The organism is Psychrobacter sp. AOP22-C1-C5 (genome assembly GCF_052378885.1).
Classification (GTDB): Bacteria; Pseudomonadota; Gammaproteobacteria; order Pseudomonadales; family Moraxellaceae; genus Psychrobacter.
The window spans coordinates 1-43,022 of the sequence record NZ_JBQSYC010000014.1 but is presented as its reverse complement, the minus strand read 5'-3'; the positions used below and the strand labels follow the sequence as shown (position 1 = coordinate 43,022).

Annotated in this window: 32 protein-coding genes, 4 tRNA genes and 1 pseudogene; 19 read left to right on the top strand and 18 right to left on the bottom strand. The window is 43.3% G+C overall.

Features of this window, described 5'->3' with window-relative positions:
* Positions 1–209 precede the first annotated feature (209 nt).
* Positions 210–1,676, bottom strand: a complete 1,467-nt coding sequence (gene hflX / locus ACT3TH_RS13210; protein WP_444756275.1) for a ribosome rescue GTPase HflX — start codon at positions 1,674–1,676, stop codon at positions 210–212.
* A gap of 454 nt (positions 1,677–2,130) precedes the next feature.
* Here hflX and ACT3TH_RS13205 point away from each other — a divergent pair, with 454 nt between their 5' ends.
* The gene (locus ACT3TH_RS13205) at positions 2,131–2,931 is read left to right on the top strand and encodes a lysophospholipid acyltransferase family protein (protein WP_444756274.1); all 801 of its coding nucleotides are present in this window, start codon (positions 2,131–2,133) and stop codon (positions 2,929–2,931) included.
* Between the two features lie 163 nt (positions 2,932–3,094).
* Here the strand turns inward: ACT3TH_RS13205 and ACT3TH_RS13200 are convergent, their stop codons facing one another.
* A complete protein-coding gene (locus tag ACT3TH_RS13200) occupies positions 3,095–4,135 on the bottom strand; it encodes an aldo/keto reductase (protein ID WP_444756273.1) in 1,041 nt (346 codons plus the stop codon).
* Between the two features lie 58 nt (positions 4,136–4,193).
* Positions 4,194–4,691, bottom strand: a complete 498-nt coding sequence (fkpB, locus tag ACT3TH_RS13195) for an FKBP-type peptidyl-prolyl cis-trans isomerase (RefSeq protein ID WP_444756272.1) — start codon at positions 4,689–4,691, stop codon at positions 4,194–4,196.
* A 162-nt stretch (positions 4,692–4,853) separates the two neighbouring features.
* On the opposite strand from fkpB, the gene ACT3TH_RS13190 reads away from it, so the two are divergent.
* Positions 4,854–5,513 (top strand): DUF1294 domain-containing protein, encoded by a 660-nt coding sequence (locus ACT3TH_RS13190; protein WP_444756271.1) that lies wholly within the window; start codon positions 4,854–4,856, stop codon positions 5,511–5,513.
* A 143-nt stretch (positions 5,514–5,656) separates the two neighbouring features.
* On the opposite strand, the gene ACT3TH_RS13185 is transcribed toward ACT3TH_RS13190, so the two are convergent.
* The 5 genes from ACT3TH_RS13185 to ACT3TH_RS13165 form a co-directional block, all read right to left on the bottom strand.
* A complete protein-coding gene (locus tag ACT3TH_RS13185) occupies positions 5,657–6,256 on the bottom strand; it encodes an O-acetyl-ADP-ribose deacetylase (RefSeq protein WP_444756270.1) in 600 nt (199 codons plus the stop codon).
* Positions 6,257–6,537: 281 nt separating this feature from the next.
* Positions 6,538–7,164 (bottom strand): signal peptidase II, encoded by a 627-nt coding sequence (lspA, locus tag ACT3TH_RS13180; protein ID WP_444756269.1) that lies wholly within the window; start codon positions 7,162–7,164, stop codon positions 6,538–6,540.
* On the bottom strand, positions 7,157–10,003 hold the full coding sequence (gene ileS / locus ACT3TH_RS13175; RefSeq protein WP_444756268.1) for an isoleucine--tRNA ligase: 2,847 nt from the start codon (positions 10,001–10,003) through the stop codon (positions 7,157–7,159). The genes lspA and ileS overlap by 8 nt, the downstream gene beginning before the upstream one ends.
* A 504-nt stretch (positions 10,004–10,507) precedes the next feature.
* A complete protein-coding gene (locus ACT3TH_RS13170; protein WP_444756267.1) occupies positions 10,508–11,047 on the bottom strand; it encodes a protein disulfide oxidoreductase in 540 nt (179 codons plus the stop codon).
* 341 nt (positions 11,048–11,388) lie between these two features.
* Positions 11,389–13,026 carry a nitrilase-related carbon-nitrogen hydrolase gene (locus ACT3TH_RS13165; protein WP_444756266.1) on the bottom strand — a complete coding sequence of 546 codons (1,638 nt, stop codon included), beginning with the start codon at positions 13,024–13,026 and terminating at the stop codon, positions 11,389–11,391.
* Between the two features lie 579 nt (positions 13,027–13,605).
* Between ACT3TH_RS13165 and ACT3TH_RS13160 the strand changes: the two genes are divergently transcribed.
* The 4 genes and pseudogenes from ACT3TH_RS13160 to ACT3TH_RS13145 all read left to right on the top strand — a co-directional run bounded on the left by ACT3TH_RS13160 (position 13,606) and on the right by ACT3TH_RS13145 (position 17,115).
* Positions 13,606–14,238 (top strand): BLUF domain-containing protein, encoded by a 633-nt coding sequence (locus ACT3TH_RS13160; protein ID WP_444756265.1) that lies wholly within the window; start codon positions 13,606–13,608, stop codon positions 14,236–14,238.
* 39 nt (positions 14,239–14,277) lie between these two features.
* The gene (locus ACT3TH_RS13155; protein WP_444756277.1) at positions 14,278–14,688 is read left to right on the top strand and encodes an IS5 family transposase; all 411 of its coding nucleotides are present in this window, start codon (positions 14,278–14,280) and stop codon (positions 14,686–14,688) included.
* A 340-nt stretch (positions 14,689–15,028) separates the two neighbouring features.
* Positions 15,029–16,192, top strand: a complete 1,164-nt coding sequence (locus ACT3TH_RS13150) for a zinc-dependent alcohol dehydrogenase (protein ID WP_444756264.1) — start codon at positions 15,029–15,031, stop codon at positions 16,190–16,192.
* Between the two features lie 174 nt (positions 16,193–16,366).
* Positions 16,367–17,115 (top strand): annotated as a pseudogene (locus ACT3TH_RS13145) (IS5 family transposase).
* Between the two features lie 90 nt (positions 17,116–17,205).
* Here ACT3TH_RS13145 and ACT3TH_RS13140 read toward each other — a convergent pair.
* Positions 17,206–18,648: an FAD-binding oxidoreductase gene (locus ACT3TH_RS13140; RefSeq protein WP_444756263.1), complete on the bottom strand. Its 1,443-nt coding sequence runs from the start codon at positions 18,646–18,648 to the stop codon at positions 17,206–17,208.
* A gap of 373 nt (positions 18,649–19,021) precedes the next feature.
* Between ACT3TH_RS13140 and serA the strand changes: the two genes are divergently transcribed.
* Positions 19,022–20,248, top strand: a complete 1,227-nt coding sequence (gene serA / locus ACT3TH_RS13135) for a phosphoglycerate dehydrogenase (protein WP_444756262.1) — start codon at positions 19,022–19,024, stop codon at positions 20,246–20,248.
* A gap of 249 nt (positions 20,249–20,497) precedes the next feature.
* On the opposite strand, the gene trhO is transcribed toward serA, so the two are convergent.
* The 4 genes from trhO to metX form a co-directional block, all read right to left on the bottom strand.
* Entirely contained in the window at positions 20,498–21,562 is a 1,065-nt protein-coding gene (gene trhO / locus ACT3TH_RS13130; RefSeq protein WP_444756261.1) for an oxygen-dependent tRNA uridine(34) hydroxylase TrhO, read from the bottom strand.
* Positions 21,563–21,943: 381 nt separating this feature from the next.
* Positions 21,944–22,525, bottom strand: coding sequence for a tetratricopeptide repeat protein (locus ACT3TH_RS13125; protein ID WP_444756260.1), 582 nt, complete (start codon positions 22,523–22,525; stop codon positions 21,944–21,946).
* 407 nt (positions 22,526–22,932) lie between these two features.
* Complete coding sequence (gene metW / locus ACT3TH_RS13120) at positions 22,933–23,550, bottom strand: methionine biosynthesis protein MetW (RefSeq protein WP_444756259.1); 618 nt, start codon at positions 23,548–23,550, stop codon at positions 22,933–22,935.
* Positions 23,547–24,920, bottom strand: coding sequence for a homoserine O-acetyltransferase MetX (metX, locus tag ACT3TH_RS13115; RefSeq protein ID WP_444756276.1), 1,374 nt, complete (start codon positions 24,918–24,920; stop codon positions 23,547–23,549). Before metX ends, metW begins: the two co-directional genes overlap by 4 nt.
* A 501-nt stretch (positions 24,921–25,421) precedes the next feature.
* Here metX and hemH point away from each other — a divergent pair.
* Both hemH and ACT3TH_RS13105 read left to right on the top strand, forming a co-directional pair.
* Entirely contained in the window at positions 25,422–26,441 is a 1,020-nt protein-coding gene (gene hemH, locus ACT3TH_RS13110) for a ferrochelatase (RefSeq protein ID WP_444756258.1), read from the top strand.
* A 185-nt stretch (positions 26,442–26,626) separates the two neighbouring features.
* Positions 26,627–27,475, top strand: coding sequence for a BPSS1780 family membrane protein (locus tag ACT3TH_RS13105; protein ID WP_444756257.1), 849 nt, complete (start codon positions 26,627–26,629; stop codon positions 27,473–27,475).
* Positions 27,476–27,594: 119 nt separating this feature from the next.
* Here ACT3TH_RS13105 and ACT3TH_RS13100 read toward each other — a convergent pair whose 3' ends face one another.
* On the bottom strand, positions 27,595–27,945 hold the full coding sequence (locus tag ACT3TH_RS13100; protein WP_444756256.1) for a hypothetical protein: 351 nt from the start codon (positions 27,943–27,945) through the stop codon (positions 27,595–27,597).
* Between the two features lie 159 nt (positions 27,946–28,104).
* Here ACT3TH_RS13100 and ACT3TH_RS13095 point away from each other — a divergent pair, with 159 nt between their 5' ends.
* Complete coding sequence (locus ACT3TH_RS13095; RefSeq protein ID WP_444756255.1) at positions 28,105–29,394, top strand: NosD domain-containing protein; 1,290 nt, start codon at positions 28,105–28,107, stop codon at positions 29,392–29,394.
* Positions 29,395–29,456: 62 nt separating this feature from the next.
* Here ACT3TH_RS13095 and ACT3TH_RS13090 read toward each other — a convergent pair whose 3' ends face one another.
* From ACT3TH_RS13090 to ACT3TH_RS13075, 4 genes are all read right to left on the bottom strand, one after another.
* Positions 29,457–30,245 carry an SDR family NAD(P)-dependent oxidoreductase gene (locus tag ACT3TH_RS13090; protein ID WP_444756254.1) on the bottom strand — a complete coding sequence of 263 codons (789 nt, stop codon included), beginning with the start codon at positions 30,243–30,245 and terminating at the stop codon, positions 29,457–29,459.
* 135 nt (positions 30,246–30,380) lie between these two features.
* Complete coding sequence (locus ACT3TH_RS13085; protein ID WP_444756253.1) at positions 30,381–30,899, bottom strand: hypothetical protein; 519 nt, start codon at positions 30,897–30,899, stop codon at positions 30,381–30,383.
* Positions 30,900–31,142: 243 nt separating this feature from the next.
* Positions 31,143–34,097 carry a DNA polymerase I gene (polA, locus tag ACT3TH_RS13080; RefSeq protein ID WP_444756252.1) on the bottom strand — a complete coding sequence of 985 codons (2,955 nt, stop codon included), beginning with the start codon at positions 34,095–34,097 and terminating at the stop codon, positions 31,143–31,145.
* Between the two features lie 185 nt (positions 34,098–34,282).
* Positions 34,283–34,696, bottom strand: coding sequence for an organic hydroperoxide resistance protein (locus tag ACT3TH_RS13075; protein ID WP_444756251.1), 414 nt, complete (start codon positions 34,694–34,696; stop codon positions 34,283–34,285).
* A gap of 285 nt (positions 34,697–34,981) precedes the next feature.
* Between ACT3TH_RS13075 and ACT3TH_RS13070 the strand changes: the two genes are divergently transcribed.
* From ACT3TH_RS13070 to ACT3TH_RS13030, 9 genes are all read left to right on the top strand, one after another.
* Positions 34,982–35,914, top strand: coding sequence for a hypothetical protein (locus ACT3TH_RS13070; RefSeq protein WP_444756250.1), 933 nt, complete (start codon positions 34,982–34,984; stop codon positions 35,912–35,914).
* A gap of 159 nt (positions 35,915–36,073) precedes the next feature.
* Complete coding sequence (locus ACT3TH_RS13065) at positions 36,074–37,669, top strand: peptide chain release factor 3 (protein WP_444756249.1); 1,596 nt, start codon at positions 36,074–36,076, stop codon at positions 37,667–37,669.
* 213 nt (positions 37,670–37,882) lie between these two features.
* Entirely contained in the window at positions 37,883–38,737 is an 855-nt protein-coding gene (locus ACT3TH_RS13060; protein WP_444756248.1) for a DUF3298 domain-containing protein, read from the top strand.
* A gap of 151 nt (positions 38,738–38,888) precedes the next feature.
* Entirely contained in the window at positions 38,889–39,890 is a 1,002-nt protein-coding gene (locus ACT3TH_RS13055; RefSeq protein ID WP_444756247.1) for an FHA domain-containing protein, read from the top strand.
* A 450-nt stretch (positions 39,891–40,340) separates the two neighbouring features.
* Positions 40,341–41,837 (top strand): anthranilate synthase component I family protein, encoded by a 1,497-nt coding sequence (locus ACT3TH_RS13050; protein WP_444756246.1) that lies wholly within the window; start codon positions 40,341–40,343, stop codon positions 41,835–41,837.
* Between the two features lie 182 nt (positions 41,838–42,019).
* A tRNA-Thr gene (locus tag ACT3TH_RS13045) sits at positions 42,020–42,095 on the top strand.
* 67 nt (positions 42,096–42,162) lie between these two features.
* Positions 42,163–42,246: transfer RNA gene (locus ACT3TH_RS13040), tRNA-Tyr, on the top strand.
* Between the two features lie 84 nt (positions 42,247–42,330).
* Positions 42,331–42,404: transfer RNA gene (locus ACT3TH_RS13035), tRNA-Gly, on the top strand.
* 106 nt (positions 42,405–42,510) lie between these two features.
* A tRNA-Thr gene (locus ACT3TH_RS13030) sits at positions 42,511–42,585 on the top strand.
* Positions 42,586–43,022: the final 437 nt, after the last annotated feature.

The window sequence follows — 43,022 nt, the reverse complement described above, 5'->3', positions numbered from 1 at the left end:
ACTTAGTAAATATGCCACAAAGAATTATATAGAGCGCAGACAAACTAATAAAGCCTATAGGAAAACAGCGCGTTTAATTACCTTAAGAAGACTATAGAAAAACAAAGCGATATGCCATACAAAAAAATGAACGGTATCGATTGATACCGTTCATTTATTATTGATAGAAAAGCTATTTTACATAACGAGCCATTCAAACAGCTGACTGTTTAAATCTGCGAATCAGAGGTGCGCGCGTCTTTTTCGACGACTTCTTCTGAATTTGCAGTGACAGAGTTTATCGCATCAAATTCTTCAAACGCTTTTTCTTCTGCTTCAGTCATTGTCAGCTCTTCATCGTCATCAGATTTTTCGAATTCTTCAAGTACTGGCATCAGTAGTGTGGCTTGTGCTAATGGCAAGACATCTACAGGCTTTAAGTCCGCTTGGCCGAGCAGTTGTCTTAATCGGTCACTTGGCAAACGAATGGTTAAGCATTCATGACCATTGTCGTCATAGCTTTCTTCTAAAATGACGCCGAGCTCATACAACGCATTTTTTAGCTGCCCTGCATTATAAGGTAGTGTCAAATCAAAGGTAGTTAGTGTACCGGTCAGTAACTGCTGTACAGCCAATGACAATTCTTCCATACCTAAGTTTTCTCTAGAAGAAACATAGACACGATTGGGTTGACCTTCGCTGGCATAACCGATATGCGCAGGCTCATCGGTCAAATCGATCTTATTATAAACATTAAGCACCGGTACATCATTGTTAATTTCGGCCAGTACGTCTTTGACCGCCTTAATCTGCTCATGCATGTCTTCACTTGATGAGTCGATGACGTGTAGCAGTAAGTCTGCTTCAAGTGTCTCTTCAAGTGTCGCGTGAAAAGATTCAACCAATTCATGTGGAAGATGACGGACGAAACCCACGGTATCGACCAATACTACACGCCCCACACCTTGCCAGTCTAAGCGGCGTAACGTCGGGTCGAGCGTCGCAAATAGTTTGTCGGCCGCATAAATATTTTCATCGACCAAGCGATTAAACAAAGTAGACTTACCAGCATTGGTATAACCAACAAGCGAGATAGTTGGTACATCAGATTTTTGACGGCGCGCTCGACCTTGCGCACGTGTCTGTCTGACTTTTTCAATTCTACTTTTGAGCTGCATGACTCGTACTTGTAGCAAGCGACGATCCGTCTCAAGCTGGGTTTCACCAGGACCACGCAGACCAATACCGCCTTTTTGACGTTCCAAATGCGTCCAACCACGTACCAAACGCGTCGATAGATGATTGAGCTGCGCCAGCTCTACTTGCAGCTTACCTTCATAGGTACGGGCACGCTGCGCAAAAATATCCAAAATCAAGCCAGTGCGGTCAAGCACGCGGCATTTCACTAATGCTTCAATATTACGCTCTTGTGAGGGCGACAAGCTGTGGTTAAACAGGACAATGTCGGCGTCGTGCTCGCGCACCAATTCTGCTATTTCTTCTGCTTTACCGCTACCTACGAAGTATTTGGCATCAGGACGCGCGCGCGAACCTGTGACCAGTGCCAAACGATCGGCACCTGCCGAATCTGCCAACAGCTCAAATTCGCCAAGATCATCAGGATCTTGGATTTGGCGGATGTCTAAATGTACTATAATGGCGCGTTCGCCACCTTCATGTCTTTCAAAATAATCCAAAGAGTATCACCTATTCAATAAAGTAAATAAACCGCTTTGATGCCCGTGCTTAACATAGTACTTAAAAACACAGGACTTAAAAACACAGCGCTTAAGAAAATAACGCTATGAAATAAACGTCTAAACTTATTAAGCTGAGCATCAAAGCAGCGTTCAGATAACCATTTATATGTGGTCTTATCACTTGATATTAAAGGGTATTGGCAGGATTATTGATGATTTTATGTTACAGCGTGAATGGTTGAATGTTCTGTCGGCAAAGAAATGGCAGTCATCTTGAATGTTATTCGATAATAAAAGGTTAAAAAACGAGCAATAAATACTAGACTCAAACATTAATAAAAGCGATTTATAATCCAGTGCACAAATCGTCACTGACTGGACGAATTTTGTTATACTCACAGCGCTTGTTTAAGATATATAATCATAAGTTTTTTAATCACGAGGGACACAGATGAGCCAATCTAAGTCAGGCTTTTCACTCAGACGGCAGTTGGGTCGCGGCAGACAAATTGCTGGCATGACCACGACAATCGCTGGTGGCATGCGCGCTGCCCAAAGAATTGGGGCGTTTAGACAACCGCCGCGCGAAACCTTACCCCGCTATATCCAAACCTTTTGCCGCAAAATGGCAGGCTCTTTTGGCGTCAAGGTCGTTGCTATTGAGCCAGTAGAGCAGCATCATGGTCTATGGGTATCCAATCATGTGTCATGGATGGATATCCCTGTGGTCGGTACGCTCAGTCCCGCTTTTTTCTTATCTAAAGCTGAGATTGGCGAATGGCCTATATTTGGTAAATTGGCTCAGGCCGCGGGCACCGTGTTTATTGAGCGTGGTTCCGGTGATGCAGGTTCGGTCGCAACGCAAATTGCCAGCTTTTTAACCGAAGGGTTTTCGGTGATATTTTTTCCAGAAGCGACCACGACTGATGGCAAAAAGATTAAGCGTATCCATGGTACTTTGCTACAAGCCGCCATCGATGCGGACGTGCCTGTTCGACCTCTCGTCATCGCTTATGTCAATAAAGATGGGACTTTGAGCGAAGCACTACCGTACTACGGTAAGCTTACGATGAAAGAGAGCTTGAAAAAGGTGCTTGATAGTAAAGATGTCACCGCCTATGTATTGCCACTTGAGTCTATAGACCCCAAGGGTTTGAATAAAAGTGAGCTGACCAATTTATTACAAGCACGTATGCAAGAAGGTTTGGCCGAACTGCATTCGCGGGTGTTAACGACCGCTCCTAAAGCCTAAAGCCTAAAGCTTTATGTGAGTTAGAACGTAAGTAGACATAAAAAAGGCGCAAATCGCAGTGATAATTTTAGCGATTTGCGCCTTTTTCTTTATTTTAGTCAGTTTAAAATAAAAAGGCTTTTACTGGTAAATATATTCTGCTGGTACGACTTTTTCTTGCATTCTAAGGTGATGGATTGGGATGCTGCGTGTGCACCGCTTCAATTGCGTCCAGTACATCTTTGGTTAAATCGACATTTATACTATCGATATTAGATTTAAGCTGTTTGGTCGTAGTTGCTCCAATAATATTACTGGTGACAAACGAGCGCGAATTGACAAAAGCCAATGCCATCTGTGCCATGTCTAACCCTGCCTCCGCTGCGATCTTGGCATACTGTTCGGTGGCTGATATGGCTTGCTCATTGGTATAACGGGCAAAGCGATCATACATAGTAAGACGCGCGCCAGCTGGGCGTTTGCCATCGAGATATTTACCAGACAGAACGCCAAAGCCAAGCGGAGAGTAAGCGAGCAGACCAACGCTTTCACGATGTGCCATTTCTGCCATACCGACTTCATATAGGCGGTTAAGTAAACTATAAGGGTTTTGGACAGTGATGGGCGCGATTAAGCCGTTTTTATCCGCCTCCCATAGGTAACGCATTAGACCCCAAGCAGTGTCGTTCGACAAGCCATAAGCGCGAATACGACCTTTTTTAATCTCATCATTTAACGCTTGAATGGTTTCTAAAAAGGGTGTTAAGTCATCCAGTGATTGGGCTGCCATCTCTTCTGTATAGCCGCGCTGACCGAAGAAGTTGGTCTGACGCTCGGGCCAATGTAGCTGATAAATATCGATATAATCGGTCTGCAAACGCTCAAGATTGCCATCAATCGCACCGCTAATGTGTTCAGCCGTATAACGTGTCTGCCCATCACGCAAAAAATCCATTGGTGAGATTTTGCTAGCAAGAATGACTTTGTCACGCTGTTTGGTCTTATTAAACCATGTGCCCATGAATTGTTCGGTAGCGCCTTGCTTGTCTTTATCTGGCGGTGACGGATACATCTCAGCAGTATCCCAAAAGTTCACGCCTTCGCTCAGTGCCATGTCCATTTGCGTGTGTGCGTCAGATTCGGTATTTTGCTGTCCCCACGTCATGGTACCTAGGCAGATTTTAGAAACTTTTTCATTGAGTTGTGGCAATGTTTCATATTGCATACGACTGTCCTTTTTGACTTTGTTTTTATTTAAAATTACTTTTATTATGATTGTGCGTTTACATTAACTGTATACCAGTAACGCCAGGCGGGGTCACTTTAAAAACTTTTACTTTAAATAGTACGGATTGCCCAGCAAGTGGATGGTTAAAATCCACCTCAATTTCGTCATCATCAATAGCGCTAATGGTACCGGGCAAAGTGTTTTTACCTTTGTCTTCAAATTCAACCATCATGCCTATTTCAGGATTGTCAGCAACGAGTGCAAACTGAGGGCGGCTGAAGTGTTGGATATTGTCAGGGTTCCAATCACCAAACGCCTGCTCTGGCTCAAGGTGAGCTGTACGCGTGTCTCCTGCGCGCAGATTCATCAGTACCTGCTCAAAGCCTGGCAATAAACTCTCATCACCAATGGTCAAGCTCACAGGCTTGTCTCGGCTAAAGGTAGAGTCAATGACTGTTCCGTTTTCTAGCGATACTTCAAAATGCAGCTTAACAAGGCTGCCATACGTGATACGTGTGTCTTCGTTTGGATTAATAAACTGCGAATCGGTCATAGTAAAAGCCACCTATTGCTTGGGTAAAAACTGCTGAATGAAAAATTGAAGTTACGAGCGATGTCAGAAATGATAAGCCATCTGAAAAAGGTTGTAAGCGTAAATAGTGTAACGCAAATAGTGTACTATATTTGCCGAGTCTAAGAGAGCGTAGGAGTATCCATGGCAAATAAGCAACAAGGCCACATTAAAAAGTGGCAAGACGACAAAGGTTTTGGTTTTATCGAGACGCAGAATGGCGAGTCCGTCTTCTTTCATATTAATGAGTTTAAAGCGCGCCGTCGGCCTGATGTCGGTGAGCAAGTGGTGTTTACCGTGGGGCAGGACAACCAAGGCCGAAAGCAAGCAAAAGACGTGCAAGAGCTTCACTTCGTACAACAAAAAATGGCGCAAAAGAATCAGCAAATTCGCCAGCGTAATGCCAAACGTAGCGCTCAGGCGGACTTTGAGTCAGGTCAAAAAAAACGCTTGTTCTTAGGCGCTGGGTTCTATGGCGTCTTGCTTTTATTGGCTGCTACCAATAAGCTGAGCTGGCTGGTGGTAGGCTGGTACGCGGCATTGGGGGTCATCACCTATGCGATGTACGCTAAGGACAAAGCGGCTGCCCAAAATGGCGATTGGCGAACGCCTGAATCCACATTGCATGTGCTAAGCGCGCTTGGCGGTTGGGTAGGGGCTATGGTTGCACAGACTTATCTACGTCATAAATCACAAAAGCCTGAGTTTCGCGTGGCCTATTACTTGACTGTCATAATTAATATGGCAGGCTTATTGTTTATATTGTCAGGTGACGGCTTGGCATTTTTGGAAGGGTTGTGGTAGGTATTATTGCTTACAAGCATTGCAACGAGCTACTAAGATGAATTTTCCTTGCTTGCTGTGCCTACGCAAACAGAGGATGCGCAAAATTTATCCCAGTAGCCCTATGTTTATTTTATAGTGGCTCGACTATTCAAACCCATTTATTACTTCTCTTCTAATGCTTGCTTGTAGACAATAGCATCTCTATCTGAATAGCAGCAGAAAATAACCTCACGGATCGAAAAGTTAGCATCTTGCTTGAGACCATTTAATACAAACGCTTGTACCGCTTCTATGGCTACTTCGGTGGCCTTATCTAATGGATAGCCATAGACGCCCGTACTGATAGCGGGAAAGGCGATACTGGCAAGACCTTGCTCAACCGCTAGCGCCAACGACTTTTGATAACAGCTGGTGAGTAGTGCTTCTTCATTACGATTGCCCCCATGCCAAACAGGACCGACAGTATGAATCACATACTGAGAGGGCAAGTCAAATGCTGGACTTATTTTAGCATCGCCTGTTTGACACCCATTCAATGTGCGGCAATAATTAAGCAATGCTGGGCCAGCGGCTCGATGAATCGCACCATCCACACCGCCGCCGCCCAGCAAACTTGAATTGGCCGCATTGACAATCGCATCGACGTTTAGCGTGGTAATGTCTGCTTGTAATACGGTCAAAGTAAAAGCATGCTCATTGTTAGCAGCGTCGGTAATATTCATCTGTTTTTGAAAAATAGGCTCTGCGCGATTAGTTGACATAAAAAGTCCTTTTTAATTTATTCGATAATCATTTATTGATAAAGTCTAAAGGACTTTCTGCGTTTTACTTGTATATGGTGTGAGTAGAATAAGTTGTAATTTATAACATTTAGTGCCTATGATTGGCTGGGTAGGCAGGATTATATAGCAGGTGATAGCTATAGTAGCGTATAACGAAAGCTGCACTAATACTTTCACTTATCATAAATAACTGACAAAAAAGAAGGCGGATTACTTATACGTATTCCGCCTTTTTTTCTTTCTTATAAAATCATCTAACCTTATGATCGTGGCGCTTCACGCTTCTTTTCTAAAAATAGCATATCAATAACAATCAATGCCACACCAATGCTAATGCCCATATCAGCGATATTGAAGATCGGATAATGCCAAACGTCGGCATTATGCACATGGATAAAATCAATGACGTGACCATGGAGCAAACGATCAATTAAGTTGCCAACCGCGCCGCCAAGTACCAAAGCCAGACCGATAGAGAGTAGTGTGGCTTTGCGAGGGGCTTTAATCAGATAGATTATCAAAAAAAGCGACATCACTAGCGCCAACCCTGAAAAAAACCACTTTTGCCAACCGCCAGCATCTGCCAGAAAGCTAAAGGCAGCGCCATAGTTATAAGCAAGCGTCCAGTTAAGAAATGGCTCTATCACAGGTACAGGCTCATGAAAAGTCAGGTTGGTTTCAGCCAACCACTTCGTCCACTGGTCAATGATTATCACGACCAACGACAATAGATACCACATAAACGCGCGACTACCATTGGCTATAATTTTTGGCGTTTTGGTTAAGCGACTTCTTGGTGTTGATGAGTTACCCGTTGTCGCATGAGCAGGCTTCGGTGTACTATCAACATCAACAGGTGGCAGATTATTTTCTGTTGAATTAGGCATAGTGGCGCACCTCGCCATCACCGCTGACATTGGTTACGCAACGAGCACACAATTCAGGGTGTCCACTATCTGTTCCAATATCGTCACGGATGTGCCAACAGCGCACGCATTTGGTACCAGTTGCAGCTTTTACATCTACGACCAAATCTACAGATTCGTCTGTATCGATGTCAGTTTGCCCATCTTGACTACCCAAGTTAGTCGGTACAGCGCTCATCGGCTGCAATGTCGCCTTGCTAGTAATAAGAACAAAACGAAGCTCTTCACCTAATTTCGTTAAGCTATCATGCATCGAGCCATCGGCATATAGGCTGACATCGGCTGATAGATTGGCGTTGATGATTTTTTCGCCGCGTGCCGTTTCGATGTTTTTATTGACCATGTCTTTAGCCAGCATGATACGTTGCCAGTCATCGTTACTGATGGCGCTTAGCTCAAACTCTGGGAAGGTGTACCATTCTTCAGTGAACACATAACTGTCTGTGCCATGCAATACTTCCCACGCTTCTTGCGCCGTGAACGATAAGATAGGTGCGATCCAGCGGATTAGAGCATCAGCAATATGATAAATAGCCGTTTGTGCAGAGCGGCGCGGCTGACCATCGGTTTGTGTGGTGTATTGACGGTCTTTGATGATATCTAAATAGAAGCTACCCAAGTCTTGCGAACAAAACGCTGTCACATGCTGAGTGACTTGGTGAAAGTCCATGGCATCATACGCACTAATAATCTGTGCTTGTACTGCTTGCGCACGTTCAATGATGAACTTATCTAGGCTTACCAATTCATTAACATCAACGCTGTCGGTCTCTGGATTAAAGTCATCAGTATTGGCAAGTAAAAAACGCAGCGTATTTCGGATGCGGCGATACTGATCGGTTGCCCCTTTAAATGAGGCTTTACTCGCGCTCATCTCATAACGATAATCGCTAGATGCAATCCACAAACGTAGCATGTCCGCGCCCGTTTTGTTGATTTCTTCTTGCGGCGTGATGATATTGCCAAGTGACTTACTCATCTTGCGACCGTTTTCATCGACGACAAAACCATGGGTCAATACTTGCTTAAACGGCGGGCGCTCATACATGGCTTCAGAAGTCAGTAAAGATGTCTGGAACCAGCCGCGATGTTGGTCAGAGCCTTCAAGATAGATATCAGCAGGGTTGGTCAGCTCATCACGCTGTTCAAGCACCGCAAAATGGGTTGTACCTGAATCAAACCACACGTCTAAGGTATCAGTTGCTTTGTCATAATCAGCCGCCTCGTCACCCAAGAAGTCTTCACAGCTGGCATCAAACCAAGCTTCTACGCCGCCCTCATTGATTTTTTGGGCAGCCGTTTCCATCAGCTCAAGCGTGTTTGGATGCAGCTCGCCAGTTTCTTTGTGCGTAAAGAAAGTGATGGGTACGCCCCATGTACGCTGGCGTGAGATACACCAATCAGGACGACCATTCATCATGGCTTCAATACGATTCTGCCCCCACGCTGGCGTCCAGTTGACTTTAGGGATATCAGCAAGTGCGCGCTCACGCAAGCCTTTGGCTTCCATACTGATAAACCACTGCGGGGTCGCGCGGAAGATAATCGGCGACTTATGACGCCAGCAATGCGGATAGCTGTGCTCAATCTTGGTATGGTTGATTAGATGACCGTTCTCATACAAAGCGGCGATGATTTTTGGATTGGCTTTATAGATATGCTCACCAGCAAATACCGCTGCGCTCTCTAAATAGACGCCCGTACCGCTTACTGGGTTTTCAACGGGCAAATCATATTTAAGACCAACGATATAATCGTCAAGACCATGACCGGGCGCAGTATGTACCAGACCAGTACCACTGTCGGTCGTCACATGCTCACCTAAGATAAGTGGCACTTGACGCTCTACAATCAATGGATGTTGGGCGCGCAAGCCTTCAAGCTCACGGCCTGATACGGTCGCAAGGACACCTTTATTTTCTAATTTAAGTTCAGTCAGTGCCGTTTCAACCAAATCAGTCGCTAATAGCAAGTTGCCTTTTTCAGTGGCGACTACGCTATAGTCATGCTCAGGATGTACTGAGATGGCTTGGTTTGCAGGCAATGTCCACGGCGTCGTTGTCCAGATAACTGCGGCGACGTTGTCTTTTATTTCAGACAGTGACGCCACCTTATCGGTGTCCAGCACATCAAAGCTGACGTAGATCGCATCAGAGACTTTATCTTGGTACTCGACCTCAGCTTCTGCCAATGCAGAACTACAGTCCAAGCACCAGTTGACAGGTTTCATACCGCGAGTCACATGACCGTTGTCATAAATTTTGGCAAGGGCGCGTACGATGTTGGCTTCTTGATGGAAGTTCATCGTCAAATAAGGATTGTCCCAATCGCCAAACACCCCCAGACGCTTAAAATCTGCCTTTTGTAGGTCAATTTGTGTACTGGCATACTCACGGCAAAGCCCGCGAAACTCAGTCGCAGAGACTTTTTGACCGACTTTGCCGACTTTGGCTTCTACCTTTTGCTCGATAGGCAGACCATGACAGTCCCAACCGGGCACGTAAGGCGCATCAAAACCTGATAGCGTTTTTGACTTTACGATAATGTCTTTTAGTACTTTATTGACCGCGTGACCTAAGTGAATCTGACCGTTGGCGTACGGAGGGCCATCGTGCAAAATATACTTGGGCGCACCCGCACGCGCCGTGCGAATTTTGCCATACACGTCATCCGCTTCCCAAGCAGCAAGCCAATCTGGCTCACGTTTGGCAAGGTTTGCACGCATCGCAAATGGCGTATCGGCAAGGTTTAGGGTGTCTTTATAATCGTGGCTTGGTGTATCGGTACTTTTATCAGTCATAAAGGTGTCTTTTTAAAAGGTAGAAGTGGGTTAAAAAATTGATTCAACATTAGGGACGAAATTTAAAACAGTGCTCAGCTCATGGGTTAGGCATCAAGGGTCGTGCTCTTGTTTATGGTGTTAAATCGCTTTAAAAGCAATACAAGGTCGCTTGGGTAAAAATTTTGTAGCAAATAGAAATAGAACCCTGCTTGCAAACCATTAGTCAGAAAAGTTTATATCAGCTTTTTATAAATACAGGTACATCAATAATAAATGCTAATGCGCCGAATGCAACCTAAAATACAGGTATCAGCCATAAAGGGCAATCATAAAACCAAGTAGAGCTATCTTAAGATAAAGGCAGCTATTATATGCCAAAAAGGAAGGGGTAAAAAGAGCTGACCGGTGTTGCTTCTATTTCGCTCAACATCAACGGTTTATCTTATAAGCACCGCACTGATTAAACTATGTTTTTGACATGCTTAGGTAGTTATTCGCTAGTGCAAACAAAGTGGCGAAATGCTAAAAAATTGAGGACAACCATAGCCGCAATTTTAATGACCAAAGTGGCTGAATACCAGTCAAACCTTGAGTCATCTCACCGTCTTTTAAAACAACATATGATGGCGTGACTTGTCCTTGCCAATCGGCAAAGATACTGCCTTCTTGGTCGTTTATTGTCATAAAATCATAACTGTTTTGATTAAGATAACTCTGTAGCTCTTGGTCAGATCCTGATTTAACAGCAATAGTGACAACGGGGTAATTGCCTGCCGATGCAAGCTTGTCTATCGTTGGAGAGGTGATACTACAAACTGAACACCATGTACCCCAAAAATATACCAGCGTTGGTTGCTCATGGCTCAATGCTGCCAAGTTAATAGTTTGACTTTGATAATCTGTCAATTGCAACTGCGGGTTGGCTGGCATGATAGGTTGGCGCCACCAATTGATCGCTGTATAGATTACGATAAACATCAGAGCATATAGCAATACGGTTTTAAAAACAGACAGCACCTTCTGGGTCGGTGTCTTTTTTAGTGTCTGTGTTGTTTTACGCATATAGTCGATACTCAAAAGAATGGATACACGGCATTAAATGCGTGACTAATAAAAATTTTTCTTGCTTGCTGTGCTTTCGCCGACAGAGGCGGCAAAAAATTTGCCCTAGTCATGCTGACTCTTTTTTATATTGACCTGACTACAGCATTCGTCATAACAGCTGGTTTTGTCCTGAGTATTTTTTAATATACGCAATTCAATCTAAAGAGAGTCTATTTCAGCTCAGCTGTACTTATTTTACAGTGAATAGACTGTAGATAAAAATAAACGGCTGAGTGGTCAGCCGTTTATTAAATACTATTACTATATGACGCTTATATTAGGCGACTAGCATGAGCTAACTAGGGTTTTTGTGCGCGGTTTTGTAATGGATCACCAGTGAGGACACTGCCTGAATTTTCACGGCGCTCTTCATCACTCAGCTTGCTTGCAGGAATTTTGGCTTTTCGCTTCCATTTTAAGCTAAATAAATCATCACGGCGATCAATCAGATTATGTACCGAGCCTTCGTTACGGACGTGAGTCAGCTTATCTAAATTCACATCTGAGAAGAAGATCATTTCAGTGTTGGCCGTCGTTTCTGCCATAATCGCGTCATGCGGGAACGCAAAGTCCGATGGTGAAAAGATAGACGACTGCGCGTACTGAATGTCTAAGCTTTCAACTTGCGGTAAGTTACCCACTGAGCCACAAATCATCACATAACATTCGTTCTCAATGGCACGCGCTTGAGCACAGTGACGCACACGCAAATAGCCATTTTTGGTATCTGTCCAGAAAGGCACGAACAAAATATCCATGTCGTCAAGCGCCAGCAAGCGGGCAAGCTCAGGGAATTCAACATCATAGCAGACCAAGATACCAATACGGCCAGCATCTGTATCGAATACTTTAACTTCGTCACCACCTTCGATGACCCAAGCACTACGCTCATGAGGCGTAATATGGATTTTGCGTTGTTCTTCAACCGTACCATCGCGGCGGCACAAGTAGCTGACATTGTATAACGTATCGTCTTCATCTAATAATGGCATTGAGCCCATGATCACGTTGACGTTATAGCTAACCGCTAAATGCGAAACTTCGTTTTTGAACCATTCGGTATAACCTGCCAAAAAGCGAATCGCGATGTTCTGATCGGTTGATTCACACAAACCCATTAAAGGCGCATTAAAAAACTCTGGCAAACAAGCAAAGTCTGAGTTGTAATCGGCCATGACATCGACAAAGAATTCGACTTGTTGTAACAGTTCTTCGGGTGACTCGACCTCACGCATTTGCCATTGAATACCACCGATACGCACTTCAGACTTGCGTGTATTAGGCTTATAGTCTTTTGGCTCATAATAAATATTTGCCCACTCAAGTAGCGTGGCAAATCCTTTAGATTGTGCGTCATCAGGTAGGTAGGCTGTCAAAATACGCTTGACGATAAAGCCGTTCGATAATTGAAAAGACAGCGCAGGATCATGGATTTCACGAGCCGCGACCGCATCGATATATTCGCCCGGCGTAAGGTCTTGGTGATTATGATAATTGGGAATGCGACCACCCGCCAAAATAGCACGGAAGTTTAGCTGGCGACAAAGCTCTTTACGGGCATCATACAACCTGCGCCCCAAGCGATAACCACGATATTCAGGATCAATTAACGCATCTAACCCATAGATAGCGTCCCCTTCTGGGTCGTCTCTGATGATCTCTTTTTGACCAATTAAATCATCATAAGTATGCGGGTTTGAGAACTTTGCATAATCAACGCGCATGGATAAGACGATACCGATCAATTGATCGTGGTCAAACAAAGCAATCTGGCCTTCAGGGAAAGCGTCAATCAAGGTATTAATAGTATTCTTTGACCAAGCGCCACCTAAGTTGACATAGACGCGATCCATTAATGCTTTTAGTTGTGGATAGTCTTTCTTCTTAATCTCGGCAATCGTAAGATGAAAGTAGTCTAACTTTTCTATTTTGCTCATAATTTTCCTGTTTTTCGCTTTTTACTGGTGTGGTGATATCAGATCTAGAGACATGAAAGTATTTGGCTAACAGGTCTTTGTGTAACTGAAACGATAAATATATTTCAATAGTAGAATATTATCGTTACAATGATTTATCGCTGTATTTACAATACGTTATAACGATATTCTATCTCATTTAGCCCATGTATTTTACTAGAGTTGACTTTGATTTAAGTGACGTGTTGGTCAGAACATCGATAAAAATGATGCTTAAGAAGCAAGTATAGAGTTAGCTATCAGCAGTGATGAACAATAGTAACTCGAACAAATGTGAATCTAATATCTGTCTTCAAAAAATTATATGAATTATTTCTGATATCAATCTCATATCACCTTTAAATAGTTCCTTTCAGTACCCATTTCTCGATACCTTTTATTTTGTTCGCTATCATAACAAGCCACATTTTCAATAACAGGCTAACGTGGTAATTATTTGCTACGTTTTTGTGAGTCCCTATCCTTTGTATTTTTGGGCATCTTTGTTGTTTGTTGTTTAATTTTGCCGTCTATAAGCGCGGCTTTTCAGGATGATTTATTATGCCCTTAAATTATAACGATAGAGTCAGTATGGGTGATGACATAGAAGACTCAGCTCTGATTCAATTGGTGTATGTCAGCAGTTTGACGCTTGGCTCACGCTTGAACACTTCAATATTCGAAGAAGTAGAGCGTCATGCACGTCATTATAATCAGCAGAATGGCATCACAGGCATCTTATGTTATGGCAATGGTCAGTTTTTACAATGCATCGAAGGCAAGAAGGCTCACGTGTTTGCACTAAAGCAGCGTATCTTCGCTGATAGCCGCCATAAAAACGTTGAGACGTTACTGCTGCAAACCATAGATGAGCGTAGCTTCGCCGACTGGCGTATGCGTTTGCTATTTTTGGAGCGCTGGTTATGGTCGCCTGCTAGTAAAAAACAAGCCGCGCAGCTATCACCGTATTTGCCGTTTTTTCCGCACGATTGGTCGCCTGAGCGTACCGAGCACTTTTTGGCGCTTATCAAAAACTTTGATCATCCGCCGCACATTCAGGCAGCAGGTATTACTTATAATGCGCTGGGCAATATGTTTCGTCACATTGCTGCACCGCATCAAGCCTTTTTAATCGTACAAGGTTTCTTAAGCTTACTGCTCATAGTAGGGCTGATGCTGTTGTACTTTTGGTAAAGCCCATCAGCATAGCGCTGGAAAAAAAGGGATCAAGCCATCGGCCGAAGCAAAGGTGGACTGACGACCAAAATACATACTCGTACAGATGCGATAGGCAATCCTACTGGCTTTTATCTGACAGGTGGAGCAGCGCATGACCTGTGTGGCTCAGATGAACTGCTCGATGTCAGTATTAGCCAAACCTGGTTTGTCGATAAGGCTTGCGATGCTGATGCCCGTGTCATTGAACTGATTAAAGCCGTACAAGGCAACGCAGTTATACCGTCTAAGTGTCATCGGTTGCAGCCAAGAGACTTCGATAAAGAGCTCTATAAAGCAAGGCAATTAATTGAGAACTTCTTTGCCAAGATTAAGCAGTACCGTGCGATTGCTACTCGCTATGACAAGTTGGCCTGTCATTTCCTGAGTGCTATTCATCTGGTTTCTTGTGTCACTTGGCTTAATTGATGACACGCCCTAACACTGTTTCTAATAATTAGTAATTTGCCTTAATATTTATTTCAATAGAATTAGCCACGTGTACATTCACTTCATAAATGAAATTAAATCCTCCATATCCCAACATAGTTTTACCTCTCATCTTCGTTTACACGACTACATTTTTTACTTACAACACGCAACCTTTTTAACACACGTTAATTATAAATCTCGATTTTCAAGGTGCTAATATAATTAAGTAATACTTAACTTATATAACATAAACCACTGATTCTAATAATTTTCATCTTGTATTATCACAGCTTATTGCTCATCTAGATTTTGCAATCTTTACTTAATTGGAGAAATTATGCGTGCTTTAACCTACCACGGTGCTAAAGATGTGCGAGTGGACAATGTCCCAGACCCTAAACTGCAAGAAAAAGATGATGTTATTTTACGTGTGACTGCGACTGCAATTTGTGGCTCAGATTTACACTTGTATCGTGGCAAAATGCCTGCAACCGAGGAAGGCGATATTTTCGGTCATGAGTTTATGGGTGTGGTTGAAGAAGTAGGCTCTGAAGTCACTGCTGTTAAGAAAGGCGACAGAGTTGTTATTCCTTTTGTTATCGCATGTGGTAACTGCTTTTTCTGTCAGCATGACCTAATGTCTGCTTGTGAGACTACAAATACAGGCCCAGGCGCTGCGCTTAATAAAAAAATAATTCCGCCACCGGCTGCTTTATTTGGTTTTAGCCATTTATATGGTGGGATTCCTGGTGGACAAGCAGAATTTGTACGGGTTCCTAAAGGTAATTTTAATCCGTTCAAAGTACCTGGCTCACTGTCAGATGAGAAGGTTTTATTTTTATCAGATATTTTACCGACTGCTTGGCAGGCCGTGACTAATGCCAATATTACTAAAGGTTCAACCGTAGCTATTTATGGTGCGGGTCCTGTGGGGTTGTTATCAGCAGCTTGTGCCAAAATGTTAGGCGCTGAGCAGATCTTCGTGGTAGATCATAATGACTACCGTTTGCAGTATGCCAAAGATACGTACGGGGCTGTTCCGGTTAATTTCGATAAGGTAGATGCTGCTGAATTCATCATTGAACAAACCAAAGGGCATCGCGGCGTTGACAGCGTTATTGATGCGATTGGCTTTGAAGCCAAAGGCAGTATGCTAGAAACAATAATGACCAATTTGAAAATTGAAGGGTCAAGTGGTGCAGCTTTACGTCAATGTATTGCAGCTGTGCGTCGTGGCGGGGTCGTTAGTGTTCCTGGTGTGTATGCAGGACCCATTCATGGTTTCTTATTTGGTGACGCTTTTGATAAGGGGCTTACTTTCAAAATGGGCCAAACCCATGTACACAAGTATTTACCACAATTATTAGAGTATATTGAAAATGGTGATTTATCACCTGAAGCTATTATTACTCACCGTATGAATTTGTCTGACGCTGCTAAAGGTTATGAAATTTTCGAAAAGCGTGAAGAAGAATGTCGTAAAGTCATTTTAACTCCTTAATTTTTCAAATTTACCCTTAACTTTTAACATTTAAAGGTTAGGTCATAGCTGCTTTAACGAGATTATCTCAAATAATGATTATCGCTAAAGCAGCTAGGGCGTGTCATCAATTAGCACAGTTATTTTAGAATAAGCTATAGTAACTCTATATTTAGCAATCTGAGTAAAACCATCATAACAAGACGCCATGCCCTACGAGATAACCAATGGGAGAGCATTAAAGACATTCTGCCAGGTCAACCAAATGACGTTGGTGTTACTGCAAAGAATAACCGCTTATTTGTAGAAGCCGTACTGTATCGTTATAAAACAGGCATAGCTTGGCGTGATCTACCTGAACGCTTTGGCGACTTTAGAGTGATTCATACTCGTTTTAGCCGTTGATCAAAAAAAGGCGTATGGGAACAGTTTTTTAATCAGTTGTCTGAGCAATCCGATGATGAATATGCCATGCTAGATGCCACTATTATTAAAGCCCATCAGCATAGCGCTGGAAAAAAAGGGATTAAGCCATCGGCCGCAGCAAAGGTGGACTGACGACCAAAATACATACTCGTACAGATGTGCTAGGCAATCCTACTGGCTTTTATCTGACAGGTGGAGCAGCGCATGACCTGTGTGGCTCAGATGAACTGCTCGATGTCAGTATTAGCCAAATTTGGCTTGCCGATAAGGCTTGCGATGCTGATGCCCGTGTCATTGAACCGATTAAAGCCGTACAAGGCAACGCAGTTATACCGTCTAAGTGTCATCGGTTGCAGCCAAGAGACTTCGATAAAGAGCTCTATAAAGTATGGCACTTAATTGAGAACTTCTTTACCAAAATTAAGCAGTACCGTGCGATTGCTACTCGCTATGACAAGTTAGCCTGTCATTTCCTGAGTGCTATTCCTCTGGTTTCTTGTGTCATTTGGCTTAATTGATGACACGCCCTAGCAGTGCGAATAAAAAAAGACGCAAATTCTCTCTGAGTTCGCGTCTTTTTTGTGTCAATTTTATAGTAAAGCAATGTATTACATATCAAAAATCTTACCACGGTTCATGATGTTGTTTGGATCAAAGACTTTTTTAATCTCACGTAAGTAATCAATCTCAGTCTCACTGCGACTGTAGTGTAAATAAGGCTTCTTGGTCATACCAACGCCATGCTCAGCAGAGACTGAACCGCCATATTTTTGTACCGTATCAAACACGTACTTATTGACGATTTGGCACTCGGCAAAAAAGACGTCCTTGTCCATATTTGTAGGCTTTAAGATATTGAGATGCAAGTTACCATCACCAATGTGACCGAACCAACAGACTTCAAAGTCAGGGTAGTTGCTGCTGACAATATGGTCAATCTCAGTGATAAAGTCGGGCACATGAGTAATCAGTACGGATACGTCGTTTTTGTAAGGCGTAAATACCGATATAGTCTCAGAGATATATTCGCGCAGCTTCCATAGCTCTGTCGCTTGCGCCAAACTTTGGCTCATGACGCCATCGACGACCCAGCCTTGCTCCATGCAGTGCTCAAATATCGCCATCGCTTTGTCCATGATTGGCTCATATGGGGCTTCAAATTCTAGCAACGTATAAAACTTGGTACGTGATTCAAACGGTTCTTGCACTTGACCATGTGCCATCAGCTTATCAATGGCGATATCATCAAAGAATTCAAACGCAGTCAAATCAATTTGCGCTTGGAAGGCAGACAAGACATTCATGACATCATTAAAGTTGTCCATGCCCAGCACCATGACATTTAAGTCTTGCGGCTGACGCTCCAGCTTAATTTGAGCATGAGTGACTAATCCTAGCGTGCCTTCACTACCGATAAACAATTGGCGCAAATCATAACCCGTTGCATTTTTGACCATACCGCGATTGAGGTGCAAGATATCCCCTTTACCAGTGACCACCGTCAGTCCCATGATCCATTGACGGGTCATGCCATAACGAATCACTTTGATACCACCTGCATTGGTGCCGATATTACCGCCCATTTGACTAGAGCCTGCTGAAGCAAAATCAACAGGGTAGTATAAATCTTTGGATTCGGCGAACTGCTGTAACTGTTCAGTGACCACGCCGGCTTCAATCTCAACCATACGATCGGCAGGATAAAATTGACCAATACGGTTCATTTTATCCATGCTGACAACCATCTCGCCATTGGATGCGACTGCACCAGCAGAGAGCCCTGTACGACCACCACTTGGGGTCAATACGACATTGTGTTCATTGGCGAGTAATACAATCGCTTGTACTTGCTCAGTGGTCTTTGGAAAGACAATGGCAGCGGCATTAGGGGCGAAATGTTTGGTCCAATCTTTGCCCCAGTGCTCTAAGCTCTCGCTATCGGTTTTGATTTGGCTGGCATCGAATTGATGAGTATCAAGCAAGGTGCTCAAAACAGTTTGAACAGCGGCTGTGTTGGTTTCAGATGTGCTTTGGCTAGATAAAGAAGTCATGGTCAAATCTCAGTATAAACGTAAGCGCTATGCATAAAGGGGATTATTATATCGCTAAATCGACATAACAAAACCCATATAACTATGTTTATATAATTGTGTGTACATAACTGGAAGTTGGTTATAGTGACAATTATAAAATGATAGGAATGTGCCTGATCAAACGGGTAGAAATAATAAGAAACCCTTTAATCAATGTTAAACAGAACGTTCACTATAGCATAAAAAATTTTCAGGCTTGATAATCAATAATTCATCTAATCGGCTAACATCGACGCCGGATTTTGTGTAAGATATCTAGACTGTTTTCGTTTCATTCATCATAGATTATTCTTTAGATAATTTTATAAGACAATTATAGGACAGTTCCCACATGGCGTTATCACTAGAAAAAGACAAAATCCGCTTCTTATTGCTCGAAGGTCTACATGACAATGCCCTAAAAGTATTGGAAGGTGCGGGTTATCATAATATCGAAAATATCAGTCATGCTCTTGATAAAAACGAGCTGATCGAAAAAATCAAAGATGCTCACTTTATTGGTATTCGCTCGCGCACTCAGTTAACGCGTGAAGTGCTTGAGCATGCGCACAAACTTATCGGTATTGGGTGCTTTTGTATCGGGACCAACCAAGTAGATTTGGAAGCGGCTCGTGATCTTGGTATTCCCGTCTTTAATGCGCCATACTCGAACACCCGTTCAGTAGCAGAGCTTGTATTGGCCGAAGCCATCATGCTGTATCGCGGCATTCCTGAAAAAAATGCGACTGTGCATCGTGGTGGCTGGGGCAAGTCTGCAACCAACTCACACGAAGTGCGCGGTAAGACCATTGGGATCGTCGGTTATGGCTCTATCGGCTCACAGCTGTCTGTTTTGGCAGAAAGCTTCGGGATGAAGGTCATTTATCATGATGCCGTGACCAAATTGCCACTTGGCAACGCAGTACAAGTAGGAAGCTTAGAAGAGTTATTATCAACAGCTGACATCGTGACGTTGCATGTGCCTGATGTACCAAGCACGCGTTATATGATGAAAGCGGAGCAGTTCGCCCAAATGAAAGAAGGCAGCTACTTTATCAATGCCGCGCGCGGTACGTGTGTTGACATTGATGATCTTGCTGCTGCACTTGAATCTGGTAGAGTATTGGGCGCGGCGATTGACGTGTTCCCAAAAGAGCCAAAATCTGCTGATGAAGAGTTTGAATCGCCATTGCGTAAGTTTGACAACGTCATTTTAACTCCGCATATCGGTGGCTCAACGCAAGAAGCACAGGCCAACATCGGACTAGAAGTGGCAGATAAGTTCGTCAGATACTCAGATCAAGGTGATACGGCAACTGCTGTCAACTTCCCAGAAGTTTCTGTACCGTTTAAAGAAAACTCGCACCGTCTGCTACATATTCATAAAAACGTACCAGGCGTACTGTCTCAGATCAACCGTCTGTTTGCAGAAGCAGGTATCAACATTTTAGCGCAGAGCTTAATGACAGAAGGCGATGTTGGTTATTTGGTGATGGATGTTGACTACAATGATTCGGATGCTGCACTAGATCAGCTAAAAGACGTAGAAGAAACGATCCGCGTGCGTATTTTGTTCTAAATGGTATTTACATTTAAGACCAATCGTTAGTAAATAAATAGCAGGCTATATTAAGTGCCTGCTATTTTTTTGTCTTAAGAAATGCTTTGAATATGCAGATTGTGCCAATTACTTTATCTCCATACGGCTATAGCACTTACCGTATTAGCTAAGCCGCGCTAATTACTGAGTAAGTACTAATAAAGCAAAAAGGACACCTCAATCAAATATTTGATTGAGGCGTCCTTTTTGCTTTTATCAATTTTAAACTTATTTTGCTTTGGTGTTATTCTCAGCCTCAGCTTGACGACGTGCTTCAATCTTGGCGGCTTTACGCTTTTCGATCACATCCATGACGTCGCTACCAATATGAGCTTCACCGCGCTTTTGTGCCAACTGCATTTGGTGCTCGCGCTCACGGAATCTTGCTTTTTGCTCATCGGTTGCTTTGTCGATACAATGCGGGCATGACTCGCCTTTAATATAGGCAGGGCTTTGCATGTCTTGTTGCGTAATTGGCATACGGCAGGCAAAACACTGCTCATAGCTGCCTTTTTCTAAGTTGTGATTGACCGACACACGATTGTCAAAAACAAAGCAATCGCCTTGCCACATAGAGTCGCTGGCTGGAATTTCTTCAAGATATTTTAAGATACCACCTTCCAAATGATAGACTTCTTCAAACCCTTGCTCACGCATATACGCGGTGGATTTTTCACAGCGGATGCCGCCCGTACAGAACATGGCGACCTTTTTGTGCTTAGTGGGGTCAAGCTCTTTTGCCACGTATTCTGGAAATTCACGGAAGGTTTCAGTATGTGGGTTGACCGCGTTTTCAAACGTCCCGATTTGCACTTCATAATCGTTTCGTGTGTCAATTAGGATAACATCTGGGTCTGAAATTAGCGCATTCCACTCGCTGGGCTTCACGTAACGACCGACCGATTGTAGTGGATCGATGTTTTCTACGCCCATGGTGACGATTTCTTTTTTGAGCTTCACTTTGGTGCGATAAAAAGGCTGGGCGTCGGTATAAGACTCTTTAAAAGTAAAACTACCAATCGCTTCGATACTGCGCAGATACTCAAGGACGTTGTCGATACCTTGGCGTGTGCCAGAAATGGTACCGTTGATGCCTTCGCTAGCAATTAACAAAGTACCTTTGACGTCATTGTCGAGCATCTTATTTAAAATTGGCTCGCGGTACTGTTCAAAGTCAGCAAAGCGCGTGAACTTATAGAGGGCAGCAACGACAATATTATTGGTGACGCTGTCGTAAACAGGGGCTGACTTATTATCAGTCGGGGTGCTATTAGTTTCTTGAGTCGTACTCATGGTTTTCTCCTGCTGGCTGGGTCGCAAACCCAGTGCAATACGTTAAGTGTTTTAAAAGGTTGTTATAGTTAGTTTAGAATAAAATCGATACGTTAATAACCACGTGTAACTGGTATAAATTTTCCTTGCGTGCTGCTAGTGCAGAGGCTGTGAAAAATTCATCCCAGTTACACTGTAACGCTTTTAAAGTAAATCAACTATAACATTGGCGCAATTGTGGAATTGATCAATGCGCGCGTAGTGTAGCAAATTTTGGGCAGGTTTTGAATGGGTTCTAATGAAATGTATGCTAGAAATCGACTAACTTATACGACGTTTAAAAAACAAAAAAGCCCAGTAACATACTGAGCTTTTTTGATATTCACTGCGTAAGAGTTGAGCTTACTTACTCTGGAACCACGTATCTGCTTTGCTACGAGCACTTGCGATATCAGCGCTTGATAAGTTCAATGCCAACTGACCGATTTTCCCACGTGCTTTGTTACGGACTTTTTCGTCTAGCATGCCATCACGGGCAGCCAAGTCGTACCATTTATAAGCGTCAACCAAATTCTTTTGCTTTTCATCTAACAAAGCAAGCGTATAGCTGGCACGGTTATCACCGCGCATCGCCGCTTTTTCTAACCAAATACGCGCTTGTTGCAAGTTCGGTTGTACACCTTCACCGCGTAAGTACATGATTGCAAGGTTCAACTGAGCAGGGGCAACACCTTGGTTGGCTGCTTTGGTGTACCACTGGACGGCTTGCTGAGTATTTTGAGCGATACCTTGGCCTTTTTGTAGGCGTTTGGCCAAATAAAACTGAGCGTGATTGTTACCTTGGGCAGCACTGGCAGATAACTCGCTGACAGGCATTAGCTCAAAACGTGAGGTATCAAGTGGCACATTTGATATTAACTCAGCGTTGGCAAAACCTGCACAAGAAAACAATGCGGTAAACAACGCAGCTTTTAATAATTTCATAGCAGCTCCAAAATCAGGCAGTTAATAAGCAAAAAAAGTTGTACCGCCAAATTATTTTAGGCGGCACTAACAATTAGGTGAAATCTTGCAGTACCAACTTACCTAATTATTAGCAATATAGTTCATAAGAGTAGTATCGCAGTTGACCGTAGCAAAACCGATAAACGGTCATCTTAGGTATGCAGTTGACACTATTTGGCTAGCTTAACATCCATACTTACGAAACTCAAATACTAATTACACGATTTAACGCTTATCCATACGCCATTGTCCTTAATAAAATCATAGAGTTACTAAATGTAAGAATAAAAATATATTTCAGTAAGGTTAATAATTGTACTCATAAAACTTAATTGCATTTATAAGTTCAAATATTTTCTTTGATAAAACGTAAATAAATTCTGGTGTTATTTTGGCTCTCGTTTGGTGACGCGATAAATAGCGACATCTGCCAACAGATTGGGTGCTTGTCTTATCAAGGTTTTCATGAGTGGATTATGACCTTTTTCGGAGTCACTGACCGCAAAGCGATTGATGATATGTATGTCATGCTGGGCGCACAGCTGCTCAAAATCCTTAAACGTACATAGATGAATATTGGGCGTGTTATACCATTCATAAGGTAGCGCTTCTGAGACGGGCATCATTCCCTTTAGTCCCAAATGCAGGCGGTTTTGCCAGTGCGCAAAATTGGGGAAAGTAATGACAGCTTCGCGAGCCACTCGCAGCATATCGAGTAGCAGTACGTCGGGCGATTTCACTGCTTGGAGCGCACGCGCCATGACGACAGTGTCGAAACTGTTATCAGCGAAGCGCGCTAGACCATCATTGAGATCTTGCTCGATGATAGATAAGCCTTTTGCGATGCCATCATTGATTTTTTCTTCATCAATCTCAAGTCCGTAGCCTGTTACGCCGCGGTTCTGTTGCAGATGCGCGAGTAGCTCACCATTACCACAGCCCAAATCCAACACATGTGATTGCGGGGCAATCCAGCGCTCAGCCAATTGATGATCCATTCTCATGAGCGTGCTCCTGTTTTTTGGCGGCTATTGTTTGGCAGATTATCGGTAATAAATGGCGCAGTCAAAAATCCTTTGACGGCACCCATATAACGCGGAATATCAAATAAAAATGAGTCATGACCATGCGGCGCATCGACATTGATATAGTTGACCGGCTTGCCAGTTGCCATCAGTGCATCGACTATCTCCTGTGAGCGCTCGGGTGCAAATCGCCAATCAGTGGTAAATGACACCACTAAGTATTGGCATTGGGTATGAGCAAAGGCGGCTTTGAGCGCTGTTAGCTCTTGCTGACGATTGTGTTCGTTGTCACTCATACTTGCTACATTGTCTTCTAGCTCCTCTTGAGTGGCATTTTTGGCAGCATCAACTGACGTGGCAATTGAGCTCTCAAGTTGCACCGCTGGCTCGATCGCTTCTGTTTCCGAGGCTGGTGGATAGTCACGCGTCGGGTCAAAATAATCCAGTGCTTTGGTCATGAGCAGATACGTATTGGCATCGAAGTTTTCGCTAAAGCGTTCGCCTTGATAGCGCAGGTAGCTCTCAACTTGAAACTCAACATCGTAGCCATACATAAACTTGCCCGATTTTAAATCACGGCCAAATTTGGCCTTCATCGCATCATCAGTCAGATAAGTAATATGACCAACCATCCGCGCTAAGATAAGGCCGCGACGAGGGTACGTGCCTGCTTGTAAGTAGCGTCCATCTTTGAAGTCAGGATCAGAGAGAATGGACTGACGGGCAACTTCATTAAAAGCGATATTTTGCGCCGATAGCTTGGGCGTACTGGCAATGACTATACAGCGTTTAAGCCTGTCTGGATAATCAACCGACCACTGTAACGCTTGCATCCCGCCCATGGAGCCGCCGACAATCGCATGCCAAACATCAATGCCGAGGCGATCAGACAGCATGGCTTGGGTTTTTACCCAGTCTTTAATGGTAACCAAAGGAAAGTCAGGGCCGTAGACAGGGGAGTCGCTGCGATCACTTGCAGTAGCGTTGTCAGAATAGCTATCATCTGAATAATTGTCTGTTATATAAGCTTTATTTGGATTGATCGAGGTTGGGCCTGTTGAACCGAAGCAACTCCCAATGTTGTTAACACAAACCACATAAAATTGAGTGGTATCGATGGCTTTATTAGGGCCAATCATATTGTCCCACCAACCTGCTTTTTTCTCATCGGCGCTATGAAAACCGGCGGCATGATGACTGCCCGATAAGGCATGGCAAATGAGGATGGCATTCGACTTGTCGCTATTGAGCGTACCATATGTTTCGAAGATTAGGTCGAAAGAGGGCAGGGTGCGGTTACACTCTAAAGTTAATGGCTCAGCGAAATGGAGAATTTGGGGCGTGACAATGCCAACTGAGTCAACTGCGTCAGACGAATCGGTTGCATCATTAGTGGAATGGTCACTGGTATTATCAGGGCGTGCGTTCAAAGCTACCTCGCAAGACAATAATCATCAATAAAATAAAAAGGGCAGTCGGTCGACAAACTGCCTTACCGATACTGTTTTAATTAGGGTGTTTCTGATATTGGTTGTACTGTGCTACTTTTAATTCCAATGGGCCTGCCTATTGTATGGTGATGCGCATATGAGTACAACCATCACTCACAGTGTTTCAAGCTTAGTTTTTATTATAGCGGTATGAGTAGAGGTAATGCTCAGCCGCGACTTGGGTATCAAATTGTATAAGGGTGCTTTTGCCATGCTTTATTAATAGATAAAATGCTACACTAATAGGATGTTCATTCAATCACGCCTTAATAATCTTTTCGTGGACAACGTTTGATATTTCTTGCTGTTTTTTCTCTAACCCAAACATAAACCTAAACCTAAACATTAAATAGTGCTGCTATGAAACCTGAATTGCCCCCGCGTATTGCTGTCCTATTAGTTAATCTTGGTACACCTGATGAGCCAACAGCGCCTGCCGTACGTCGTTATCTAAAACAATTTTTGTCAGACCCACGCGTAATCGAAATTCCAAAGTTTTTGTGGGCGATTATCTTAAATCTGTTTGTCTTGCCCAGTCGCCCCAAACGTGTGGCAAAAGCTTATGCCAGTATTTGGGAAGGCGATTCACCGATTCGTAAGATATTAAAAAGCCAAGTTGAAATGCTTGAGCCGCGCTTGGCAAATTCGGCGGTGCCATTTCGTGTTTCCGTACATCCTGCGATGAGCTATGGCAATCCGGGTTTGCCTGATGTGATGGATACCTTGCGCGGTGAAGGGGTGGATCATTTTGTCATCTTGCCATTATTTCCGCAGTACTCTGCTTCTTCAGGTGGGGCTGTATACGATGCGATGACGAAGTGGACGCTCAAACAACGCAATTTGCCAAATTATACGATTGTTAAAGATTACTTTGCACATCCGCTCTATATACAAGCATTGGCAGAGTCGATACGTCGTTTCCAAGCCAAGCATGGTAAACCTGAAAAATTAATGTTTAGCTTTCATGGTATTCCGCAGCCGTATGCAGATAAAGGTGATCCGTACCCGAAGCGTTGTAAATGTACAGCAGCGCAGGTGGCTCACGCTCTTGGTCTTCAAGCGGATGAATGGATCATCAGTTTTCAATCGCGCTTTGGTAAACAAGAATGGGTGAAGCCTTATACTGATGTCGTGTTAGAAGATTGGGGCAAGTCTGGCGTACGCTCAGTGCAAGTGGTTAGCCCAGCGTTTTCAGCCGATTGTTTAGAGACACTAGAAGAGCTGGCAATTGAAAACCGTGATAACTTTTTAAATGCGGGCGGGCAAGAATATCACTATATTCCAGCATTAAACCTCGATGACACGCACATTGATTTACTTGAAGCCTTGAGTGCGCCTCTAGTCAAAGGCTGGGCGGGAACGTTGGACGGTTGGTCATAAGAAAGCCAGTTGCTGGCTCGCCTAAATTAAGCAGCTTAAAATAAAAAATACCGAGCATTATGTTCGGTATTTTTTTGTCGAAACAATTTTTTCTTAAATAGATATAGTGAAATAAAGTTGAGGTTGTCATCATCAATATGTAAAACTGTGATTAATTTTCATTCCATTTACATTTGAGGATTAAGATGTCTATCTCTAACAACTCGTCCCCCAATATCTCTCTGCAGAAGTCCAACGGTCTACCGCCAGATCTACCACCAACTGATGACTATGGTCAACTATTGCCGCAGCTATTGTCCGAGCCTAGAGCGGGACGAGCGAGCTGGGGTGTCAGCTGGATTACCAATGCTTTATCGATTTTTAAAGATAATTTTTTACTTTGGTTAGGGATTGGCGTTGTCTACTTAATCATAGCAATGGTTATGAGCGCTATACCTATCATCAATTTTGTCTTTTCTTTGATCTCTTTTGTCTTTGTTGGTGGAATAATAAAAGGCGCTAATGCGCAAGTCACGGGTAAAGAGCTCAGATTTGACCATCTTTTTTCAGCATTTAGTACACATCTATTGCCATTGATTGTCTTGTTTGTACTTTATATGGTTGCTCTAATCATTGCGTTTATTCCCATCGCAATCGTATTGTTCGCAATCGTTTATAGTACAGGTGACATGGGTAATGTGAATAGCGTGGTGACAGGCGAGCAAATGGGCGGCGGCTCAATAGTTGCCATACTGCTCGTGCTCCTGTTTTCGATGATAGCTTTTTTCTTCTTATTCGTCATGGTATGGTTTGCTCCAGCTTTGATTGTGCTACACAACATTGCACCTACTGAAGCCATGAAAATGAGCGTGAAAGGCTGTTTAAAAAACATCATGCCACTGTTTGTTTTTTCTTTACTATTGCCAATTCTTGCGCTGCTAAGCATATTGTTCACGCTCGGATTGGCAATATTGGTGGTAGTACCCATAGGAATGATCACCTATTACACGAGTTATCGTGACGTTTGGACAGATCAGCCATTGTCAGATGTATAATCAATTATAGGTGGCAAAAACTAGCCGACATCATAGATATTCTATACATCAAAAAAGCCTGCTTAATGAGAGCAGGCTTTTTTATGACCACAAGAATGCTTTAAGTGCCGTGATTATTTTTAAAAGTCATCATCGTTGCTGCGTTCTGCTGCTTCTGCATCCGCGATATCAACAGCATCAGGATAATCATTGTCATCAAGGTTGTCTTGAACCAATACTTCATCAATGCGGGATTCATCGATATTCTGACGATGTACAGGTGTTAACCCTTGAGTCGCATCGCTGCCAACCTGTGAGTTGCTAAATCCTGCACTATTATCAATCACATCGTCGTCATCAATCGTGTGTAACATAGGATTATTTAAATCGACTAATTGGTTGTCCTGATCATCGGAGGCATCGTCATCGCTACGAACATTACCGTCAATATGATCCATCTCTTCTGGTAATGGGATTTTTGAGCTGTCCATAATGGATTCCTTGTTATTATTTGTGGAGATTATTTTTGTGGAGATTGTTGGTTTTGTTTATCAAGGCTAGTGTGACGCGTTATGATTGCTGCTAATAGTGATAAGGTGTCACAGCATGTTCAAAAAATGTAAGATAGCCAAAAAATAAGAAGACCTAATATGGTAACAATTCCTCATTTACTCTGCACATTGTCGTTGATAGGCGGTATCGCAAGTTTAACGGCGTGTGAGCGTTTGCCCTCTGCCTATGATGATGCCACCAGTCGCCATATTGGGTTAAAAAAGCCGCTTACCATTGAAGCCAAATTACCAACAGCCACATCGACGATAGAGTGTAGTACGTTGACACCCAAGCAAACAGTGACCGTGAAAGGCCATAACGTACTAAGCCCAAGTTGTGATTTGACAGGCAAGTCGATACGGTTTGTGTTAGATACGTCTCACAGCTCGCTGGACTGTCAAGGCGCAATGCTTAGCACAGCTGCTGACGATCCGTCAAAGACAAGTGCCATTACGATTAAACCCAAGACCGATCGCGCTATTACCGATATCGCGGTGGCTAATTGCCATGTGGATGGATATGGGCACGCGCTGCACATTCGCCAGTATAGCAATCCTAACCAGCGTTATGCGTGTGGCTTGATTGATCCTGTTGCCAATCGCGCCCTTGCGCCAAGAGACATTCGCGTTGTTAACGTCAGCAGTCGCAATAGCATCAATAGTGGTATGTTCGTCGGCGATCATGTGCATGATGTTATTTTTGATAAAATACATATCCAAAATGCGGGCACAGTTGGACTGTATTTAGAATTCGGTAGTCGTGATAATGTGATTAAAAATTCCGTTTTCGTCGGCAATGGTTTCCGCCCATTTAAGCCAAATCGTGAGGCCATCGCCGTTGATTCCTCAAGCAATAACCGTATTGAAAACAATCATTTTATTCATAATGGTGCAGGTAGTGTGCTTTTATATCGCAACTGTTTTGAGCATGCTAATGATTCGTCGCGGAGCAATCATTTCAAACGTACCGAATCGAGCCGTGACAATATTATCCGCCATAATGTCTTTCAAGAAGAACCCGTTGGGGTTTGGATTGCCTCAAGACAATCGCGCAATCTAAAAGGGTTTGAATGCGGTGCTTATACAATTAAACAGACGCCGTTTGCTAGCTATCATTTAGACAGTGCAAAAGACAATCAAATTATCGATAATCGGTTCGAGCAAGCAGAGCAAGGCATCATTGTAGAAGATGATGGGACGCTTATCAGTGCCAATCGGTTTGCAGCGACGGTAGAATCACCTATTGTGATTGGGTCTGAGATACGCGAAGAAAGCAAAGCAGGCGCGATAAAGGACACGGTGGTCAAAGACAATGTTTTTGTCGACAAAACTGCTGAGCAGGCGATTAAGATTCGAGAGGGAAGTAAAACGGCTACTCAAATTGAGTAGCCAGAATGGAGATTAATAAGATGATAGGTTTATTAAGTGTTGATCGAGGTTAATCAAAAGATTTACTTACCACTAATCTTAGTATTTACCCAGCGTATTAGAGGATCAGGCGTCACTTGCGACAGTGTTTGAAAAACTTTTGCTGGCATGCCCACTGTGTAATGTGTGTTTTTTAGCTTACGGTTAGGACGATTGGTGAGTTTGCCTATGGTCTTTGCCACGTCATTCACAGTCAAATTAATACCCAAGCGATCGATGCTCGTTACTTGAATGTCTGCCGTCATGTCCGACTTAACCCAAAGCGGCATCACATCAATGACCTTGATACCTAATTTTGCGTAATCAATGTTAAGGCCTTCAGTCAGACCACGCACAAAGAATTTACTTGCTGAATACGTCGCAACGTCAAGTTGACCGTAAATTGCAGAAGCGGATGACATGTTAATAATTTTGCCATTCTTACTATCAGCCAAATAAGGGGCAAGCTTATGACAGCCAATCAGAACGCCTTTACAATTGACATCGATTAATGCCAGTTGATCATCTAAATCGGTCGTTGGCAATGCGCCGCTGACCAGTACGCCAGCATTGTTAATTAAGACATCAATACCATCAAAATGATCCGTCATAAGACTGATGGCAGTGTCCCAAGAATCCGGTTGGGTCACATCAAGCTGACCTGTGATGACGCGTTTTTGTTTGAGCGCTTTCTTAAAGGCTTTATCCGTAATCGCCTGCTCAAGTGTTGCGGTATTGGTGGCAAACAGCCCCACATGATGGCCTTTTTCTACTAAGTGTTTGGCGGTGGCAAGACCAATGCCACGCGATGCGCCTGTAATCAAAATATTCATAATAAGTGACTTCATCATTATTTATCAGCAATAAATCGAGGCCATACACAAAGTGCATGATGCCTCGGCCTGACATCTAGTATAACAAATTCGTCTGCTAGTATTTTGCAAGGGCATTGGGTATTGATTTGGATATTAACGCGAAGCCGTTTGGTAGTGCGGCTTGTCTGCATCTGATTGCCTAGCATAATCGCTTAAGTTCAATCGCCATAAATAAACCAATGCAGTCGCGTAGATGAGCGTCTCTGATAGCTCTTCGACGAAGACGCCAATATTTTCAGGAAAGACAATAGCACGTTCGCCCATATACTGTAACACTGCAAATATGGCGACAATCACGTATAAGTACCAAGGGACTCTTTTTATTATTGCCCAAGCATAGCGCCTTGAGTAAACCAGCAAACCAATAATCGTCAAGTAAATCATGGTAAGAACCACATCTTCCCACCAGTAATATGAATGGGTGAGCAAGGTGAAATCACTTGATACCCATAAATCAGGTAGGTAATTCAACTCTCTGCGTATTGCCGCCACGAATGTCAGTATGCTTGCCAGCCAAAAAGTGCGGGCGTATTTAAGCGGACTTTTCATCAAATATTGAACGCAGCGTATCAAACAGACAAACAAAATTATATTACCGGGAATTTCAATCATGCTTTCAGGACTTGTAATAATAAACTCCTAACTTTTCGAACATAAAAAAGTGAGCGCAAAGGCTCACTATAGACTAAGACTTATTCAACCACATGTCGTTTGGTAGAGAGACATTATAGCGCTAACTTCGCGCTTATATTGTTAGTTAATACAACCAATGGGTCATCGGGTGTTTTAGAATATGTCCATCTTTAATAAAGATACCGTTATTAACGCTTCTATTAATAACGGCATGGGTAGCAATTAATGTGCTTCATCCCAGTTTTGACCACTATCGGTCTCAACCAATAATGGCACGGCGAAATCCACATTCCAACCTTTATCTACCGCTGTTGTGGTCAAGACATCTTGCATCGCGTCCGTGATCAATTGACTGACCTCATCCACTTTATCGATATCGACTTCAAACACCAATTCATCGTGCACCTGTAGAAGCATTTTAGCCTGATCTTTTGGTAACACTTTATCGACCGCAATCATGGCAAGCTTGATCAAATCAGCCGCTGAGCCTTGGAGCGGTGCGTTAATCGCAGCACGTTCAGCCCCTTGTTTAACCATACGGTTGCTGTGATTGATGTCAGGCGTGTAGAGCTTACGACCCAATATGGTCTCGACATAGCCGTGCTCATACGCGCTGGCACGCGTGTTGATCATGTAGTTTTTGACGCCGGGATAACGCTCAAAATACATATCGATATAGTCTTGCGCTTCACCGCGGCTCATTTGTAGCTGCTTGGCAAGTCCAAACGCGCTCATACCATAGAGCAGACCAAAGTTAATGGCTTTGGCATTACGGCGCTCGGTTGGCGTAACGTTCTCGACTTCTTTCCCTAATACTTCAGCAGCAGTCGCCGCGTGAATATCTAGCCCTTCATTAAAAGCATGGGTCAGATTTTTATCACCTGAAAAATGCGCCATCAAACGCAGCTCAACTTGCGAGTAATCCGCCGCCAAAATGACGCGACCTTCTGGCGCGATAAAAGCTTGGCGAATCAAGCGACCCGTCGCCGTACGAATCGGAATGTTTTGTAAGTTGGGTTCCGTTGAAGACAAGCGTCCTGTGCTGGTTAATGCCTGATGATAGCTGGTATGGACACGATCGGTGTTGGCATCTGCGACATTATCAAGCGCATCGGTATAAGTGCTCTTTAGCTTAGAGAGTCCGCGATATTCAAGAACGATTTCTACTAATGGATGGTCAATTTTTGACAACACGGCTTCACCCGTTGAGTATTGACCAGACTTGGTCTTTTTACCACCTACGACGCCAAGCTTCTCAAACAACATCTCACCAAGTTGCTTGGGAGAGCCTAAATTAAACTCTTCGCCCGCGACTTCATACGCGCGTTTTTCTAGCGCGATGATCTCTTCATCGAAGCGTTTTGACAGCTCGTTTAAAAACGGGCGCTTAATGAGAATGCCGTGCGCTTCCATTTGGCACAGTATCTCTGCTGTTGGAATCTCTAACTCATGCAATAACTTGGCATTATTGCTGTCGTTCGCCAGCTCTACACTGAACACGTCAAACAATTGATAAGTAATGTCCGCATCTTCACAAGCATAATCGCTTGCGATATCGATGGCGACCTGATCGAAAGTGACTTGTTTTGCACCTTTACCCGCGACGTCTTCATAGCTGATGGTTTGCGTTTGCAAGTAGTGCCGTGCCAAGTCGTCCATGCCGTGACGAGTGATGGCAGCATTAATCACATAGCTGGCAAGCATAGTATCCATTGCCCAGTTGTTAGGGCGCTCATGAAGTGCGCCGATTAGGTCGATACCGTAGTGATGAAGAATGTGAGCATCGTATTTTAGATGCTGACCAATTTTACCGATATTTGGATTTTCTAAAATAGGCTTCAAGCGAGCCAATACTGTGTCGCGGTCAAGTTGCTTGGCGGTTAGTTCATCACCTTCTAAGCTGTGCGTGAGCGGTACATAGTAAGCCTCGTGTGCTTGAACGGCAAATGACAAACCGACGATCTGTGCCTCGCGCCAATGAACGCTGGTGGTCTCGGTATCAATCACGAAATGCGGTACAGATTCCAATAGTTTCACGAGACTGTCAAAAGCTGGCTCATCTAAAACCGTGTGCCATGCTTTATCATGGCTTTTACTGTCTTTGGTGTCTGTGATTTTGGTCGACTGTAAGTATTTCGCCACTTGTGCTTGTGATTCAGCATCGGCTTGGCTATCAGCGACACTTTGTGATCCATTTGCTGGATGATTCGGGTGGTCAAGTGATGCCAGCTCATTTCTAAATTCAAGCTCAGTATATAGCTCGCGTAACTCATCGATATGAGCACATGGATCAGTATTAATTTTTAAATCATTCCAGTCTTGACCGATTTCCAAATCCGTAACGATGGTGGCAAGTTTTGCGTTAAACGGAATGTCATCTGCGTGCTCAATCAAGCCTTTTGCCCCGCGACCTTTGATAAAGCCAATGTGCTTGATCATATTGTCTATAGTGCCATACTCAACAAGCAAGTCTTTTGCGGTTTTTTTACCGATGCCAGGCACACCTTTGATACCATCAGAGGTGTCACCCATTAGGGTTAAGAAGTCGATCATCTGATTTGGGTTGATGCCGAACTTCTCAATAACCGCTTGAGTGTCTGTCACTTTACCCGTAAAGCTGTCTTCCAATATGACGCAGTCGTTGACCAGCTGCATCATGTCTTTATCGCCTGTTGAGATAACCACATGATGGCCTTGTTCAACCGCACGGTAGGCAAGCGTGCCGATAATATCATCAGCTTCCGCCCCTTCAATGCGCAATAGCGGAATACCTAAGGCAGTTACCAAGCGATGAATATAAGGAATTTGCTCCACCAACTCTATGTCGATAGGAGGACGAGCCGCCTTGTAGTCAGCAGACATATGGTGACGAAAAGTGGGTGACTTGGTATCAAAGCAGACCGCCATATGGGTCGGGTGATAGCGACGCATAAGTTTCAATAACGCGTTCAAGGTTCCCCGAATCGCATTGGTGATGAGTCCTTGCGAGTTCTGCATCGTTTTGGGCAAAGCATGATAAGTGCGGAACAAATAATAAGAGCCATCAACCAAGATAAAAGGTGGCTGATCTTTGTCCACGTGACTGGTGTCCATGGTGGCTACATTGGGCATGGTATCAAAGTTCGGTAAAGCTTGAGGGTCAATTGCTTGATGAGAGTTGTGGTCATTGTCAGTCATAAAAGTCACTTATCATCTATTAGATAAAAATATATGCTTATTATAACGGTAAAACCTGTGCTTGCCGAACTGCTTAAAAGTTAAGAGATGTTCTTGTCTCGATCTTTTTTACCAATTCTTAAAACAAAAAAAAGAACCCAGTGCTGACTGGATTCTTTTATACTGAAATAATTATTGGTTTTGAATTATTTTACTTCTGAAGTAACTTCAACGTCGATGTTGCCACGGGTGGCTTTTGAATATGGGCAAACTTGATGCGCTTTTTCGACCAATTGTTGAAATTCATCAGCAGACAATTCTGTGTTTTCGCCAATTACATGGATTTTTGCTGCTAGGTTGTAATCATGACCTTCACCCTGTAGCAAATCTACTGAGATTGAAGTCGTTGAATCAAACTTTGCTTTTTCCATTTGCTTAACTGCACCAAGGGCGCTATCGAAGCAAGCACTGTAACCCATTGCAAAAAGCTGCTCTGGGTTGTTGCCATCTTTACCAGAACCAGGTGGTACCATGTTGATGCTAAGATCATTGTCATTTAGGCTGACTGAACCTGTACGGCCGCCAGTAACAGTGGCTTTAGTAGAATATAATGTTTTCATAACACATCCTTTATTTTAATATTTTGAATTTTTATGTTCGAGCGGTAAGTCTCAATGTGGCATTTAGCATAACAAACCAACCTATTAGCTATATAGGTCAGTCGTAAGTATATACTATAAATTTGTAAGTAATGTGTTCAAAAATGACGTTGATAAATCGCCAAATATGACCAGCTTTTGGTATAAACGCAGAATGTATTAAGGTAAACTAATCTTATAAAAGTGTCTAACCCAATCATCAGAGCAGATGATAAGAAACCCTACCTATCATAAGGACCGTGTTCAATGAATAGACTGATTGTGATACCGAGTATTTTCTCTATATTGGCTTTGTCGCTGGTCGGCTGCGGAGAAGATGATGGGGCTTATGGGTCTGGCGACGGTAGTGGCAGTAGCAAAATGGTTCTAACCAGCTTTGACAAAAGCTTTGACAATCAAGCCAACGACAGTGCGATTGCGCGTATCGATGAGACGTATCGTAAAGGTGAACACGAAATCACCATTAAAAATATTGTCAATAATTATAGCAATCAGAGTTTGAATACTTTGGACAAAATAGTATTGGCGGATAATTTTGAAGGCCAGCTTGAAAACAAAAACATCGAAGTCAATGGTCGCACGGTCAAACGTCCTATCTATGAAAAAAATAGTAATAATAAGTTGAACTACGAAACCACTTATAAAACGCTCAATTTATCGGGACTGCGCGCAAACAGCTATAGCGCTGGCATCAATACGGCAGACAGTCGCGGTATTCTCACAGCTTTGAATAAGTATCCTAAGATTCCAGCCAATGCTGAATTCCCAATAGGCTCTGTCTGTTATATTCCAGTCGTCACAAGCGAGCGCTCATTTTTAGCATTCAACGAAAAAGATAAAACAGGAAATGAGTCACTTGAGAGATGGATTGTAGCGGCCGAAAATCGCTTTACTGACAACAGAGACTATAGAACGTCGCGATTTGGCGCAGGTATTGGTAACAATCAAAAAGTGGCGCAGGTAACGTTTTTTGAGTACATGAATCAGCCAGCTTATCAATACAATGGCGTCGAATACACCAATGGTAGTAGCATTACCAATGCCGTTTATGAAGCCAGTTATGTTGCCAACGGTACTACGAACCCAAATACCAACAGTCTTCGAGGTGTGGTGGATTGTACGATAGTCAATGAGGTAGCAGGGGACTTCTTAGCGGATCAAATCAGACGCTCTTATTGACCTCAAAAAAACCATTAACGCTCTTTATTGAATAGATAGAGAGTGTTTTTTTATGCGCTAATTCTGCACCCTGACGCTAAATCCGCTACAATACATCCATTATTTATTCTATTTATTTAGATTGATTTCTAAATGACACAACCGTTGAAGCCGAAAACTATGAGCGTAGATCCAAAAAAGTTAGACAAAGAAGTGTCCAAACGCCGTACCTTTGCCATTATCTCGCATCCTGACGCGGGTAAGACCACCATGACTGAGAAATTACTACTGTGGGGACAAGCCATTCAGGTAGTAGGCGAAGTCAAAGGACGCAAGACCGATCGTCATGCGACCTCAGATTGGATGAGTATGGAACAAGAGCGTGGTATTTCTATCACTACCTCTGTAATGCAGTTTCCTTATCAGGATCATGTCGTCAACTTACTTGATACTCCCGGTCACGCCGATTTTAGTGAAGATACTTATCGGACATTGACCGCCGTTGACAGTGCGTTGATGATGGTTGATGGCGCAAAGGGCGTTGAAGAACGTACCATCAAGTTGATGGAAGTTTGCCGTATGCGCGATACGCCCATTATCTCATTTGTGAACAAGCTTGACCGTCAGATTCGTGAACCGCTTGAGCTGCTCAGTGAAATCGAAGCGGTGCTGAAAATCAAATGTATTCCTGTGACTTGGCCTATCGGTATGGGACAAGATTTTGTTGGGGTGTATCATTTGACCGAAAACAAGACGTACTTTTATCAAAAAGGCAATGGCGGCAAGATGACGGTCTCTGAAACCCGCGAAGGCTATGATTATCCTGACATTCGTGAGCGTTTAGGTACGCTCATGTTTGACGCCTTTGAAGAGTCGCTTGAGCTTGTGCAAATGGCCCTAGAAGAATTTAGCGTTGAGGCATTTTTGGCAGGCGAGATGACGCCTGTGTTGTTCGGTACGGCATTGGGTAATTTTGGCGTCAATATGGTGCTCGATACGTTAGTGAAGTACGCACCGCCACCAAAAGCCCATCCGACGCAAGAGCGTGAAGTATCAGCAACAGAGACAGATTTCACGGGTTTTGTTTTTAAGATTCAGGCCAATATGGATCCGCGTCACCGTGACCGCATCGCGTTCTTACGTGTTTGTTCAGGTAAGTACGAAAAAGGCATGAAACTCAAGCACGTGCGTTTGGGCAAAGACGTCCGTATTGCGGATGCTTTGACCTTCCTTGCAGGTGATCGCGAAGCGTTAGAAGAAGCTTATCCGGGTGATATCATCGGTCTACATAACCATGGTACCATCTCTATCGGTGACAGTTTCACCGAAGGTGAAGAGCTAAACTTTACAGGTATTCCGCATTTTGCGCCTGAATTGTTCCGCCGCGTAGTACTTAAAGACCCGCTCAAATCCAAAGCGCTCCAAAAAGGTCTGCAGCAATTGAGTGAAGAGGGTGCAACGCAAGTATTCATGCCGCAGATTAATAACGATTTAATCTTGGGTGCCGTGGGTGTACTACAGTTTGAAGTGGTCGCGCATCGCCTTAAAGAAGAATACAAAGTGCAGTGTGTGTTTGAGCCAGTATCTATAGCCACCGTACGCTGGATTCACTGTGATGATGAAGTGGCTTTGACCAAATTTAAACGCAAAGCGCATGACCAGTTGTCATTAGATGGGGGCGGTTACTTAACGTACCTTGCACCATCGCGGGTCAATCTGCAACTCATGCAAGACCGTTATCCAGAAATCACTTTTAGTAATACGCGTGAGCATTAATACCAGATATTTTTTTATTGCTTATTCTAAAGACACGTTCGCCGTGTCTTTTTTATTGGCTACAATTTATGCCTTATATAAGACGAAATGCATATATGGCAAGCAGTAAGGCTTCAAAAAATCCAACAGTGTTCCTACAATACGTTGTAATTGTTACGTTAGAATGTTAAGTAACATTTTAGATTTATAAACTAAATTTATTATAGAGGTCATATGAACGCTGTGAATTACTCTGGCAAAAACTCATCTGTACTGCATTCACATTCATTGATGAGGGCAAGTCGTACTCGCCTAATGGGAGTATTGGTAAGTGGCATAATTGTCAGTGCAATCAGTATGTCTGCAAATGCAAGCAGTGTCATTAGCAGCACTACTTATCTCGAATATCAGTTGCCCAAAAACATACAAAAAGTCTGTACTGAGCGCGAAAACTGTCCAAAGATTGAGGTTGAGTATCTTAAAACCAATCATGATTGGATAAATAATATTACCAATACCCGCATTAATAATGTAGTCGTGAATAGCAAGCCAGCCGAGTCTGTGCCTACCAAAACAAAAAATACGGCAGCAGACGTCAAATCTGCTATTGACGGTTTTATTAATTCACAATTCGTCGATCAACCAGAAGACAGACAGTGGCCATACGAGCTGACAGTAAGACCCAACTATTTAGGTCATGTCAATGATTTTGAATTGTTTGAAATCGAGTCCTATTCCTATACAGGTGGCGCTCATGGTATGTCTTACAACGAGTATTTGATATTTGATCTCACTGCTAAGACGCAAGTAAAACTCGATGATATGCTAATAGCGGGACAAGAGCCTCGCTTTAAAGCGCTTGCTCATGATGCCTATAAAACGTGGGTCAAAACGTTTGATAATGATGTCAGCAGCTATGAAAAAAACTGGCCTTTCACGTTGAGTGACAATGTGACGTTGACGGATAAAGGCATTGATATTCTGTACCAACCTTATGCTATTGGTCCTTATGCAGCTGGAATGCCAGTGCTGAGTATTCCATATGCTAAGTTGAATAAAGTCTTAAAGCCGCGCTTCATACCTAAGTAATTTGATAATTAAATAGTTTGATACCTAAATATCTTAGATAATTATTTTGTAGATATTAGGGCTCAACTTAAAATAACGGTAGAACCTTTTGAGAAACTGGCAATAGTTATGGAAAACCATTTAAATTTAACGAAAAATAAGGAGTGATAAGATGACGAACCCTACAGACAGTGGGAATACAGCAGTAGAGACAGAAACATGGGAACTTAAGGCTTTAACGGAAGCGCTTGGCGATTTGACTGTGACAATCAGTGAAAGCTTGTCTATTGGACGCGGTAGTGACAATGATGTCGTGCTCGGCAGCAAAGAAGTATCGCGCAATCACGCAGTGCTAAGCATATTAGGTGGTCAGTTGTATGTAAAAGACTTAGATTCGTCTAATGGTACGTTTATTAATAATGAACGCATCGAAGGCAACAAGTCGAGTCTGTTACAAGTGGATGATACGATCGGTTTTGCAAGCTTTAACTTTCAAGTAAATACTGCGATTGCTGACACAAAGTCTGAAACGTTAGCCCCAGTGATGACAGAAGATTCAACCACTAGTATGGATACCCATACTGAGGAGATGGTAGTTACTGAGCCTCTCGTCGAAGAGCCAACCATCAAGGAGCCCATTGTGAAAAAAACAGATATCGAAGAAATACTACCGACTAAAGCACCTGCATCGAGTGAAACAGTAGCGAATCCTATAGTAGAGACGCCAACACCATCGACAGCAGCGAAACATGAGTCTGTAACAGCCACGGAGGCGCCACCAATGGCATCCACTAATAATGAGCCAGTTGTAGAGCCACCTATGCATGAAGAGCCAGCCGTACGCGAAGAGCCACCTGTACGTAAGGAACCAGTGGTTCAGCCAGAACATGACAAAACCACAACCACAGAACTGCAAGAAGAAGCAGATCCGGATGTCTTACGTGCAAAGCAGGCGGCTACCGCACAGTTTTCGGGGACTGCCAATTTGGGTCAAGGTCGTGACCTTGGTACCGAAGGCAACAACGCGATGGATCAAGCCATTGACAATCCGGCCACGGCAGGACGTTCTGAGAAAAAACCGAGTGGCAGCTGGTTTATCTGGGTATTTATTGCTCTGATAATCATCGGTGTGGCGCTATGGTTATTTAACATGGGTGGAAATGGCCCTGCATAATTAAATATCGCTTATATCTAATGCTGCTGTGCTTAAAGAACACCAAAGAATGCAAGCGAGTCTAAAACGGTAACTGGGCAGTCGGTTTCAACCACGATAACGTTGGCAGGCTTTGGTATACTGGCCGGCACATCGCCAGACACTGTGATTTTTTACAATATACCGTTTCTTATAGCGTCAACATTCAAAAGAGTGTTGACGCTATATTTTGTTTGTCATTTGACTAAGGCGTGTCCTCAATTCAAGCGATAGTCATCTAAATGAACTAAAAATGGCTAAATTTTGCCAAACCGCCTCAAATAGCTGGTTAATATCTCGATATTATCTGCGCTATTTTCCTTGTTTGACGGCGATTTATCTCATTTTTATTACCATTTTTAAAATGAGAACACGCCTTATTGTTTTGACTTTTCTTATCTTTTGTCAATATGTTGCTAAGAGAGCGTTACTATGATGACCTTTAAAGAGTATCAAGCATTCAAAGACCGAGGCTTTAGTCATGCGCCGCTGGTGAAGAAGCGTTTGATGGACGCCCAAACACCAGTGTCAGTTTTTTCTAAAGTACGTGATTTAAATGGTTCTGCGTATTTGTTTGAATCTGTCGTTGGCGGTGAGCGCTGGGCACGATATTCGATGATTGGTCTGGGCAGTGAGCTGATTTTGCAGTACGCAGATGGCAATATGACCACCAAAAAAAATGATCATATCGATGTAGAGCCAGTCGCTGATCCTTTTGATTATATTCGTAAACTTATGGCACAGTATCAGATGCCAACGTCGAAAGACATTGCGCCGTTACCGAGTTTTAGTGGCGGGTTAGTTGGTTACTTTGGTTATGACATGGTGCGCGTCATTGAGCCGACGGTGGGTTTGTCTGATGCCCCCAATCCCATGACGATGCCAGATATGTGGCTCATGCTTTCGATGAGTGTGATTGTCTTTGACACGCTAGAAAACACCTTGTCCATTATTGTCTATGCCGATTGTCAGACTGAAGATGGGTACGGCACGGCCATTCGTGAGCTGGAAAAAATTGAAGACAAGTTGGCAGAAATGCCGAATTTGAGCGCACCCATCATGCCGACACCGACATTTACCTCACATACAGGCGCTGACAAATACCGTAGCGATGTCAACAAAATAAAAGACTACATCTTAGCGGGTGATGTCATGCAAGTGGTTCCAGCGCAGCGTTTAACGGCTGACTATCTGGGCGATTCACTGGCCGTTTATCGGGCCCTGCGATTTTTAAATCCATCCCCCTATCTGTTTTTAGTACATGGCTACACTTTGGACGATCATAAGCGCTTTGACATCATTGGTGCATCGCCTGAGATATTATCGCGTATCGAAGACGGCAAAGTAACCGTGCGACCGCTAGCGGGCACGCGCAAACGTGGTCGAGATGAAGCGGAGGACCTAGCACTTGAGCAAGAACTGCTCAGTGATGAAAAGGAGATTGCTGAACATCTGATGCTCATCGATTTGGGTCGTAATGATATTGGCCGTGTTTGTGAATATGGCAGCGTCAAAGTCACCGAAAAGATGTTTATAGAGCGCTACTCACAAGTGATGCACATTGCTTCTAACGTGGAAGGCACGATATCGCCTGACAAAGATGCCTTAGATGTGTTTTGTGCGACTTTTCCAGCAGGAACACTATCAGGTGCGCCCAAAATCCGCGCTATGCAAATCATTGACGAGATAGAACCAGTCCGCAGGACGGTGTTTGGTGGCTCAGTAGGGTATCTTGGCTGGCATGGCAATATGGATACTGCCATTGCGATTCGTACTGCAGTAATGCGCCGTGGTCAAATTCATATCCAAGCCGGTGCTGGCGTCGTCGCTGATTCTGTACCGGAAGCAGAGTGGGATGAAACCAACAAAAAAGCGCTGGCACTGGTAAAAGCAGTAAAAATGGCTTGCAATGGTTTACGTATTCGTTAGAAGTTTTTTAAAGAAAGGTGCCAATACTTGCAAGTATAATAAAAAGGGGTATTTTTATATATATAAAATCCCCACGTAATCAATTACTTAAAAACTATTATTAAAATAATCATAAAAAAGATGAAAAAGAGCTTGCGTCTCTCAAAATATTTGATAGAATAGCCACCACTTTAAGAGAACAAGCCGACTTAGCTCAGTTGGTAGAGCAACTGACTTGTAATCAGTAGGTCGCCAGTTCGATCCCGGCAGTCGGCACCATCTCTCTTAAAGTAGCTTTTTATGAATTTGTCTTAAATGAAAGTCATTTTTGTTCAAAGCAACCTAAGGTGGGGTTGGGGAGCGGTCAAACCCAACAGACTGTAAATCTGTCGCGAAAGCTTCGAAGGTTCGAATCCTTCCCCCACCACCATATTTTCTAAAGTTTGTCATAGCGCCAAGCATGCTCTATATACATAACGGCTCTCGATTAGAGTCCTATTAAATAAGAGTATTTGCGGGTGTGGTATAATGGTAACACCTTAGCCTTCCAAGCTAATGACGCGGGTTCGATTCCCGCCACCCGCTCCATATATGCACCATCGCAAAAATTATCAATAATTCATCACGACAGTCAATTTATCAGTACTGTATCGTGATATTTTTTTTAGTGCAACCTGTTGGTTGGCTAGAATACGCTCATATAGCTCAGCGGTAGAGCACTCCCTTGGTAAGGGAGAGGTCTCGAGTTCAATTCTCGATATGAGCTCCATTTATTGTTTGAGTCTTTTGTGTTTGCTTCGCTATTGTTATTTAGCTTGGCGTTGATATTGAAACCATAAAATATTGAAAATTATAAATACAGTGTGGCAAGTAACGATTCAAAGGTGACACTGAGGTGTTGCCTTTTAGTGCTGTCAGTTTATTAATAAACAGTAAACCTGTTTGTAAGGCAGCTTTATTAATAGGTTATAGTAATATAAAGTATGACCACTGCTACCACTTATAATACCTTACAATGTTCAATACATTGAAAAGCACGTATAATGTCTATATCTAGATGCGTAGCACAAAAATGTAGATAGACAATAGCAAAGCAACAAAACAGTTTTGATAGATAAGCCATAGCGTCAACGGTTTGATGGTTTTGTAATTAACAAAGATTATCAAACAGCTATTCACCGATCTTTGATTGATAAAGATTCACTA

Excerpts from the sequence above, each read along its gene's own strand:
- hemH (WP_444756258.1), top strand. The coding sequence starts at position 25,422 with ATGAAACCTGAATTGCCCCCGCGTATTGCTGTCCTATTAGTTAATCTT.
- ACT3TH_RS13100 (WP_444756256.1), bottom strand. The coding sequence starts at position 27,945 with ATGGACAGCTCAAAAATCCCATTACCAGAAGAGATGGATCATATTGAC.
- ACT3TH_RS13150 (WP_444756264.1), top strand. The coding sequence starts at position 15,029 with ATGCGTGCTTTAACCTACCACGGTGCTAAAGATGTGCGAGTGGACAAT.
- ACT3TH_RS13085 (WP_444756253.1), bottom strand. The coding sequence starts at position 30,899 with ATGATTGAAATTCCCGGTAATATAATTTTGTTTGTCTGTTTGATACGC.
- ACT3TH_RS13105 (WP_444756257.1), top strand. The coding sequence starts at position 26,627 with ATGTCTATCTCTAACAACTCGTCCCCCAATATCTCTCTGCAGAAGTCC.
- ACT3TH_RS13095 (WP_444756255.1), top strand. The coding sequence starts at position 28,105 with ATGGTAACAATTCCTCATTTACTCTGCACATTGTCGTTGATAGGCGGT.
- ACT3TH_RS13060 (WP_444756248.1), top strand. The coding sequence starts at position 37,883 with ATGAACGCTGTGAATTACTCTGGCAAAAACTCATCTGTACTGCATTCA.
- ACT3TH_RS13075 (WP_444756251.1), bottom strand. The coding sequence starts at position 34,696 with ATGAAAACATTATATTCTACTAAAGCCACTGTTACTGGCGGCCGTACA.
- ileS (WP_444756268.1), bottom strand. The coding sequence starts at position 10,003 with ATGACTGATAAAAGTACCGATACACCAAGCCACGATTATAAAGACACC.
- ACT3TH_RS13190 (WP_444756271.1), top strand. The coding sequence starts at position 4,854 with ATGGCAAATAAGCAACAAGGCCACATTAAAAAGTGGCAAGACGACAAA.
- metW (WP_444756259.1), bottom strand. The coding sequence starts at position 23,550 with ATGAGAATGGATCATCAATTGGCTGAGCGCTGGATTGCCCCGCAATCA.
- ACT3TH_RS13165 (WP_444756266.1), bottom strand. The coding sequence starts at position 13,026 with ATGAGCAAAATAGAAAAGTTAGACTACTTTCATCTTACGATTGCCGAG.
- ACT3TH_RS13125 (WP_444756260.1), bottom strand. The coding sequence starts at position 22,525 with ATGAAATTATTAAAAGCTGCGTTGTTTACCGCATTGTTTTCTTGTGCA.
- ACT3TH_RS13055 (WP_444756247.1), top strand. The coding sequence starts at position 38,889 with ATGACGAACCCTACAGACAGTGGGAATACAGCAGTAGAGACAGAAACA.
- ACT3TH_RS13050 (WP_444756246.1), top strand. The coding sequence starts at position 40,341 with ATGATGACCTTTAAAGAGTATCAAGCATTCAAAGACCGAGGCTTTAGT.
- trhO (WP_444756261.1), bottom strand. The coding sequence starts at position 21,562 with ATGAGTACGACTCAAGAAACTAATAGCACCCCGACTGATAATAAGTCA.
- ACT3TH_RS13090 (WP_444756254.1), bottom strand. The coding sequence starts at position 30,245 with ATGAATATTTTGATTACAGGCGCATCGCGTGGCATTGGTCTTGCCACC.
- fkpB (WP_444756272.1), bottom strand. The coding sequence starts at position 4,691 with ATGACCGATTCGCAGTTTATTAATCCAAACGAAGACACACGTATCACG.
- ACT3TH_RS13070 (WP_444756250.1), top strand. The coding sequence starts at position 34,982 with ATGAATAGACTGATTGTGATACCGAGTATTTTCTCTATATTGGCTTTG.
- polA (WP_444756252.1), bottom strand. The coding sequence starts at position 34,097 with ATGACTGACAATGACCACAACTCTCATCAAGCAATTGACCCTCAAGCT.
- ACT3TH_RS13200 (WP_444756273.1), bottom strand. The coding sequence starts at position 4,135 with ATGCAATATGAAACATTGCCACAACTCAATGAAAAAGTTTCTAAAATC.
- ACT3TH_RS13205 (WP_444756274.1), top strand. The coding sequence starts at position 2,131 with ATGAGCCAATCTAAGTCAGGCTTTTCACTCAGACGGCAGTTGGGTCGC.
- ACT3TH_RS13185 (WP_444756270.1), bottom strand. The coding sequence starts at position 6,256 with ATGTCAACTAATCGCGCAGAGCCTATTTTTCAAAAACAGATGAATATT.
- lspA (WP_444756269.1), bottom strand. The coding sequence starts at position 7,164 with ATGCCTAATTCAACAGAAAATAATCTGCCACCTGTTGATGTTGATAGT.
- serA (WP_444756262.1), top strand. The coding sequence starts at position 19,022 with ATGGCGTTATCACTAGAAAAAGACAAAATCCGCTTCTTATTGCTCGAA.
- ACT3TH_RS13170 (WP_444756267.1), bottom strand. The coding sequence starts at position 11,047 with ATGCGTAAAACAACACAGACACTAAAAAAGACACCGACCCAGAAGGTG.
- ACT3TH_RS13065 (WP_444756249.1), top strand. The coding sequence starts at position 36,074 with ATGAGCGTAGATCCAAAAAAGTTAGACAAAGAAGTGTCCAAACGCCGT.
- ACT3TH_RS13160 (WP_444756265.1), top strand. The coding sequence starts at position 13,606 with ATGCCCTTAAATTATAACGATAGAGTCAGTATGGGTGATGACATAGAA.
- ACT3TH_RS13140 (WP_444756263.1), bottom strand. The coding sequence starts at position 18,648 with ATGACTTCTTTATCTAGCCAAAGCACATCTGAAACCAACACAGCCGCT.